The sequence below is a fragment of the Brevibacillus porteri genome, assembly GCF_003013475.1.
Taxonomy (GTDB): Bacteria; Bacillota; Bacilli; order Brevibacillales; family Brevibacillaceae; genus Brevibacillus; species Brevibacillus porteri.
The window spans coordinates 57,672-105,029 of record NZ_PXZO01000032.1 but is presented as its reverse complement, the minus strand read 5'-3'; the positions used below and the strand labels follow the sequence as shown (position 1 = coordinate 105,029).

General features: G+C 47.1%; 50 protein-coding genes and 1 other annotated feature (1 of these 51 cut by a window edge). Of the genes, 5 read left to right on the top strand and 45 right to left on the bottom strand.

The annotated features are described in order from the left end of the window. From C7R92_RS17305 to C7R92_RS17285, 5 genes are all read right to left on the bottom strand, one after another. On the bottom strand, positions 1 to 316 hold a 316-nt coding region (locus C7R92_RS17305; protein ID WP_106833638.1), incomplete at its 3' end, for a helix-turn-helix domain-containing protein. A 99-nt stretch (positions 317 to 415) separates the two neighbouring features. Then, positions 416 to 1,912 carry a S41 family peptidase gene (locus C7R92_RS17300; protein WP_106835097.1) on the bottom strand — a complete coding sequence of 499 codons (1,497 nt, stop codon included), beginning with the start codon at positions 1,910 to 1,912 and terminating at the stop codon, positions 416 to 418. Further along, positions 1,909 to 3,909, bottom strand: coding sequence for an S-layer homology domain-containing protein (locus tag C7R92_RS17295; protein ID WP_106835096.1), 2,001 nt, complete (start codon positions 3,907 to 3,909; stop codon positions 1,909 to 1,911). Before C7R92_RS17295 ends, C7R92_RS17300 begins: the two co-directional genes overlap by 4 nt. Before the next feature lie 56 nt (positions 3,910 to 3,965). Further along, positions 3,966 to 5,081 (bottom strand): Nif3-like dinuclear metal center hexameric protein, encoded by a 1,116-nt coding sequence (locus C7R92_RS17290; protein WP_106835095.1) that lies wholly within the window; start codon positions 5,079 to 5,081, stop codon positions 3,966 to 3,968. Continuing rightward, a complete protein-coding gene (locus C7R92_RS17285) occupies positions 5,057 to 5,791 on the bottom strand; it encodes a tRNA (adenine(22)-N(1))-methyltransferase (protein WP_069850238.1) in 735 nt (244 codons plus the stop codon). The genes C7R92_RS17290 and C7R92_RS17285 overlap by 25 nt, the downstream gene beginning before the upstream one ends. Positions 5,792 to 6,174: 383 nt before the next feature. Between C7R92_RS17285 and C7R92_RS17280 the strand changes: the two genes are divergently transcribed. Continuing rightward, the gene (locus tag C7R92_RS17280) at positions 6,175 to 7,461 is read left to right on the top strand and encodes a S8 family peptidase (RefSeq protein ID WP_106835094.1); all 1,287 of its coding nucleotides are present in this window, start codon (positions 6,175 to 6,177) and stop codon (positions 7,459 to 7,461) included. A 79-nt stretch (positions 7,462 to 7,540) separates the two neighbouring features. Here C7R92_RS17280 and C7R92_RS17275 read toward each other — a convergent pair whose 3' ends face one another. The 25 genes from C7R92_RS17275 to C7R92_RS17160 form a co-directional block, all read right to left on the bottom strand. Continuing rightward, positions 7,541 to 8,680, bottom strand: a complete 1,140-nt coding sequence (locus C7R92_RS17275; RefSeq protein ID WP_106835093.1) for an acyl-CoA dehydrogenase family protein — start codon at positions 8,678 to 8,680, stop codon at positions 7,541 to 7,543. Between the two features lie 138 nt (positions 8,681 to 8,818). After that, positions 8,819 to 8,983, bottom strand: coding sequence for a hypothetical protein (locus tag C7R92_RS32360; RefSeq protein ID WP_017247756.1), 165 nt, complete (start codon positions 8,981 to 8,983; stop codon positions 8,819 to 8,821). Positions 8,984 to 9,059: 76 nt separating this feature from the next. Next, complete coding sequence (locus tag C7R92_RS17270; RefSeq protein WP_069850243.1) at positions 9,060 to 9,974, bottom strand: hypothetical protein; 915 nt, start codon at positions 9,972 to 9,974, stop codon at positions 9,060 to 9,062. 93 nt (positions 9,975 to 10,067) lie between these two features. Next, positions 10,068 to 11,198 (bottom strand): RNA polymerase sigma factor RpoD, encoded by a 1,131-nt coding sequence (gene rpoD, locus C7R92_RS17265; RefSeq protein WP_007727582.1) that lies wholly within the window; start codon positions 11,196 to 11,198, stop codon positions 10,068 to 10,070. A gap of 34 nt (positions 11,199 to 11,232) precedes the next feature. Beyond that, positions 11,233 to 13,107, bottom strand: a complete 1,875-nt coding sequence (gene dnaG / locus C7R92_RS17260; protein WP_106835092.1) for a DNA primase — start codon at positions 13,105 to 13,107, stop codon at positions 11,233 to 11,235. A gap of 204 nt (positions 13,108 to 13,311) precedes the next feature. Beyond that, positions 13,312 to 14,148 (bottom strand): pyruvate, water dikinase regulatory protein, encoded by an 837-nt coding sequence (locus C7R92_RS17255; protein ID WP_017247752.1) that lies wholly within the window; start codon positions 14,146 to 14,148, stop codon positions 13,312 to 13,314. Between the two features lie 11 nt (positions 14,149 to 14,159). Continuing rightward, positions 14,160 to 14,804 (bottom strand): transcriptional regulator CcpN, encoded by a 645-nt coding sequence (gene ccpN, locus C7R92_RS17250; RefSeq protein ID WP_012685777.1) that lies wholly within the window; start codon positions 14,802 to 14,804, stop codon positions 14,160 to 14,162. A gap of 122 nt (positions 14,805 to 14,926) precedes the next feature. Further along, entirely contained in the window at positions 14,927 to 16,996 is a 2,070-nt protein-coding gene (glyS, locus tag C7R92_RS17245) for a glycine--tRNA ligase subunit beta (protein ID WP_106835091.1), read from the bottom strand. After that, on the bottom strand, positions 16,989 to 17,915 hold the full coding sequence (glyQ, locus tag C7R92_RS17240) for a glycine--tRNA ligase subunit alpha (RefSeq protein ID WP_412679006.1): 927 nt from the start codon (positions 17,913 to 17,915) through the stop codon (positions 16,989 to 16,991). The genes glyS and glyQ overlap by 8 nt, the downstream gene beginning before the upstream one ends. A gap of 92 nt (positions 17,916 to 18,007) precedes the next feature. After that, positions 18,008 to 18,183 (bottom strand) — a binding site (T-box leader). Between the two features lie 50 nt (positions 18,184 to 18,233). After that, on the bottom strand, positions 18,234 to 19,007 hold the full coding sequence (gene recO / locus C7R92_RS17235) for a DNA repair protein RecO (RefSeq protein ID WP_106835089.1): 774 nt from the start codon (positions 19,005 to 19,007) through the stop codon (positions 18,234 to 18,236). Further along, complete coding sequence (locus C7R92_RS17230; RefSeq protein ID WP_012685773.1) at positions 18,998 to 19,153, bottom strand: YqzL family protein; 156 nt, start codon at positions 19,151 to 19,153, stop codon at positions 18,998 to 19,000. Before C7R92_RS17230 ends, recO begins: the two co-directional genes overlap by 10 nt. 104 nt (positions 19,154 to 19,257) lie before the next feature. Continuing rightward, a complete protein-coding gene (era, locus tag C7R92_RS17225; protein ID WP_069850248.1) occupies positions 19,258 to 20,175 on the bottom strand; it encodes a GTPase Era in 918 nt (305 codons plus the stop codon). Beyond that, the gene (gene cdd, locus C7R92_RS17220) at positions 20,168 to 20,566 is read right to left on the bottom strand and encodes a cytidine deaminase (RefSeq protein ID WP_106835088.1); all 399 of its coding nucleotides are present in this window, start codon (positions 20,564 to 20,566) and stop codon (positions 20,168 to 20,170) included. Before cdd ends, era begins: the two co-directional genes overlap by 8 nt. 155 nt (positions 20,567 to 20,721) lie before the next feature. Beyond that, a complete protein-coding gene (locus tag C7R92_RS17215) occupies positions 20,722 to 21,093 on the bottom strand; it encodes a diacylglycerol kinase family protein (protein ID WP_106835087.1) in 372 nt (123 codons plus the stop codon). Positions 21,094 to 21,102: 9 nt separating this feature from the next. Further along, positions 21,103 to 21,612 carry an rRNA maturation RNase YbeY gene (gene ybeY / locus C7R92_RS17210; protein ID WP_173622527.1) on the bottom strand — a complete coding sequence of 170 codons (510 nt, stop codon included), beginning with the start codon at positions 21,610 to 21,612 and terminating at the stop codon, positions 21,103 to 21,105. 3 nt (positions 21,613 to 21,615) lie between these two features. Next, positions 21,616 to 22,587, bottom strand: coding sequence for a PhoH family protein (locus C7R92_RS17205; protein WP_069850256.1), 972 nt, complete (start codon positions 22,585 to 22,587; stop codon positions 21,616 to 21,618). A 56-nt stretch (positions 22,588 to 22,643) separates the two neighbouring features. Continuing rightward, entirely contained in the window at positions 22,644 to 23,828 is a 1,185-nt protein-coding gene (yqfD, locus tag C7R92_RS17200; RefSeq protein WP_069850258.1) for a sporulation protein YqfD, read from the bottom strand. 28 nt (positions 23,829 to 23,856) lie between these two features. Further along, positions 23,857 to 24,153, bottom strand: a complete 297-nt coding sequence (yqfC, locus tag C7R92_RS17195; protein WP_007727617.1) for a sporulation protein YqfC — start codon at positions 24,151 to 24,153, stop codon at positions 23,857 to 23,859. Positions 24,154 to 24,358: 205 nt separating this feature from the next. After that, positions 24,359 to 24,556 carry a hypothetical protein gene (locus tag C7R92_RS17190; RefSeq protein ID WP_069850261.1) on the bottom strand — a complete coding sequence of 66 codons (198 nt, stop codon included), beginning with the start codon at positions 24,554 to 24,556 and terminating at the stop codon, positions 24,359 to 24,361. A 166-nt stretch (positions 24,557 to 24,722) separates the two neighbouring features. Further along, a complete protein-coding gene (locus C7R92_RS17185) occupies positions 24,723 to 25,226 on the bottom strand; it encodes a hypothetical protein (protein WP_106835086.1) in 504 nt (167 codons plus the stop codon). A gap of 11 nt (positions 25,227 to 25,237) precedes the next feature. Then, positions 25,238 to 26,242, bottom strand: a complete 1,005-nt coding sequence (gene floA, locus C7R92_RS17180; RefSeq protein ID WP_017247740.1) for a flotillin-like protein FloA — start codon at positions 26,240 to 26,242, stop codon at positions 25,238 to 25,240. 7 nt (positions 26,243 to 26,249) lie between these two features. Next, positions 26,250 to 27,593: an NfeD family protein gene (locus tag C7R92_RS17175; protein WP_106835085.1), complete on the bottom strand. Its 1,344-nt coding sequence runs from the start codon at positions 27,591 to 27,593 to the stop codon at positions 26,250 to 26,252. 167 nt (positions 27,594 to 27,760) lie between these two features. Beyond that, complete coding sequence (locus C7R92_RS17170) at positions 27,761 to 28,207, bottom strand: GatB/YqeY domain-containing protein (RefSeq protein ID WP_017247738.1); 447 nt, start codon at positions 28,205 to 28,207, stop codon at positions 27,761 to 27,763. A 17-nt stretch (positions 28,208 to 28,224) separates the two neighbouring features. Beyond that, complete coding sequence (gene rpsU / locus C7R92_RS17165) at positions 28,225 to 28,398, bottom strand: 30S ribosomal protein S21 (protein ID WP_007727630.1); 174 nt, start codon at positions 28,396 to 28,398, stop codon at positions 28,225 to 28,227. A gap of 113 nt (positions 28,399 to 28,511) precedes the next feature. Then, positions 28,512 to 28,835 (bottom strand): histidine triad nucleotide-binding protein, encoded by a 324-nt coding sequence (locus C7R92_RS17160; RefSeq protein WP_012685763.1) that lies wholly within the window; start codon positions 28,833 to 28,835, stop codon positions 28,512 to 28,514. A 149-nt stretch (positions 28,836 to 28,984) separates the two neighbouring features. Here C7R92_RS17160 and C7R92_RS17155 point away from each other — a divergent pair, with 149 nt between their 5' ends. Next, on the top strand, positions 28,985 to 30,367 hold the full coding sequence (locus tag C7R92_RS17155; RefSeq protein ID WP_106835084.1) for a UDP-N-acetylmuramoyl-tripeptide--D-alanyl-D-alanine ligase: 1,383 nt from the start codon (positions 28,985 to 28,987) through the stop codon (positions 30,365 to 30,367). Between the two features lie 51 nt (positions 30,368 to 30,418). Here the strand turns inward: C7R92_RS17155 and C7R92_RS17150 are convergent, their stop codons facing one another. From C7R92_RS17150 to C7R92_RS17110, 9 genes are all read right to left on the bottom strand, one after another. Then, positions 30,419 to 31,549, bottom strand: coding sequence for a TolB-like translocation protein (locus tag C7R92_RS17150; RefSeq protein WP_106835083.1), 1,131 nt, complete (start codon positions 31,547 to 31,549; stop codon positions 30,419 to 30,421). Positions 31,550 to 31,659: 110 nt separating this feature from the next. Continuing rightward, positions 31,660 to 32,499 (bottom strand): sugar phosphate isomerase/epimerase family protein, encoded by an 840-nt coding sequence (locus C7R92_RS17145; RefSeq protein WP_106835082.1) that lies wholly within the window; start codon positions 32,497 to 32,499, stop codon positions 31,660 to 31,662. Between the two features lie 7 nt (positions 32,500 to 32,506). Then, on the bottom strand, positions 32,507 to 33,490 hold the full coding sequence (locus C7R92_RS17140) for a DUF6005 family protein (protein WP_106835081.1): 984 nt from the start codon (positions 33,488 to 33,490) through the stop codon (positions 32,507 to 32,509). Between the two features lie 32 nt (positions 33,491 to 33,522). Then, complete coding sequence (asbD, locus tag C7R92_RS17135) at positions 33,523 to 33,789, bottom strand: petrobactin biosynthesis protein AsbD (RefSeq protein WP_069850274.1); 267 nt, start codon at positions 33,787 to 33,789, stop codon at positions 33,523 to 33,525. Beyond that, positions 33,786 to 35,030, bottom strand: a complete 1,245-nt coding sequence (locus tag C7R92_RS17130) for an AMP-binding protein (RefSeq protein WP_106835080.1) — start codon at positions 35,028 to 35,030, stop codon at positions 33,786 to 33,788. Before C7R92_RS17130 ends, asbD begins: the two co-directional genes overlap by 4 nt. 1 nt (position 35,031) lies before the next feature. Further along, positions 35,032 to 36,897 carry an IucA/IucC family protein gene (locus C7R92_RS17125; RefSeq protein WP_106835079.1) on the bottom strand — a complete coding sequence of 622 codons (1,866 nt, stop codon included), beginning with the start codon at positions 36,895 to 36,897 and terminating at the stop codon, positions 35,032 to 35,034. A 40-nt stretch (positions 36,898 to 36,937) separates the two neighbouring features. Next, the gene (locus C7R92_RS17120) at positions 36,938 to 38,743 is read right to left on the bottom strand and encodes an IucA/IucC family protein (protein WP_106835078.1); all 1,806 of its coding nucleotides are present in this window, start codon (positions 38,741 to 38,743) and stop codon (positions 36,938 to 36,940) included. Between the two features lie 270 nt (positions 38,744 to 39,013). Beyond that, entirely contained in the window at positions 39,014 to 40,159 is a 1,146-nt protein-coding gene (locus tag C7R92_RS17115; RefSeq protein ID WP_106835077.1) for a WD40 repeat domain-containing protein, read from the bottom strand. 114 nt (positions 40,160 to 40,273) lie between these two features. Next, the gene (locus C7R92_RS17110; protein WP_167403219.1) at positions 40,274 to 41,401 is read right to left on the bottom strand and encodes a D-alanine--D-alanine ligase; all 1,128 of its coding nucleotides are present in this window, start codon (positions 41,399 to 41,401) and stop codon (positions 40,274 to 40,276) included. A 233-nt stretch (positions 41,402 to 41,634) separates the two neighbouring features. On the opposite strand from C7R92_RS17110, the gene C7R92_RS17105 reads away from it, so the two are divergent. Both C7R92_RS17105 and C7R92_RS17100 read left to right on the top strand, forming a co-directional pair. Continuing rightward, on the top strand, positions 41,635 to 42,126 hold the full coding sequence (locus C7R92_RS17105; protein ID WP_106835075.1) for a hypothetical protein: 492 nt from the start codon (positions 41,635 to 41,637) through the stop codon (positions 42,124 to 42,126). A 102-nt stretch (positions 42,127 to 42,228) separates the two neighbouring features. Further along, positions 42,229 to 42,417: a DUF4177 domain-containing protein gene (locus C7R92_RS17100; RefSeq protein ID WP_069850289.1), complete on the top strand. Its 189-nt coding sequence runs from the start codon at positions 42,229 to 42,231 to the stop codon at positions 42,415 to 42,417. 63 nt (positions 42,418 to 42,480) lie between these two features. On the opposite strand, the gene C7R92_RS17095 is transcribed toward C7R92_RS17100, so the two are convergent. Beyond that, the gene (locus C7R92_RS17095; protein ID WP_106835074.1) at positions 42,481 to 43,776 is read right to left on the bottom strand and encodes a class I SAM-dependent rRNA methyltransferase; all 1,296 of its coding nucleotides are present in this window, start codon (positions 43,774 to 43,776) and stop codon (positions 42,481 to 42,483) included. A gap of 89 nt (positions 43,777 to 43,865) precedes the next feature. On the opposite strand from C7R92_RS17095, the gene C7R92_RS17090 reads away from it, so the two are divergent. Continuing rightward, the gene (locus tag C7R92_RS17090) at positions 43,866 to 44,849 is read left to right on the top strand and encodes a Na/Pi cotransporter family protein (RefSeq protein ID WP_106835073.1); all 984 of its coding nucleotides are present in this window, start codon (positions 43,866 to 43,868) and stop codon (positions 44,847 to 44,849) included. Here C7R92_RS17090 and C7R92_RS17085 read toward each other — a convergent pair. The 5 genes from C7R92_RS17085 to mtaB all read right to left on the bottom strand — a co-directional run. Then, complete coding sequence (locus C7R92_RS17085) at positions 44,815 to 45,480, bottom strand: LrgB family protein (RefSeq protein ID WP_017247724.1); 666 nt, start codon at positions 45,478 to 45,480, stop codon at positions 44,815 to 44,817. The genes C7R92_RS17090 and C7R92_RS17085 overlap by 35 nt on opposite strands. Further along, positions 45,473 to 45,868 carry a CidA/LrgA family protein gene (locus tag C7R92_RS17080; RefSeq protein ID WP_017247723.1) on the bottom strand — a complete coding sequence of 132 codons (396 nt, stop codon included), beginning with the start codon at positions 45,866 to 45,868 and terminating at the stop codon, positions 45,473 to 45,475. Before C7R92_RS17080 ends, C7R92_RS17085 begins: the two co-directional genes overlap by 8 nt. Before the next feature lie 101 nt (positions 45,869 to 45,969). Then, positions 45,970 to 46,635: a deoxyribose-phosphate aldolase gene (gene deoC, locus C7R92_RS17075; protein ID WP_069850293.1), complete on the bottom strand. Its 666-nt coding sequence runs from the start codon at positions 46,633 to 46,635 to the stop codon at positions 45,970 to 45,972. A 4-nt stretch (positions 46,636 to 46,639) separates the two neighbouring features. Then, entirely contained in the window at positions 46,640 to 47,068 is a 429-nt protein-coding gene (locus C7R92_RS17070) for an NUDIX hydrolase (RefSeq protein WP_017247721.1), read from the bottom strand. Further along, on the bottom strand, positions 47,065 to 47,358 hold the 3' end of the coding sequence (gene mtaB / locus C7R92_RS17065; protein ID WP_106835072.1) for a tRNA (N(6)-L-threonylcarbamoyladenosine(37)-C(2))-methylthiotransferase MtaB. It continues 1,065 nt past the right edge of the window; the window shows 294 of its 1,359 coding nt (coding positions 1,066-1,359); the start codon falls outside the window, past its right edge; the stop codon is at positions 47,065 to 47,067. The genes C7R92_RS17070 and mtaB overlap by 4 nt, the downstream gene beginning before the upstream one ends.

Below are 47,358 nucleotides of genomic sequence, written 5' to 3'. Positions count from 1 at the left end.
ACGATGTGCTTGTTTTCCAACCCTCCCGATTCAAGATTTGTAACCACTTTTTTAAAACATCTACCTCCATTTGTAGACGCCGAATCTCCCGGTCCTGCTCCGTTTCAACCCGATGAGGATTTCCACGCCCGTCCTTGAATGATACCTCTCCACTTTCGCGATACTTCCTCATCCAAGTTCTGACGCGATATTTATCCTGGACCCCTAGGTGTTCGGCAATCTTTCTGTAGCTCCATCCCTCTTCCACGTGCAAGCGAACTGCTTCTACTTTGAGTGATTCTGGATAATGTTTAAATTTCTGTCCTTTCACTGCCATGACGAAAAGCACCCCCTAGAATTACATCGGATTTCCCTATGGGTTTTTCCAATGTCTATTCTAAGGGGTGCACTTCAAAAAAGCGACAGGGGATCTTGCTTACGAAGTAAATGTGAGGGTGTTGACACCATTTTTCGTTTGCAGTTTGAGTGCAGGATACTTTTTCAAATAAGGAGCAAGTGCCACATAATCTTTTTCACCAATGGACGGATCACCCAGCAAATGCGAGAGTACAGCAGCTCGGATTTGCAGCCCTTGAGGCATTTGTTTAAAGAGAGGATCCACTGTCGGGAAAGGAATTCCATTGATGACTGTGTCGCCTTCTGCGTCACTCAGTTCCCACGTCCTGACGTTCAAGGAATGGAGAGCTTCTACTACTTGTGCTCCATAATCCTCCACAACCATATCTGGTTGAAGCCCTACGTGATTCACCACGGTATGCTTAGGAGTAAAATATTCATTCAGTGTAAGCTTGAGTGCGTCACCGTCTGACAACGGAATAACTTGTTGGGCACTCCCTTTTCCAAATGTTTTGGTACCCACAAGTTTGGCGATACTATGATCACGCAGCGCACCTGACAACAGCTCAGATGCAGAAGCTGTTCCGCCGTTTACCAAAATTCGCACTGGAATGCCGATATCCTGCCCATTTCGTACCCACGTCTCTACCTCTACCCCATTGCGATTCGTGGTGTACATCAGCAAGCCTTCTTCCATAAAGAGGCTCGCGATGTCCCGCGCTGTGGCCAAGTATCCCCCGCCATTATCACGTAGGTCTAACACCAATCCGGACAACGGTTTTTGCACACGGGAAAGGTCTGCGAGCTTATCCCTTACCTGGATAGCTCCTTCTGATCCGAATGTTTCAAGACTGATATAGCCAACCGCGCCTTTCGTAAACATCTGTCCTTCCGCTTCCGGCAAGGTCATGAAGGCACGCTTCAGCTTCACTTGGTGCTCCCGTTTGTCGGATGGACGATATACAGTAAGAACGGCTTCGGTCCCTTCGTTGCCCTTCAAATAAGCATACGCTTCTTCAAAAGTCTTTCCGACCAACGAGGTCTCATTGACTTTGATCAATTGATCGCCTCGTTGCAAGGACGATGCTGCTGCTGGAGAATTCGGAACGATTTCACGGATGATAATATGATCATTTTGCAGCCGCAGACGAAAGCCAAATCCAACAAATTGATTTTCAACGTCAGATTGGAACAGACGCAATTCATCTTGGGTAAAAAATACGCTGTGCGGGTCATTGAGCGTGGAGATCATTCCATCAATCGCCCAAGTGTTCATCGTCTGCGTATCAAACCCGCCTTTCTTCTGCCATTCTGCAAGCCTCAATTCTAACTCGTCCCAAGTATCATCTTCTTCAGAAACTTCGAACTGAAGCTGTTTTTTCAGTTTGGCCTGCTCGCTGACCACCTCTAGAGCCCCTTTTACCAATTGTTTGGCTGCCGGCTTGCTCAAGTGGCTCTCCATGACGTGCAGGAACACTTCTTCCGTTTCTTCGTAAGGATACTCTGCCGCTTGCACAGGAAGAACAGTTGTAAGTAGTAGGACAATTGCTATTGCCCATTGACTAATTCGCTTCATGGAGCCACCCCTTTTCGAACATCATCAGGTATCGAAAATACAACATTGCTTGTAAAGTCGTAATTGTCGGTACCCGAATAGGCTACATATCCGTCGCCCTCATAAATTTCTTCATAACGCCACGTATGTTTAACAATTTGGTCGCTGGCCCGATCAATATAATACTTGTTCATGAACAAAGGAACGTCTTTCACTTTTCCTTGTCCGAGCGTAACCTTATTTGATTTCTCTACTAGCATAGAGCCCGGAATCCATTCCGTAATGACATCGTACTTCCCGTAAGATTGCTTGTAGTAGCGAGCATGAAGCTCCTTAGCACGATCGGTTACCTTGACAGCACCAACCCACTCGTGCAAAAAGTCAACTTTGTCCGTTCTATTCTTGTCCCATGTCTGCCGATCCGTATCGTACGAGTATTGCGTGTTTGTTTTCCCATCTGTATAAGAGAGCAACTTGTCTGATATTAGTTTTTGAGGAGATTGATAAAAGCCGGATATTCTGCTTATTTGTTTTTCCTTGTTAATATCCTGCGTGTATGAGAACGTCAATCCACTCAACACCGCTTCGCCCTTCACTTGGTAGGTGTCGGCATTGTCCAACTGACGCAAAGAGTATCCCAAATCAGAAATAATAGCTGGCTGATCTTTTAAAGAGGCAAACTCTTGACGCAACATTTTGTCCAGTTGTTTCATTCTGCTGTCTGACGCTTTCGGTTTCATCGCAGCAAGAACTTCTTCTGCTTCCTGAATACGTCCTTCCTGCAAATAATAATAGGAAGTATTCAACAATGCTTCTGGGCTTCTGTCAGCAAATTGCTTGTAACGTGCCAACGCCAGGTCTATCTGACCACCCCTGATTTCTAGTGCCCCCAAATACACGGCAACCGATTCCCATTCTTTGGGATTTCGCTTGAATTTTTGTTCATAGACACTGAAGCGGTCGAGCACTTTTTGATACTGGCTTTGATCCGTGTTCCCTAGCTGCAAGGCAATATCGTACACATTGGCAGTTAATAGCCCGAGTGTGCCCGGGAGAATGATTCTGTCCTCGAGGTAAGCGTCGATAGCAAGAAAAGCTTCATCCAGATTGGTTTCAAGCGGTGTTTCAGGATTCCAGCTCAATAAATAGTGAACACCGACTTGATTGGGGAAGGAGGAATCGGCCAGCTTGCGTAACTGCGCAAATGTCTCTTCACTATCATTTCTACTGCGAATAGCGGCAGCCGCATCTACATAAATCTGTTCTTCAGTTGTTTTGGGATCTACATAGGTTGCGAATAACGGCAATACCTCTTCGATATCCGGGACCATCGGGAACTTTTTCCCATCATAATCCAACAGAGGCATGATTCCATCCTGAAGGAAATAATTCACCATGCGATCAGCTGCGACTGCAGCATCTCCCCGCTTCACCCGATCCGTTTTTTCTCCCTCTAGCCATCCCCATGAACGCACTTCTTCCCAAGCATTTTTACTATCTGGAGACATCGTGAACATTTGCAATATCTTGGCAGCTTCTTCGTTGGTGATCGGCTGATTCGGCTTCATCATCTCACCAGGAAAAATGTACTGAATCGCATTTGGCCCGTACAGTCTGTCCAAGATCGTGGAAATGCGCAACGTTGGTTTGTACATCCAGGTCAGGCGATCAACATCTTTATACGGCAAATACGGTTCCTGAAAACCTTCTGCTCGCGCCCACTCCGAATGCTCGGATAAGAAAGTAAGCGGATAGATCTGATACTGCCCACCGTAATAAAGACGATCGATCATAACGAGAAATTCCGCACGTGTCATGTCACGATTTGGGTAAAACTTCGGAACATTTGGACCAGCCTCAAACAAACCGAGCTGCACACCTTGAATGATTGCGTTTCTCGCCCAGTGCTTGTTGATGTCATTGTATGGCAATAAGCCCCCAGCCGCTGATGCGACGCCGGGGGTGAGTAAGCTTAACGTTAATAATCCACAAGAAATCGTTCGGATTAGTTTTTGCACATAAAATCCTCCTACACTTCATCTGGCAGGCAACCAAAGATTGATCCTGCTACGTCTTATACAAACTGGAACGGATCTGTGTGCACGCGCGAAGGAATAACCTCTGTTTCGTAACCATTTGCCTGCAATTGTTCAAGCAAGATGGCCGCCAGCTTTTCCTTCATGATTTTTTCGATATTGTGACCTGCATCTACGATCGACAAGCCTTCTGCTTGTGCATCGTGTGCGGTGTGATACCCAATGTCTCCGGTTAAATAAACATCCGCGCCTTTAAAAATGGCTTTGGAAACAAAAGAGCTACCGTCTCCACCTACTACCGCTACTTTTTTGACTGTCGCATCCAAGTCACCAACTACGCGAAGACCATGGAGGGAAAACCGTTCTTTGACAAGCAAAGCAAACTCACGCAGCGTCAGTGGTGCAGGTAGAATGCCAATACGTCCAATTCCGTATACAGTTCCGGACTGCTCCAAAGGAATGATGTCATAGGCGACTTCTTCGTAGGGATGGGCAGCAAGCATGGCTTTGACCGCAGCCGATTGTCTGGAAGCGGGAACAATCATCTCGATGCGAACTTCCTCTGCTTTTTCCAACTGGCCTGTCGAACCGATATGGGGATTCGTTCCTTCTCCTGGTAAAAAGGTTCCAGTCCCTTCTGTCTGAAAAGAACAGTGGCTATAGTTGCCTACATGCCCTGCACCCGCTTCTGCAAGAGCGGAAAATACTGCTTCCTTATGGGTAGCGGGTACGAATACGACGAGCTTCTTCCAAGCCTCTCGTGAAAGAACATCCAGTACATCAATGTCAGTGAGTCCAACCGCTTCTGCAAGCCAATCGTTCATCCCCCCGTACGCAACATCCAAATTGGTATGGGCTGTGTATACAGCAATGTCGTGTTTGATCAGCTTTTCGAACACACGTCCTGCGGCGAGATCCGTCCGGAGGTGTTTGAGTGGTCGATAAATGACGGCATGGTGTGCCACAATCAGGTCTACACCCTCTGCAATTGCTTCATCCACCACAGATTCCAGCACGTCTAGTGCGATCATTACTTTTTTTACCTTTTTTTGCAAGGTGCCTATATGAAGGCCAATCTTGTCGCCTTCCATCGCCAACGATTTTGGCGCCAGACGTTCTACATACTGGATTACTGTTTGTCCGTGCGCAAGCATGCAATCACCTCATCGATCCATTTTACTTCTGCTTCGATTTCTTTAATTCGTTCTGCTGCTTCCGGCTTGTCCGAACGCTTTAATTGAACGATGACCTTTTGCCATTTTTCTTGCTCGCTCAGCCACTTCTCTTGTAATACGTCTGATTTTTCCTCCCAAAGAAATGGACCAATGCGCAGAAGCTCTTGCTGTGTACGATCTTTGCCCTCATAAGGCAAGGTAGGATTGCCTCGTTCTGCAACGAGAATCTCATAAATCACGCCGTCCTCCTGCAAAATGGACTCTGCGATTAACTGCCAACCATTCTCTATCATCCACAGGCGAACCGCTTCTTCCCCTACGTTTGGTTGCAGAATCAGGCGTTGCACACCTTCGAGTTTGTCTTTTCCTGCTTCCAAAATGGAAACGATCAGTTGTCCGCCCATCCCCGCAATGCAGATTACATCTGCTTCGCCAGGCTGTAATACCGCGAGTCCGTTTCCTTTACGCACCGAAGCGCGATCTTTTACCTGCAATGTATGTATTTGTTTTTGTGCCGCTTGAAAAGGCCCTTCATTCAATTCGCCTGCGATCACGAAGGAAGCCATTCCTTTTACAAGCAAATAAGAAGCCAACAACGCATGATCCGACCCGATGTCGGCGACGCGGGCTCCTTCTGGACAATAGCGGGCAATCGTTTGTAGCCGCTTGGATATTGATACTGATGTCATCTGTATATTCACCTTCCGTTGCCTCTATTCTACCCTATTTGGCAACAATTGCGAAATGCTAATTCCCTAACAGATGATCAGCAAAGAACGACAAAATCCTCGCTGTTGCATCCGAGCAGGGACAATGCAACTAAGAGGGGCTCTTGGGTAGTAGTCGGGAGGCTTACAGGTAGCCATTCTGTTGGATGTAATGTTCGGAATAACAAGGAAAGTTTTTAAACATGACAACATTTTTGGTATTTTATGTAATTTAACTTAATTTTTACCAAATTGTGAACTTTATTTTAATAAATAAATATTTACAAATTTTTTACAGATATGTATATTAACGCCATGCACATCATGAACTACACAGACTAAATTTCTTTAAGGAGGAGAACAGTTTGAAAAAAAGAACCGGCAAGTGGTGGGCAATGGGTTTACTCTCTTCGGCGCTAGTGATGAGTGTCTTCACAGGTGTGGGGGCAGCCAGTAATGATTCAACCAGTGAATTCAGTGAACTTGGTACTGCACGGGTATTAATTCAGTCAGATTCGGATGTGAGAACTGGTTATTTTGCTGAACCACTGGACGTACGCCATGATTTTGGTCAAGAGGGCTTTACTCTCGATGTAAATAGCGATCAACTTAACCAGCTGAAAAGCGATCCCAATGTAAAAATTACCGTGTTGAAAAAATTAAAGATCGCTGAGTATATAGAAGAAGATCAGGCAAGCGAGCCAGAGTTCTCTCCTGCGGCAGTCGTTCCGTGGGGAATTAAAGCCATCTATAAGAACCAGTCCCTCTCTGCTACGGCCGGAGGTGCAGATGTTCGTGTTGCAGTCCTGGATACTGGCGTGTTTACGCAGCACCCGGACTTAACCGCTAACGCAGAGCAGTGCAACGATTTCACGCAAGCTTCTCCTGTTGTTACCGGTGCTTGCAACGATGCGCATGGTCATGGAACACACGTCGCTGGAACTGTTCTCGCTGACGGTGGCAGTGGCGCAGGTATTTATGGTGTAGCACCAGATGCAAAGCTATGGGCATATAAAGTATTGGATGACTCAGGCTCCGGCTATGAGGATGACATTGCCTATGCCATTCGTTACGCTGCTGACCAATCCGCTCAATTAGGCGTGAAAACGATCGTCTCTATGTCCCTTGGCTCTAGCAGAAAGAGTACCCTTATGGAAAGTGCCATCACGTATGCAAACCAAAACGGTGTATTAGTCGTCGCTGCAGCCGGTAACTCTGGACCGACAGTGAATAGCATTGGCTACCCTGGCGCATTAGTGAATACAGTAGCCGTAGCAGCGTTAGAGAATGTTCAACAAAACGGTACCTACCGTGTAGCTGACTTCTCTTCTCGTGGCAAGAGCGGGCAAGCGGGAGACTACGTGATTCAAGAGCGCGATGTGGAAGTATCAGCACCAGGACGCGCTATTCAGTCTACATGGAATAACGGAGGCTATAACTCCATTAGCGGAACCTCCATGGCAACACCACACATTTCAGGTTTGGCTGCAAAAATCTGGGCATCCAACCCATCTTGGAGCAATCAAGATGTTCGCGTAGAATTGCAAAAACGTGCGACAGGAAATGACATCAAAGGTGGCTCCAACGCTGCTGTAGGTGACGATATCGCTAGTGGCTTTGGATTCCCAACTGTACAACCTGGCGATCAATAAAATAATAAGAAACAAAAAAAGAGCCATGGCTGTCAGTTTTCGCTGGCAGTCATGCTCTTTCATTGTAAACATCGAAAGGCTAGCACCCGATTTCTCTAGCGATCACATTACGTAAAATCTCTGAAGTCCCCTCGCCGATCTCTAACAGACGGGCATCGCGGAAAAATCGTTCCACCTGATACTCCCGCATATAACCATAGCCACCGTGAATCTGAATGGCCTGATGAGTAGCAGACATGGCAATCTCTGAAGCATACAATTTTGCCATTGCTGCTTCTTTCGTAAATTTGCGACCATGATCCTTCAGCCACGCTGCTTTATACACCATCGTTCTCGCCAGCTCTATTTGCATCGCCATATCCGCCAGCTTGTGCTGGATCGCTTGAAAATGACTTAAGGAATTACCAAATGCCGTACGCTGCTTGGAGTATTGCAGCGCTTTGTCGTAGGCAGCCTGTGCAATTCCTACTGCCATAGCGCCGATCCCGATTCGCCCACCATCAAGTGTAATGAGGAACTGCTTGAAGCCTTCGCCCCTTTTCCCAAGGATGTTTTCCTCTGGCACCCGGACATTTTCAAGCACGAGCTCGGTCGTATTGGAGCTGTGCAAGCCGAGCTTTTCATAGTTAGCCAGCACTTGAAAACCAGATGCATCAGTCGGAACGATAAAAGCAGTAATACCGCGTGAGCCCTGCTCTTTGTCCGTTACAGCTGTCAAGGCGAGAAACGAAGCATAGGAGGCATTGGTAATGAAGCACTTGGAGCCATTAATCGTCCACTGCCCATCAGCCAAGACCGCATTCGTCCTCGTACCACCTGCGTCAGACCCTGCATTCGGTTCCGTCAAGCCAAACGCACCAAAGCTTTCGCCCGAACAGATTTTGGTTAAATAGTTCAGCTTCTGTTGTTCCGTTCCAAACAAAGCAAGTGGAGCGCCACCTAACGAAATATGCGCAGAATACGTGATTCCTGTAGAACCGCATGCACGACTAAGCTCTTCTACCACGATCGCAAAACTCGTGGAATCGGCTCCGGCTCCCCCGTATTTCTCAGAGAATGGAAGACCCATCAGGTTCAATTCGCACATCTGCTTGAATATTTCGACAGGGAATTGTTTGGTTTGATCGCGTTCATCTGCTCCTGGTGCTACTACCTCATCAGCAAATTCGCGGATCATTTTTTTTAACATTTGCTGTTCTGAAGTCAAATCGAAGTTCATAATCGCTGCCCCCTTGAAAACGCTTTAGTAAAGAACTATCAAGAAATACACAATTTTGACTGAGCGTTTGTTCAGAATACTCTTACCATTATACACCACGATTTGGATTCATGTGGTAATTTCTCAAAAAAAACACGCCTATGATCGGCGTGCTCCTAATAAAATCGCTCCCAAAAAAGATACAGAGGCTGCTATGAATCCGAGACTGTATGTATTTACACCCATAAACTTGGCAACTGTTTCTCCGCCCAGAAAAATAGCCGCCAGCAAAATACCGATTAATACTTTCCACTTGTTGTTCATCTATTCACCCCGTTTGCTCTCTTCTGAAATTGTAACAGATAAGCAGGGAGAGGAAAACGAGAAGTCATGCAGAGTCCTATAGTCGCAACCACGCATACCAATATCCTCGCGTGAAGAAGAACAAAGTTGACGCGATGAACACCTTTATGAACAACAGTAATTGAATCATATCCCGCTTCGCTTCTGGAATATACAAAGCCTGTATCTCTGCACCAAAGAAAAAGGCAAGTCCACATACAGCAAATACTCCCGCCCATTTCGCATTGGCCTTATTCATCAAGAAGCCCATACCTGTGAGCAAGCACGCAAGCGGTACCCAGTACAACTCCGATGTCCACCATGTATAGTCCATCCCTACCCGATGAACGGTTGTAATGCCATACAAGATGGCCAAACCCAGTAACCCTGCATAGAGCAAATAAGCGTAGCCGAATACAATTGCGCTAATGCACAGTAACATGCAAACGAAGCCTAAGTAGAACAGGACAAACGGCATGCTACCATCCAGTTTTTGGATACAATACACGCCTCCCGCGATCAAGATCAAAAATGACAAAGCCAGGAATAAATGCGTCAATGGCGGGGCCGACCTTCGATAAACGAGTCCCAGAATATAGAAAACAAGAGCGAAACAGGCAAAGATGGTAATTTGCATTGGGGTTTGAAAACGGTTAAAATGAAAAGCAAGTAAGATCAAACCAGCAATAACAAAGGCACCAAGAAGCCATGCCACTACCATTTTCCCCGTCACTGGAGAGACAGTTCTAGGTGCATATGTATTTATGACAGATGATGTTGAATTGACTTTTCCTGACAGTACACCCGGTGCCGTTCCCATTCGCTCATTCCCGCCTGCGGATGCCGGTGTATTTGGCCGATCCCCTTCTGTATACAGATTTAACAAGAAGATGCAGTAATGTTCAGGCAGTAAATGGTTGCGCCGCCAGTTTTCAATTTCGGCGATAATCGTGCGCTTGCGCTGGTCGTCCAACGCGGCCCCTCCTAACTACGACAAAAAGTGTTTACTTTCATGAATAAGAAAAGCCTACGTCGGCTAACGTAGGCCACATACTTCTTATATCGGTTATTCCAGGAAATCTTTTAAGCGTTTACTTCTACTCGGATGACGCAATTTGCGAAGCGCTTTTGCTTCGATCTGACGAATCCGTTCACGGGTTACGCCAAACACTTTCCCTACTTCTTCTAACGTCCGTGTACGACCGTCATCTAATCCAAAACGCAAACGCAGTACATTCTCTTCCCGGTCTGTTAAAGTATCCAAAACGTCTTCCAACTGTTCTTTCAAGAGTTCATAGGCAGCTGCATCAGATGGCTCCAATGCATCCTGATCCTCAATGAAATCACCTAGGTGGGAATCGTCTTCTTCCCCAATTGGAGTCTCCAGGGATACTGGTTCTTGAGCAATCTTCATGATTTCCCGAACTTTTTCCGGAGTGAGATCCATTTTTTCAGCGATTTCTTCTGGCATAGGTTCACGACCTAGCTCTTGCAGAAGCTGACGGGAAACACGGATTAACTTATTGATCGTTTCCACCATATGAACCGGAATACGGATCGTTCTAGCCTGGTCCGCAATGGCACGGGTAATCGCTTGGCGAATCCACCAGGTCGCATACGTACTGAACTTGTAGCCTTTGCGATAGTCAAACTTTTCCACCGCTTTAATCAGACCCATGTTCCCTTCTTGAATCAAATCAAGGAATAGCATGCCGCGTCCTACATAACGCTTCGCAATCGATACAACCAATCGCAAGTTCGCCTCAGCCAGACGTCTTTTGGCTTCCTCATCACCTTGTTCAATTCGCTGTGCCAGTTTAATCTCCTCTTCTGCGGAGAGCAGAGGAACTCGACCAATTTCCTTCAGATACATCCGTACAGGGTCATTGATCTTGATTCCAGGCGGAACGGAGAGATCGTCATAATCGAATTCTTCGTTGTCCTCGTCCTTGATGATCATTTGATCGACTTCATCATCGTCATCTTCATTCTCATTGTTGTTAATCTCAATGCCTTGATCACCAAGATATTCAAAAAACTCATCCATTTGATCAGAATCCTGTTCGAAACCTGCCAGGCGAGCAGTAATCTCCTTATACGACAGTGCGCCGCGTTTCTTACCTAATTCGACCAGCTGTTCCTTCACTTGTTCGATGGACGTTGCTTCCATGTCGGAAGTGATATTTTGCTTGTTCATCTACTTTCCCTCCTTCCCCGGGAATGATCTGAAGCTACCCTTCTTTTAAAGCATTTTCCAATTCAAGAATCTTCATCCCTGTAACGGCTGCTTGAAGTTCAAGTTGTTTGCGCGCATCCTCGCTGTCCGCTGCGGCCGCTTGGAGGTGTAAGCTCCGCTGCTCATCGCGCAATCGTTCCAACTCGGCACGCTTCGGGTAGTTATTCACTTGTTTGATGTAGTCACCGATCTCTAATTCAGATACATCGTTGTTACACTCCATCATGGCCAATCCCGAGGCTAATTGCTTTAACAAATCGTCTTGCACGTAATGTATAAACTTTCCAGGGTCTTCCGGGTTTCCCTCTGCATAGTAGGCGTACAGGTAGGCAGCCAGCGCATCGTGCTCATCCACCTGAAAGTGGGCGCTGCATTCCTGTTGGACGCGGGCGGCTATTTCTTCGTTCCGCATCATGTAGTAAAGCAGCATGCGCTCAGCCGTGTGATAAGCGGGTGGCAGTGTTTTCGCGAGCGTAACTTTGCCATTATTTATACTATTATTCCATGCTGGCGTCACTTTATCCCTTTGGCGCTCACTTTTTTGCTGATTGTACGCGCGTTTGGACTCCCATTTGAGATCACCGAGAGTAAGGGAGTATTCTTCTGCCAATTGCCGTTGATACATGTCCCGTTCCACCGGGCTGCCCAGCTCGTTGATGATCTCGACCGCCCTCGCGATTAAGCGAGCTTTGTCCGTCTCATCTTTTATTACGAACTGACTGCGTAAATGTTTCAGACGGAAAGCCGTAATTGGCATCGCCTGTAACAATACCTGCTGGGAAAATGCTTCAGCCCCATGCTGGCGGATGTAATCATCCGGGTCTACTCCTTGTGGAAGTGGAGCAACTCGAACGATCAAACCGGCTTGCTGCAAAACATGAATCGCTTTGCTCGTTGCTTCTTGTCCTGCAGCATCTCCGTCATAACAGAGTACGACTGACTCTGTATTGCGACGCAGAATTCTGGCCTGCTGCTCCGTCAAGGCTGTTCCCAAAGTGGCAATACCTTGCATAAAACCCGCCTGCCATGCCGATATGACATCGACATATCCTTCAAACAATAGCGCCTCTTTTCTCTTTCTAATAATGGGGCGCGCACGATGAAGATTAAACAGCGTAGCGCTTTTGTTGAACAAAAGGCTTTCCGGGCTATTCAGATACTTGGGTTGAGACTTTTGGTTGGAATTGGGCTTTGATCCTTGCAGTAAGCGTCCACCAAATCCGATGACGTTACCTTGGGAATCATGGATTGGAAACATGATACGACCTCGAAAGCGATCAAAGATTTTTCCTGCATCGCTTCTGGCCAAAAGCCCTGCTTCCACCATCAATTCCTGTGAAAATCCCCGCTTTGTCAACTGCTGCGTTACGAAATCCCAGGAATCCGGAGCGAATCCGATTTGATATTCGGCTATTGTCGCCTCAGACATTCCGCGCTTTGCGAGATACTTCATCGCTTCTGCGCCATAAGGGGTTTTCGTAAGCACGTAGTGGTAGAGGCGTGAAACGAACGTATGCGCTTCCTGCATCGCATGTTTCATCCGTTTTTCAGGTGAATCCTCTACTTGCTGCGGCTGGGGCACAGCTATCCCGGCACGCTCCGCCAATTTGTGCAGTGCCTCTGGAAAAGTCAATTGCTCCAGTTTCATTAAAAAGGAAAAGATATCCCCACCTGCTCCACAGCCAAAGCAATGAAAAAACTGTCGCTCTGCATTTACGTTGAAGGAAGGGCTCTTTTCAGAGTGAAACGGACATAGACCGAGAAAGGCACGACCGCTTTTTCTCAGTTGAACGTACTCTCCTACAACGTCTACGATGTCGACAGCGGCACGCACTTGATTTACAAATTCATCTGAAGTGGGACCAGTCATGTCTTTCCACCTTTATAAGGAGAATCGCACGTGAGAATATTTAGTTCGTCAAAATTCGTCAATTTCCTTCTTTGCATCAAACTTCTTTTCTTCTTTTATTACTTTTCCACATTTCTAAGTGCAATAAACGCTGAGAAACTCACCTATGATAAGTACCCCGGCTAATTGATTTTCTACAAAAAACGTCAAATTCCTTCTTTCGGCCTATTTCCTTTCATTACGGAGATTGTTTTTTCTAATCATCTCCAAAATGATGTTTGCCGTTTCTTCCACTGCCTTGTTGGATACATCGATAACGGTACATCCAAGGCGCTCAATAATGCGCTTGGAATAAGCCAGTTCTTCAGCAATCCGTTCGAGATTGGCGTAATTTGCTTGTGCAGTCAATCCTAGTGCTTTCAGACGCTCTGTCCGAATGCCGTTCAGTTGCTCCGGATTGATAGTAAGCCCAATACACCTTTCTATTGGCAGTTGGAACAATTCTTCTGGTGGCTCTACCTCCGGGACAAGCGGAACATTGGCAACCTTAAGTCGCTTGTTAGCCAAATACATGGAAAGAGGCGTCTTGGAAGTACGCGAAACGCCGATCAAAACCACATCTGCGCGCAACAGGCCGCGTGGGTCCCGACCATCGTCGTATTTGACGGCAAACTCGATGGCGTCTACTTTGCGGAAATACTCTTCATCCAGACGGCGAACCAAGCCCGGTTTTCCTGTTGGTGGCTCTTTCAACATGCCCTGCAATGTATTCATCAGAGGCCCCATAACATCCAGAGCTGGAATTCCGTGAAGAGCAGCTTGTTGTGTAATATACGCATTCAGCTCCGGAATGACCAGAGTGAACACAATCATTGCCCGCGATTCTTTTGCCGAAGCAATAATTTCGTCAATCGATTCCTTGTCTTCTATATACGGATACTTTTGTACATCAAACAAAAAACGATCAAACTGACTAGCTCCTGCGCGAACGACAAGTTCGGCCGTTTCGCCGATGGAGTCTGAGACTACATAGATGAGCTGTCCTTGCTGATTACCTTGCATCGCTTCTCCTCCTACACTTTCGGTTCGCTACCCAATTCTACAAATGCTTTCGCGATCGTCGTCTTGGTGACGCGCCCCAACAGCTCCATTTGCTTCGGATCTTCCTCACTCGGCCTTACGACAGGCAGAGAATCGATCTGAAAATCAATCAGCTTTTTGGCGGCTGCGTACAAGGTCTCATCAGGTGCACATGTAATGATATTCGGCATCCTAGACATGATAATGCTGACCGGTACATCCTCCAGCGTCTTATTGCCTAAAGAAGCCCGCAGGAGGTCTTTTCGTGAGATCACGCCAGCCAAATATCCTTTTTGATTGACGACGAATAACGTGCCAACATCCTCCAGAAAGAGGGTAACGATGGCGTCGTATGCCGAGGCGGATTCGGAAACCACGATCGGTACCGCCTTGTAGTCATTGACGAGAAGCTTGTGAAGCCGTTCACTTATGACTGAGCTTGCGGGTCTGCCGGCATAAAAATACCCGACCCGAGGTCTGGCTTCTAGATATCCTGACATTGTGAGGATGGATAAATCAGGGCGTAGCGTCGCGCGAGTCAAATTTAGCCGCTCCGCGATATGCTCTCCTGTTATCGGTCCGTCATCCTTCACTATCTGTAAGATGTGCTCTTGTCGTTTGGTAAGCTCGATGACCAATCACCCCGGTTCTGTCTTTACCTCTTCCTAGTATTACTCTATTCGACGGGATATTCCTTCTTTCACGCGGAAAAAAGGTGCCCCCGCCTGATTTTCAGACGAAGGCACCGGTTTTATTTTGTTTACGCGAATACAACTTTGGAAAAATCTGCGTAGCGATAAAGCACACGAGAAAGCTGCAAGAGAAGCCCCAGACGATTCGCACGAACAGCCTGATCTTCGGCCATGACCATTACCTTATCAAAGAATGCGTTGATCGGCTGGCGCAAGGTTGACAAGGTTGCGAGCACCTTCTCTTGATCCTTCAGACCCTCTACATCCTTTTGAACAGCTTGGAATGCCTGATACAAAGCACGTTCCACATCTTCTGCGAACAGAGCTTCGCTGACTTGGTCTGCTTCCGCTTTTTGTGCCAGATTGTTCACCCGGTTAAACTGCTCCACAATCAGCTTGAATTCTTCTGTTTGTACAGCTCCCATCAGTGCTTTCGCTTTTGCCAGCACCTCTGGAACCAGTGTCAGGTCAGCAGCAAGAACGGCGTCGATGACATCGTAGCGAACGCCATGATCCTGCAAGACGTTTTTCAGACGGAGTGCGAAGAAGTCTACGAGGTCTTTTTTCACGTCTTCTGCCGCTCTCTTGTTTACGCCTTGTGCTACATAGCCTTCCATCGCGGCATTCCACAGGTCAGCAAGAGAAATTTGCCAGTCGCGCTCCACCAAAATCGTAACGATCCCCGCTGCCATACGGCGCAGACCATACGGGTCCTGTGAGCCAGTAGGCACAATCCCAATCGAGAAGCAGCCTACGATCGTGTCCATCTTGTCAGCAAGGCTGGCGATAGCGCCTTGGGCGGAAGCAGGCATTTTGTCCCCTGCAAAACGCGGGAGGTAATGCTCGAATACGCCACTTGCGACGAGGTCGGACTCACCCGCTTTGCGCGCGTAATCTTCACCCATAATCCCTTGCAGTTCAGGGAATTCACCTACCATGTTGGTAACGAGGTCAAATTTTGCGATTTCTGCAATGCGGTCTACTTGTTTCGTCTCTTCCGCGCTCACACCCAGCTTGCTTGCAATTTGCGCAGCTGTTTTGCGTACACGACGAACTTTATCACCGATTGTTCCCAGCTCTTCATGGTAAACGATTGTCTCCAAGCGTTTCAGGCAGCTCTCAATGGACAGTTTTTGGTCTTCCACGTAGAAGAAACGAGCATCAGACAGACGTGCGCGAAGAACTTTTTCATTTCCTTTCGCTACGTTTTCCAGAGCGCGGCTGTCTCCGTTACGCACTGTCACAAAATGATTCAGCAATTGACCCTGTGCGTTTTCCACAGGGAAATAACGCTGGTGCTCACGCATGGAGGTAACCAAAACCTCACGTGGAATGGAAAGGAATTCTTGCTCAAACGTACCGTAAAGAGCGGTTGGATATTCTACAAGATGGACTACCTCATCCAGAAGTCCTTCGTCCATTGGAATCGTCCAGCCATTTTCCTTCTCCAAGCGATGAATCTGTTCTACAATGGCTGCTCTGCGCTCGTCGGGATTCACCATGACATATTGCTCAGCCAGCTTGCTCACGTATTCGCTTGGGTGATTTAGCGTAACCTCTGTTCCCAAGAAGCGGTGTCCACGAGAAACGCGTCCGCTTTTTACGCCTGCAATCTCCAGATCGATCAATTCATCGCCGAACAAAGCAACCAGCCAACGAATCGGACGAACGTATTTCAAATCGCGTGCGCCCCAGCGCATGTTTTTCGGGAAGCTCATACCGGTGATCACTTCAGCCAGTTGCGGCAACAGCTCGGTAGTTGGTTTTCCCGCTTCGGATTTGCGCGCATGAACATACTCGATCCCGTTTACTTCTTTATAATACAGTTGGTCAGGCTCAACATTGTTGCTTCGTGCAAATCCGAGTGCTGCCTTGGACCAGTTCCCCGCTTCATCTTGTGCGATTTTGCGTGCAGGGCCTTTCGCTTCATCATTGCGATCAGGCTGCTTTTCTGCCAATCCATTGATCAACAGGGCAAAACGACGAGGTGTCTCCAATGCCGTAATTTGATCGAACGGCACGCGCTCAGCAGTCAGCCACTTTTCTACTTTTTCCTTGAATTGTGCCGCTGCCTGTGCGACAAAACGAGCAGGCATTTCTTCCAAACCAACCTCTACAAGTAGATCGCGCTTACTCATTTGTATCCTCTCCCTTCACCTGATTCACTTGATCCGAAGCGTGTGCGTTGCCTTTTTGCAAAAGCGGGAAACCGAGGCGCTCACGCTCTTTATAGTAGGTTTGTGCTACTTCACGAGACAGATTGCGTACACGAGCGATGTAGCCAGTACGCTCCGTCACACTGATGGCTCCACGCGCATCAAGCAAGTTAAAGGTGTGGGAGCATTTCAGTACGTAGTCATAAGCCGGATAAACCAGTCGCTCCGCCATCAGTCTCTTCGCTTCTGCCTCATACGTATTGTAGAGAGAGAACAGCATGTCGACATCAGACAGCTCGAATGTGTATTTGGAATGCTCGTATTCTGGTTGCAAGAATACATCTCCGTACGTATACCCGTTGCACCATTCCAGATCGAACACATTTTCTTTCTCCTGAATATAGGAAGCCAAACGCTCCAGTCCGTAAGTCAACTCGACTGCCACTGGTTTACATTCCAGACCGCCCACTTGCTGGAAGTACGTGAATTGTGTGATCTCCATTCCATCCAGCCAAACTTCCCAGCCTAAGCCCCAAGCGCCAAGCCCTGGGTGCTCCCAGTTGTCCTCTACAAATCGGATATCATGCTCCAGTGGCTCGATTCCGAGTTCGCGCAAGCTCTCCAGGTACAGCTCCTGAATGTTGTCCGGGGAAGGCTTCATGATTACTTGGAACTGGTGATGCTGATACAAACGGTTCGGGTTTTCCCCATAGCGTCCGTCAGCCGGGCGACGGGAAGGCTCTACATATGCCACATTCCACGGCTCAGGTCCAATGGAACGAAGGAAGGTCATTGGGTTTAACGTACCTGCCCCTTTTTCAACGTCATACGGCTGGACAATGAGACAGTTGTGCTTTGCCCAAAAGTTTTGCAGCGTCAAAATGATGTCTTGAAATGTCATTTTCATGCTTTTTCCTCCTCTAAACTTATTAGAACTTGGCTTTAAGTCGAAACTAAAAAAACCTCCCGCCTCTACACTGCCTGATGCGACAGTGTAGGGACGAGAGGATTCTCGCGGTTCCACCCTACTTGGCGAATGACTTCTTCGCCCACCTTACAATCAAATTGCTCCAGAACGCCCTTCATCAGCATGGTGATCGGGCTCTCACTACCCCCGATTCGCTATTCACAGCCAGTGGCCGACTACTCTTTTCCTTCATGGCAACATTCAGTATACAAGTTTGGTTCTTATCATAACGAAAACAAATTCGTATGTCAATTAGTCATGATCGGATTGCGTCATTCTTTCCATACGCTCCAGTTGTTCCAGAAATGCTCGACTTTTCAGCCTGAGATCCAGATACTCGTCCATAAAACTCCGCAGCACATGCTTGAGCTGGTTGCGTGTAGCCGGTTTTACTTCAATGTCACCAAGCCGCTCCAAATCAAATACCTGGAATAGCCGTAACAGCTTCCAGGTAGAGGGTGTAACTGCCATCGCATACGGATCGGAAGGCTGGCAAACTGGGCACAACAGGCCGCCCTGTCCCACACTGATTGCATAGGGCTCCCGCTGTTCGCCACAGTTTACACACGCCGTGAGCTGCGGGGAGATCCCCGCTACAATTAGCATCTTGGTCTCAAAAATACGACACAGGATCTCAGCATCTCGTCCTTCATCCAAATAGCGGAACGTATGAAGGAGTAGCTGAAACAAGTAGGGATTCGGCTCCCTTTCCTGCGTCAGTCGATCCAATAGTTCTGCTATGTATGCAGCATAAGCCGTAGCAGTCAGGCTTTGCCGCATATCCCGGAACGAATCCAACATATCTCCCTGAGAGAGATCAGGCATTCCTGTACCGGGTCCTGCCTTGCATAGATAATAACTATGCGAAAACAACTGGGAGACGGCGGCAATGCGGCTTTTGGTTTTTTTGGCACCACGGGCCATCACGCCTAATTTGCCGTTCTCCCGGGTAAACAATGTCATCACTTTACTGGACTCACCATAGTCCACACTGCGAATGACAATCCCTTCCCACTTTACAAGCATGCCTGCGTGTCACCCAATTCTTCCTGGGCGAGATCAAACGAGGTTTCCTCGCTGGAAACATCCGTTTGATGGTGATCACGGTAGAGAAGGTAAGCATGGATGTCACCGGTTGAAGCGAAAACTCTCCAAGAAAAGTCACGAAGCATGGAGCATCATCCTTTCCTATATCGGGTCTATCCACTTCCTTCTTAGAATCACCTTTGCCCGTTATTCTATGCCTTGGAAAAATTAACACATCGCGATGGGAATATTATTGCTCGTCGTAGAAACCGAAGTTACGCAGCATCCGCTCTTGGTTGCGCCAATCCTTTTTCACTTTGATCCAGAGCTCCAAAAATACTTGGTCCCCCATCAGTCGCTCGATATCCTTGCGCGCACGTTGACCGATTTCTTTGAGCATCTGACCTTTTTGCCCGATTAAAATACCGCGCTGGGAATCCCGCTCTACGTAAATGGCCGCGTAAATGTAAAGCGTTTTACCATTTTCCCCTCGCTTCATCTCTTCAATCACGACAGCGATAGAGTGAGGTACTTCTTCTCTCGTCAAATGCAGAACTTTTTCCCGAATCAGCTCGGCTGCTACAAAACGCTCAGGATGATCTGTCACCTGATCCGCAGGATAATACATGGGGCCCTCTTCCATTTCGCCCAAAATAGCCTCCTGCAATGAACCTGTGTTGTTTCCTTCTAGCGCAGAGATTGGAACAATCTGCTTGAAATCATACAATTTGCGATAATCATCAATAATCGGCAGCAGTGCTTCCGGATGCACCTTGTCAATTTTGTTGATGACCAAAAATACTGGCGTTTTGACCTGCTTCAGACGCTCGATGATGTAGTCGTCCCCGGCTCCGCGTTTCTCTGTTGCGTCGACAACAAACAGAACAAGATCTACTTCGTTCAATGTGTTTTCGGCAACGGAAACCATGTAGTTTCCGAGTTTGGACTGCGGCTTATGAATACCAGGTGTATCCAAGAAAATGATCTGACCCTCTTCTGTCGTATGAACAGCCGTAATTTTATTGCGTGTCGTTTGCGGCTTATTCGACATGATGGCGATTTTATGTCCTACAATATGATTCAACAGTGTTGATTTTCCAACATTTGGCCGTCCCACAATGGAAACAAAGCCCGATTTAAACGATTGCTTGGTCTTGCGATTATCCACGTAAATCCTCCTTGGTGAATGCGCCTGGAAGCAGGGCAGATACTGTCGTTTCCCAAATGTCGCCTTTGAGATTTGTCAAAAATACAGGCATGTCCGGCGGGCACAGCTCTGCCATGACTTGTCGGCAAGCCCCGCACGGTGATACAGCTTGCGGCGTATCGGCAGCAACGGCTAATGCCTTGTAAGTCCGATCGCCTTCCGAGTACGCTTTAAAAAGAGCCGTACGCTCTGCGCAGTTGCACAGCGAGTACGCTGCATTTTCAATATTGCCTCCCAAATAAACCTTGCCATTCTCAGCTAAAAGAGCTGCTCCTACCTGAAACTTGGAGTACGGTACATAAGCGAGCTTTCTAGCTTCGATTGCTTGTGCTAATAATGCTTGTTTATCCATTCTCATCATTCCTCATATGATTGATCTTTAACATCATTTCACAACAGAATGTGTCCAATGAGACACGAAGAAACCAGACTGAAAGGTCAACTAGAATGACCCGTCCGGTACCTCATTTGGCTATGAAAAAATTTCTTATTCTCTACTAGTAAAAACTATCCCCATACTTTTTGCAACAGTGGCTGTCCAAATACAAGGACTCCAATGAGAAGGGACAGGATCGCTGCCACAAGCACAGCTCCTGCTCCCACATCTTTGGCAATCTTCGCCTTGGCGTGCCATTCTGGGGAAGCTAAATCAACGACTGCTTCAATCGCGGTATTTACCAGCTCAAGGGAGAAGACCAATCCGATAGAAAAAAGGACCAGCAAAACATCGCTGCGTGGTATCTGCAGCCACCACGCTGCCGCCAGCACTACAATGGCTGCGGCTACGTGGATTTGCATGTTTCGCTGTGTCCGTACGGTATAGGAAATTCCTTGTAGAGCATAGGCGAAGCTGCGAGTCAATCGTCGCCATTCCTTCAACGTAATCTCCTACCTCGTCAAGCCGATTTCTTCCAGCACCTTTTCTTGACGTGAAAACATTTCCTTCTCTTCTTCTGGCGTCCCATGATCGTAGCCAAGAAGGTGAAGAAAACCATGAACCGTGAGAAATCCGAGTTCGCGTTCAAATGAATGACCATAGTCTTCGGCCTGCTCTTGTGCTTTTGGCACGGAGATGATGATATCTCCAAGCATATTCGGAAACTCGCTGGCCTCATCCTCATCGATGAAGATTTCCATTTCCCCTTCACCCGGCTCGTTCATCGCAAAGGACAGAACATCCGTAGGCCGATCAACGCCTCGATAGTCGCGATTCAGCTCGTGGATGCGCTCGTTGTTCACCAGCGTGACAACGACTTCTCCTTGTACGTCTTCCAGCTTAGCCGCTGCTTCCAGGCAACGGACAAGCAGGTTTTGCAAATTCTCATCGATCGGCTCGATTTCTTCATGAAGGATTTCTACAGATAACACAGATAAACGATCTCCTTTTTGTGACGCCATTTATTAATAGCCGTGATCTACTTCTTCCTTGGCATAGGCAGCGATAATTTTTTGTACCAGACTGTGACGAACGACGTCTCCCTCTTGGAAATGAATAAAGGCTACATCGGAAATCGGACTTAAGATGCGCTGTGCTTCGCGCAATCCGGATTTCTTGCCTTTTGGCAAATCCACCTGCGTCACATCACCCGTAATGACCATTTTGGAACCAAAACCAAGCCTGGTCAAAAACATTTTCATTTGCTCGGGAGTTGTGTTCTGGGCTTCATCCAAAATGACAAAGGAATCTTCGAGCGTACGACCACGCATGTACGCCAAAGGTGCAACCTCAATGAGTCCACGTTCCATCATTTTGGCGACTTGTTCATTGCCCAGCATGTCGTACAAGGCATCATAGAGCGGACGCAGATAAGGGTCTACTTTTTCCTGCAAATCTCCTGGCAAAAATCCAAGGCTCTCCCCCGCTTCTACGGCCGGTCTGGTAAGAACGATCCGTTTGACACGCGCATTTTTCAACGCATTTACTGCTGTGACAACAGCCAAATACGTTTTGCCGGTACCAGCTGGTCCAATTCCAAACACAATGTCATGCTTCTTGATCGCAGACAAGTAATGACGCTGACCCAATGTCTTTGCCCTGATTACTTTGCCACGTTGGGTACGAGCGACTTCTTCATCATACACATCGAGCAGTTGGGCACCTTCTCCCCGTTCAATCAACGACATCGCATAAGAGATGTCTCGTTCGGACAGGGCAATCCCTCTGCGAATCAACTGTAGCAGAATTTCAATCAACTCTGTCAGTTTGTCCACTTCCGGCTTATCCCCGCTAATAACCAGTTCGCCTTCTCGGGTCATAATTTTAGCGGAACTTCTTTGCTCGATCAGTGTTAGGTACGCGTCATGTGGTCCGAACAACAGCAAGGCCTCAGATGCGTCTGAAAACGGGATTCTTACCTCATCTTGTACGTGCAACAGGCTTCCATCTCCTTGCAACGGTAATCAGCAATGCGTCATTTGCTTGCCATCCCTCACTGCCCCACGAAAGGCTGTTCAATGGCAATATCTTCAATGACGGAAAAATGAATGCTTACGTAAACTTTACCATTCTCTGTTGTGACGTGCAAAACTTTTTCGTCCTGAATGAACGCATCTTTTCCAGCTTTTTGCAAGATATCCTCCCTGGCGAATTTTTTAGCCAGTTCCGTCGCTTCCTCCACGCTCATTTCTGTTTGAACGGGTTCTGTTTGCGCATACGTTACTGTCTTCCAGCCAAGTGGTGAGGTATATCCCGCATACGAGGGCAAAAACCGTTGTTCTGCCATTTCAGCTTGTGCAAAGGACTGTTTTTCAAATGGCCACACGTATATCGCATAGGGGCCAACAAGCAGGTATTGCTGCTCCAGCTTTTCCCCCGTCAGACGGTGCATCGTTTGTTTGAGCGGGACCGATGTGTTGCTCATATACCACACTTCCCCTTGCACCTTGCCTCGCGCTGATACAGCTTGTTGACGGGCGTCATTGCCAATGATCCCAGAAATGAGCACTTGGCCTTTTTCCACCAATTGATTGCTCACAACCTGACTACGACCAACCTCTGGGAGAATTTTATGGACGACAGCCCTCTTTTTGGCTACAAGATGACGGGGACCTGTTGCAAGCGGCTTAACGGGAGCCTCTTTTTCAACCACTTGAAGCATGACCTTGGTTCCTTGAATCTCGATTCCAACCCAGGACGCTTCAGGCAACAGACTCAACAGCTCTTTTTGCAAAACCAACGGTTCTTTTAGTTTGACCTTCCATGCCCCTTCTTTAATCCCCACTTGTTCGGCAGCTTGAATCACCCGTCGTGGATCGACCATTTTTGTCCCACTTACCTCGACACTCCAGACAAAAGAGGAGAGCATGTACAAGCCGATGAAAAAAAGAGCAGCCCCAATCGCCAATCCAGTTCGTCTGCGTAACCGCAGCAGCCAAAAAGGCAGCCCGTCTCTTGCCTCAACGTGACTACGACAGCCTGTCTCTTTTAAAAGCGGCCGTAAACGAAAATAATCACGAATCAAAATATCACAGCGAGTCACCTCTTCTCCTACCCTGCGAATATTCCAGATTCGAATTCCATCCCGTACGGCCATATTCAGCATCCGCTCAAATCGTTTTCCCCGAACGGTAATGGTTACATGTCCATCCACCCACTCCTTGATTCCATTCCGCATACGTGCCGCCCCCTCCCTCTAACAAAGATTACGAGCTCTGTGGTCCCGTCTCCAAAAATTTCACGCCACCAATTCTGCCTTCTAACAAAACCTCCTCAGGCAAAATCGCTCGGATGACGAGCTGTTCACCTGAAACAATCATTTGACCGTTCGTCAACAGCAGGCGAAGCTCTTTTTCGCTAAAATGCAAGACTCCTCGATGATTCTCTATATACATTTGCAAATGACCGATCATCGTGATGCGCGGGACTTCCAGGACTACATCTTGCGGCAGATCCAACACCCCTCCGGCCAACTGGCGCAGACGGCGGCTCCAACGCTTCATGGATTAGCCCCCCTTCTCGTTCTATATATTGGCGAATATGACGATCTCATCTGTTTGCAGGTGCAAAACCATTCTTATCTATGCGTATGCGGGAGCATAAAGAGGCATTCATCAAAAACAGTCACAAAAAAAGAGCTCTCGTCGCTCGCAATTTCGCAAGCACTTGAGAACTCAGACTTTGGAATACTTCAACAAACCCCATTGATTATTTGCTTTCTTTTGCAGGAGAAACCAGCTCTTTTCCTTTTGTAAGCGCCTTCCATTTTTTCATGACTCGTTTTACTTTTTCAGCTGAACAACCGCACGCGATCGCCGTTTCATATATCGATTTGTTTTCGAAGATGGCAAGCCGAATCACTTTTTGACGAAACCGCCCCATTTGTTCAAAAATTTGTTGATTCATCGCTTGACCTCTACCCCTTCTTCTATTGGAAGAATTTTCTTTACATTCAGGATAGTCAACAGGGATACGAGAAACAAGACAAGTTATTCGATATATTTCGACACGAAAACATTGGTTTCCATAAAAAAACAGGCGAACCGAGGTTCACCTGTTTAACTAGCTGCTATTATATCATTTTTCTTTGCCTAACCTGCTGGGCGTACGGAGCTTTTGAGCGCGGCTCTCCAAAAATGAGCGCCCACTTCATCCCATCACGCGGGTTGCCGTGTTTCGATGAGAGTGTTCCCGCTCGTTCCGAATCAGCGACCTTCATCGTTTCCGATTGCTTCACTGTGATAGTTGGACCCGTTGAAGCACGAGCTGTACTGGAGAATGCCCATTCCTGCTCGACTCCAATCCCTTCCATCGATTCTTGCTGAAGTGGCTCGTATTTGGAGAATGCCCGCACCGTCTCTCTACCGTAATCCTCCGTTTCCCTAGGGATATCCGACGTTGTGGCCGGGGTAAGCGGAGGCATTTTTTTGCCTTGAGACATCTTTTTCTTTCCGGCTTTGCCAAGAGCTTTATATCCTAAGTAACCAAGGATGACAAACCAGAACTTGCCGATGAGCGGGATGATCCACTCGACTAAACCCAGTAAATCTACGACGAGATCCATGAGATCTTCCATGGCAATCGCCCTTATTCTTTCTCGTCTGGCATAGCAGGATCTTGTTTGTCACCTGCATGCCCGAAGGATTGACGCATTTGTGTATCAGCAGCAATGTTTTGCATGTTGTAATAATCCATTACGCCCATTTTGCCACTTTTCAATGCTTCGGACAAAGCGAGTGGTACTTGCGCTTCGGCTTCTACTACTTTTGCCTTCATTTCTTGTACGCGCGCAATCATTTCCTGCTCTTGGGCTACCGCCATGGCGCGACGCTCTTCCGCTTTCGCTTGGGCAATACGTTTATCTGCTTCTGCTTGGTCGGTTTGCAATTGTGCCCCGATATTTTTCCCTACATCCACGTCCGCAATATCAATCGAGAGAATTTCAAAAGCAGTTCCGGCATCCAGACCTTTGTTTAATACCGTTTTAGAGATCAAATCCGGATTTTCCAATACGTCCTTATGTCCTTTTGACGAACCAATTGTCGATACGATCCCCTCACCTACGCGGGCGATAATCGTTTCTTCACCAGCACCACCGACCAATCGATCGATGTTGGCACGAACCGTTACTTTTGCACGAGTGCGCAGCTCGATACCGTCCTTAGCCATTGCTGCTACCACAGGTGTTTCAATCACTTTCGGGTTAACGCTCATTTGTACCGCTTCCAATACATCACGACCAGCCAGATCAATGGCTGCTGCTCGCTCGAAGCCAAGTGGAATATCTGCGCGTTGTGCTGCTACGAGCGCATCTACTACACGGTCTACGTTACCGCCTGCGAGATAATGGCTCTCCAATTGGTTTGTATCCAACTGCAAGCCGGCTTTACGTGCTTTAATCAAAGGATTCACAATACGAGATGGTACAACGCGACGCAAGCGCATAGCGACGAGGGTAATAATCCCGATATTCACACCGGAAGCCAGTGCAGAAATCCAGAGCATAACGGGTACGAACGAGAAGAAAATAGAAAGTACAACGATGGCTACTGCCACCATAAAAATAAGGGGAATCAAACCGCCTTCAAACATGAAGAACTCACTCCTTTTGTTCTAGTTCGGCAACAACGATACGCGTGCCTTCTACTTGCACAACGGTGATGGCAGTACCCGCTTCAATGAAACCACCAACCGATACTGCATCCACACGTTTTCCTTCCACCTTGACGACCCCTGCCGGGCGCAACGTTGTAAGGGCGATGCCTGATTTTCCTTCCAGCTCACGCTGATCGCGCGGTGCTACGTAGCCTTCTTCATTGCGCTGCGTGTCACCCAAGACAAACTTGTTGAATAGACCTTTGACCCCGTATTTCTTCACTAACAGGAACGTTACAATTGCCGTGATCAATGCAGCTACACCCAGCGATGCGAGCCCTTGCTGTGTGTCATATGCTGCCATAACAAGGCCTGTCACAATGCTCACGAAGCCAATGGCTCCGACAATGCCGCCCGGAAGAAAAATTTCCATAAGCATCAGTAAGATTCCGATGGCAAACAGTCCGATGTGCAACCAGTTGGCAAATCCCGCTACATAATGCCCGAAGAAATACAAACTGAACGCGACGAGCGAAATCGTCCCCGCAACACCAAAGCCAGGGGCAAACAGTTCTACTACAATTCCTCCAAGTCCAATGACGAGCAGCAGACTCATCACAATGGGACTCGTCACCCATCTAGCGACTAGCTCTCCACCTGTTGGCTCAATCGCCTGAAGGGAATCCGACTGAATGCCGAGCTTTTTGAGCAGCGCTTCCTTATTGGACACCACATCATCTGCATAACCCAACTTCTTCGCTTGTTGGGCATCGAGAGAAAGCACCGTGCCTTTTGGCTTTAATCCTGGGAATTCTGTATCAATTTCCACCATCGCGCGAGCAACGTCAGGATTGCGATTGTTCAACTCCGCTGCCGCCTTCATTTTATTGCTCCAACCGGAAATGAACTTGATATCTGCTGCATTCCCTGCCAAGTCAATCGGTGCGGCTGCCCCCATGCTACTACCTGGAGTCATAATAATTTCATTTGCATTCAGGGCGATGTACGTTCCCGCTGAAAAAGCCTGGTTATCAATATAGGCTATCACATGCATGGGAGCCTGACGGATCAACTGACCAATCTGGTCGGCAGCATTCACTTCTCCACCTGGCGTATTGATATGCAGGATTACAAGATCTGCCTGCTGGTCCTGTGCGTCAGCAAATGCTCTTTCTAAAAAGCTCTCCAACCCTCGCTCGATCGTGCTATCTACTGGAATCCAGACAGCTTTTTGATAGGTCTGCGCTGTTGTGGATGCGGGAGCAAGAAGCATCGTCATTCCCATAATCAGGCAAAGAAGTGAAAAAAGCAATCGCACGTGGCTTTTTACTAGCCTTGTTGCACTCATTGCATGTACCTCCTTTCCATCTATCAGCTTCAACGTATGTGCAATAAGGTATACGAAAGAGTGAGGCAATTGTTTCATATTTATTTCACATCTGGGGAAAAAAAGAAAAACCCAACCTTTACAGGTTGAGTTTTTCTGTTCGTATCTATATGAGGTGTTACTCTCGTCTACGATGGTAGTTCCTCAGATACAATCTTTTGCACGAGGTTTCCGTCTGCTCTGCCTTTCACTTTCGGCATGATCGCACCCATCACTTTGCCCATCTCCTTTTTGGAGGAGGCATTGGTAGCTACGATACCTTCCCGAACGATATCACGAATTTCGTCTTCGCTAAGCTGAGCGGGTAAGTAAGCGGAGAGCACGTCGATCTCTTCGCGCGTTTTCGAGGCAAGTTCCACGCGGCCTGCCTTCTCAAATTCGTGGAGGGATTCACGGCGTTGTTTTAACTCACGAGTCAAGATGGTCAGCACTTCGTCTTCAGACAAAAGTCTGCCCTTGTTAATCTCTTCGTTCTTTAATGCGGCTTTCACCATGCGAATAACAGAGAGTTTTAGAGCAGCTCTGTCCTTCATTGCTTGCTTCATATCTTGATCGAGTCGCTCCATTACACTCATGATGAGCCCTCCGTCAATTAAAACTTGCGCTTGCGAGCTGCTTCGGATTTCTTCTTGCGCTTAATGCTAGGCTTCTCAAAGTGGCGACGTTTACGCAGTTCCGCCATCACCCCGGATTTTGCGCTTTCACGCTTGAAGCGGCGAAGTGCGCTATCCAAAGACTCGTTTTTCTTGACTCGAATTTCTGCCATTTGTCTTCCCTCCCTCCGCTAAAACCGTGGGACGCCTGAGTCGAACGTACGAACAGACTGTCACACTTCATTATAGGATAGATGACTAAAGAAGGTCAACCTTTAGTTCAATTTTATTCGTAAAAACCGGACAAAAGATGATAATGAATGTGAAAAACCTCTTGTCCACCCTCTTTGCCGCAGTTGTTAATCAGGCGAAAACCTGGCAACTCCAGCTTTTTCGCCAAGAGTTGTGCGACATGATGGATATGCCCGATAAGCGGCAGGTCCTCGGCGCTTACATCCATGAGCGTGGGAATTGGCTTACGCGGGATAATCAACAAGTGTACGCGTGCTTTTGGTGCAATATCATGGATGACAATGACGTGCTCATCCTCATACTCGATACGAGCAGGAATTTCACCGTCCATGATTTTGGTAAAAATACTTTTTTCCATGGGAGACTCCTTTCTTCCTCTGTATGTGGATCGTTATGTATGTAAGAATTGATCGTATCATATCCCCTCACTTTTGTCTTGCGGCGCTACCTAACGCATGGTAGCATGACTTCGAGGTTGAAACTGGATTACAAAAGGAGTTCGTGCAGATGAAACCAATTGCACTGGATCAGGCAGCAATCAACGCAGAAGGGATTTTGCTCACTGGTTCCCCAGGGCTTGCCTTGTCATCCGTTCACTTTGATACCCGCGAGTTGACTGCGGGATCTTTGTTTGTAGCGCTGACAGGCGGCGCACGGGATGGACATGATTTTTTGTTACAAGCAGCTGAACAAGGAGCTGTAGCTGCACTCGTTTCGAATCAGGAGAAGATTCCTGCGAACTTGCCAAGCGATTTTGGGTTAATTCTCGTCAATGATACACTGCGTGGCTTTCAAAAGCTGGCTGCGGCTTATCGGAAAAGCTTTTCGTTCCCTCGCATCGCCATTACAGGAAGTATCGGGAAAACAACCGTGAAGGACATCGTGGCACACGTACTTGCGAGCCGTTCGCCCGTATACAAGACGTATAAAAACTTCAACAACCACATCGGTGTGCCTTTGTCGCTCTTACAGATGGAAGAAAAACATCAAGCTGCTGTACTGGAGCTCGGGATGAACCACGCCGGGGAAATCGATCTGCTCGCTTCGCTGGTCCAGCCAGATATTAGCGTGATTACATTTATCGGTGAGTCCCATATTGAGCATTTTGGCACGCGTGAAAAAATTGCTCTCGCAAAGGCAGAGCTGCTTCCTCATACCGCTCTTGACGGGCTCGTACTGCTCAACAAAGATTCCGAATATCTGCGATTGGTAGCCCATCTGTATCCGGGAGAGGTCATGTACTACTCTGTTCATGAGAAGGCGGATATTTGGGCGGAGCAAATCGAATCGGTTGAAGGTGGGACCCGCTTCAAAGTGAACTTTGCCTCCGGGGAGCATTTCGAGGCATTCCTGCCACTGCACGGTCGGCATAGTGTCCTGAATGCTCTGCCCGCTGTTGCGATTGCCAAAAGGCTCGGGATGGATACGAAGCAAATTGTGCACGCCTTGTCTACCGTCCAGCTCTCAGCCATGCGCTTTGAGCAGATCACATCCAAGCACGGTACGGTGTACATCAGTGACGCGTACAATGCCAGCCCTGTTTCCATGGAAGCTGCCGTCCGCACATTTGCTGACTTGTACCCTGATCGCGGGAGAGTCGTTGTCTTAGGGGATATGTATGAGCTCGGACCAGACAGTGCGGCTATGCATGCGGGCGTCGGAGCCTCGCTTCAAGACATCGCTGAGCGCTTCGAGCTCCTCGTGACAGTTGGTGAGAATACTCGCCATCTCCATGATGCTTACGCGGGGAACAAGCTGCATTTCGCCACAAAAGCAGAGGCACTGCGTGCATTACTGCCGCTACGCGATGACAAACACGCTTTCCTGTTTAAAGCCTCCAAAGGTATGTCATTATGGACGCTTATCACTGATTTGGAAGGTCACGAATAATAGATAAAGAACAGCCGCCTCTCGTATATACGGGAGACGGCTTCTTTTTTATCATCGTAGTTCAATGACATTGTTGGAAGGACCCAATTTTTCAAGCGGAAAATCGGTATAGTGGATCGATGCGAGATCAGCTACATAGTATGACTTCCCGTCCTTCGCCCAGCCGATGATGCGATGATTGTCACTTGAACGATAATAACCAGGCATTCCCTTGTCAGGAGAACCGAATGGATAGCTGCACTTTGTGACTTGTTTGCATGATTGAATATACATATACGAATCCTGAGAATTAGAAGTACGAGAGTGCTGTTCTACTGCCATCTGACTTCCTGATGGCGACCAAACAATTTTGTCCAAGTGTCTCTCAGTGAACACTGGATCCTTCAAATTGTTCTTTTTCCCTGCCTGCAAATCCAGCATGTATTCTTCTGTCATTGTTCGGATATAACGGTACTTCATATCATTGGAGTAAGAAGGAAATGTGATCATATTGTGATCGTATTTCAGGCCAGTCGGTAAGTCTAACTCCTTATATGCGGTTTGCGTTCTGTAAAACAGCTTTTTCGAATTCGGCACCCAGTAATACATTTCTTCATCTGTTCCACTCCGCCACTCATACTGGTCATTCTTTTTCATTTTGAGTGTAGGCAGATGCTGCAAGATCAGGTGGGCGCTTACCTTGGTATTGGATGAAAGCATGTCCATACGGGTAAAGACCATGTACTGTTCATCCGGTGAAACGGAAAAATCAAGGACGGGATACTGAGCTTCTGCCGGGACGAGTATCGTTTTTTTGCCGTCTGGCAGACTGAGCTTCACGATTCCGCCATTTTCACGAACGTAGAGCGCGTCCTGCTTCTGTGACCATTTGCCAAAACCGGATAGCTGCGTCATCTTTTTTGTTTGCATATCGTACAAGTACGGTATGGTTGGGTCTGCCTTCCCGTATCCGATTCTCTCCCCGTATACAAACCTGCTCGATGGCGACATGCTCGCCCGGTGGATCAAGGGCATGTTCGTAACGGTTTTTGTCACTTTTCCATCTACCGTTACTTTATAGATGACGACCAGCTCTGGCTTGCGAGGGTCTGCCTTCGCAGGAGCAGAGGCATTGATTTGCCCAGGGACAAGGATACCCAGCAAGGAGATCAGCAAGCATGAGAGCAATATGCGTTTTTTCATCTAGGGTCCTCCTGAATAAGTGATCAATACGAAGACGTTCACTGAAGGCATTTGGTTTCTTTTGGAATAAAAAAAGATCGGAAGCAATCCCCTCGCTCCCGACCTTTCTTTCACTTACGGACTAACAGCATACCCTTCCGCAGCCATTCTACCTCTTCAGCTAACACAAGCTTCGGATTCTGACCAAACCATTCGATAGAACCAAAATAATCGGTATCTGCAATCTTCTCTAAAATAGGTCCATAATCTACAGCTCCCTCACCGAGTGGTACCATTCCCTCACGATCCCCGTTAGGAGCATATACATTATGCGGAGCGAATACCGACAGATGATTCGATGAAGAGATATTTTTCAAATGATAATGAGCCACCCACGGCTTCAATTGGTTGTATGCGTCGATTGGATCAGCACCTGATTCCCAGACATGAAGAAAATCAAGATTAACTTTTAGTGCAGGATGATTGACTTCCTGCAACAGAGCAAGCGTCGAACTCATAGAATCCGTGAGCGTATTCGGATGTGTTTCGACCAAGAGCTGAATTCCGTGCTCCTGACACATCTGACATAAGATGTACAAATGATGTACATAACGCGCCCGCTCTTCTGGCCCAACTTCCTTACTCGCCTTCTGTCCAGCGAACGTCCTAATTTGCTTTACATTTAGCCATTTCGCCAATGAAATGAGTCTTTTTGCTTTTTCCAGTGTACGATGAAATCCAGATGAGGTCGTAATATCCAGATAATCGCTCAGCATAGAGATACACATGCCTTGATCCCTGAGTATTCCTAGCTGTTCCTCCATCTCTATTCGATCATGATCGTACAGATCTTGAGCGTGAATTCCCCACAACTCCATTCCATCAAAATGATGACGATGAGCAAACCGAACAATTTCCGCAAACGAAATCAACTGGTGGCGAAAAGTGATTGTGCACAATGAGAGTTTCATTTGACCTTTACCTCCACCCTTTTTCGTCTACAGTGACGAGACTTTTATCCATTTGGGTCCACAGAACAAACTGACGTTCCAACTCTTTTTTCACTTCAAGTTCAATCAGATCAATCTCTTCTAACGCCTCGATAATCGGAGGTAACAACGCCATATTCTTGGTCATCGCCATTTTGACAGACAAGTACTGCGCTGTCGTAAACCCTTGGTAGATGTCCTCCACTTTATAGGCAATGCGCAAAAACTCATCACGATGGTATTGCAGGTAATCTTGCAGATATAGAAATGCATACTCATAGCTGTATTTACGGATCGCAATCACTTTAACCTGAGTCACTGCTGGGAGTAACATGTCCAAGTTGTATCCATTGCGCCCTTCTGCCATGTCCGTAATCAATTGCTTCAATTCAACCGTAAAAGGATTATGATCACGTTTGAGTGCTGCGTAGAAGTAGTCGTGGATCATTTCATAGGTTGGTTCCTTAATTTCACTCGCATCCACCATAAAGCCGCCACCAAACGGATTTTCTAAGAAGGCTTTGATCACCGTATCCTTCTTCACATTGCCTTCCCAACGAAAATCCGGGTCAAACATAAACCACTCATCTTCATTCTCCGTTTTTGAAATCATCAAAAAATGCGGGAATGGCTTCAACGCAAATTTATTATCTCGCTCTGGAACCAGCGACATGTCTATCTGAACAAGGACAAACTGATCCTCGGTACGCTTATCAATTAGCTCTAAGAACATGTCCAGATTGGAGGCTTTATCTTTGGAATGATCATACCATTCCGTTACGTTCGCTCGAAAAAGTCGTTCATATCCCTTGATAATCTCCTCATGGTTATCAATGTAATACGTAACCACACCTTGATCCGTTATGGAGTACTCGGCATCCCATATGCCAAAGTAATAGGGACGATAATCAATTTTTGTGCGACGCTTAATCACTTCGCATAGGCACGAAATAATGCAATGAACCTTAACCATTCTGTATCCCCCACTCGATGTTTGTATAGTTGCTAATTCGACACATGCTGCGGTGCCAGCTGTTCAACAAAAGTAAGGAGTGATCCAACCGTTTGGAAGATTCGTGGATCTAACTCATGAGCAGGTACTACCAATTTCAAATCTTCCTCGATATAAACAATCAGTTGTAACAGCATAATTGAATCAATATGTAGATCCTCATTCAATCGCATGGACTCCTCCAGCGTGAGGATATGCGATAATTTTAATTTTTCGGTCATGATCGTATGGATTTGCTTCATTCTTTCTGTTCGTATCATTTGCTGATCGTCTCCATTTCTAATAATCGACGGCTGATTTTTCCTGTGGCTGTCTTAGGAATGCTCGTCACACATTGGATTTCGAATGGGACTTTATATCCTGGCAAACGATCTTGGCACCATTCCCTGATTTGTTCAGGAGTAGTTCCTCCCTCTGTAATAACCTGCGCCTTCACAATCTCTCCCATGACCGGATGACGTCCGCGATACACAACCACTTCTTTTGTCCCATTCATTTTCAAGATGACGTCCTCAACCTCTAAAGGAAATACCTTTAAGCCAGAGACGTTAATCACATCATCCATCCTCGACACAAATTGAATATGGCCTTCTCCCGTCCAGAAACCTAAATCCTGCGTCGCTATTTCGTTCTGTCCAATTCGAATGACTATTTCCGCAGGTTGTTCTTCATTCTCACCTGCTGTCATTGTCACATGGGAAAGGGGGACACCCAGATCTGTATGCGTCCGCATCTGTTTACTCATACTGATGCACCCCGCCTCGGAGCATCCATATTGTTGCATCAAGATGTCGCTCATGCCTTGCAGCTTTTGAAACAAGCCTTCTGGCATTGGAGCGCCAGATGTCATTAACCGGTGAAAGCGTACCTGCTCTCGCGTAAAGCTTGATAAGATGTGATAAAAGACTGGCAGACCATAAACAATATGCTGGGGAGTATCTTGAATCACTTGCAGAGCAAACTTCGGATTTTTGTGCGTCACAATCGAAGGCTTACTTCCCCGTTCCAGTGCTGCCAAAACGCCACATATCAATCCATACGAATGTGTCACCGATGCCAGCACGATCGGGGTTAACGCTTCCTCTCCCTGAAACAATTGGTTGTAGGCATGAATTTCGGTTTGGATATCATCCCAGCTTCTCCCGATTAGCTTCGCGTCCCCCGTAGTACCTGAACTATATTGATAGAGCGATGGTTTTTCGCTCTGTTGTTTATCCGCGATGGACAAGAAGTGTTTCGTCTCCTGATAAACAAGCCCATAACATCTTGCCTTCACCGCCATTTGATAAGCGGTTTCCATTGGGGTTTCCCCATGAATTAATAGCACCGAAGCGTTATGCTCACGTAAATATTGAACAAGACTAATCACGTCAAGTGGGTCAGCTATGCAGACTGCGTACCTCTGTCCTTCCGGCTGTCGGAAATGATCCATGCTTTCGAACCCTTGCTTATGTCTCTCCATTTCATGCACAGAAATCTCATTTTGATTCACAATGATCATGCTAGTAACCTCCAGCCATGGAATGAAGCTTTTTCCTTGCCTCGAACAAAGGATTGGGAACTTCATGTAAATGATAGTTCTCGTTTGTTGTATATAGCTTTTTCTTGGTCAATTTCTCTACCTGCACGCTTGGAACAAACAGATCAAATCGCTTAAATCGCGCCGCCAATTCCGGGAATCGTTGTTGGTGACCCTCCAATACCTTTACGGCCATTTCCCAGAATTGCTCTTCGGCATATCCGTAATGCTCCTCTAACACCCGTGCGAGTTGCCCCAGATTGATCAGAAATAAAGTCTCTAACGTCAAATCTCTGACTGTTGATGTTTCATTCATGTGGAACATTACATCATCTGGCTTCGTTGCGTAATATTCATGCACGTCCGCGAAGTTCGGGCATTTGTCTGGCTCACTCAAGAACGGTTGGCAAAAAATCAAATCTTCATGAAAATCCTTTAATGCCACCCGAGTAGGGACACCATCCCGATGCACCAAGACCATATTCTGCCCGTGGGATTCCATCGCAATCCCGTGTTTCACCAATATATGAACGACCGGCACTACACTGTTTTCCAATAATCGCGCAAGCCAATTCTCAAGCCCTTGCTCACGAATCCAACGATCAATGAATGGCACCCCATCCACCTCTACTGCCGCTAATGCGTTATAAGGTACCGCATCTTCTCCCGCTTCGAGATGAGGGATGAGACTTTCTCTCCACATGCACCCAATTACTCCGAATGTAACCATTTCCACCAGATCAGAAGCAGGTGGAGGATCGTATGCCACTGCCGCAAACTCTTGGAGCATGATCACCTTTTGTTCGTCTCGTAAATACGAATCTGCGTCCGTAATCCCCTTGAGCCACCTCGAAACAATGGGGGCACTTGCCAGTGAATGGGGAGTGAGATGACGTGGCGCTGATGTATTCACCACGTTGATCGAGAGTTTCAGATACGGTTTATGCGGATTACTTTTGTTAGCAAAGGTCCGGATGGATTGTTGTGGACGATGACCATCAGCCCCTACTCCTAACACAATGATCTCTTTGCGATGAATATCGTCCAGGAATCCTGGCACAACATGATTACGCCACTGCCAAGGATGGACAGGCACGAAGGCATACTGCTCAGGATCGCATCCATGATTGACGATGATTTGCTGAAAGATTTCTTTTTGTTCCCGTCCTATTTCCTCCAAGAGAAGGTCATCGAAATTTTTCCCTTGATCAATGGACACTTGAGAATATTGTTTTTTTATCGCTAACCAAAGAAAACGAACTTCCTGCTTAAATTCAGGACCATAAGCAAAATGATCTATGTAGGTAAATCCAACACGTGATTTATAGCTAGGGTGGTAAGGGTGACCGTCCATCAGATCACCTTCGAGCTCATCGTACGATTTGCCCTGCATCCGAATATCATTTTGTACCCGATAGTATTGGGACAATGTATCCTTTAACAACGTTTGTTCCAAATCATTGGCAAATAGCTTCAGTCTTTGTTCATCTACCGTATTCATTCGGAAGACTTCCACTAAAAAACGAGTGAGGGATATCGCTTCAAATTCTTGCTGGGCAACTCCACTTTGATCGTAAACAACACGAGTAACAGGGTCGTTCCCTAAACGAACAAGCCCAAAACTAGCACTCCTCCGCCCTCGGCAACGATAGCGAACAGGCAGGTCACCCTCATCAAGTCCATGTAGGGTGTAAATCGTCTCGTCACCTTCTTGCAGGGTCTCAGGAATCACAATTCCCTCATATAACAAAGACTCTATGCATTGTCGAAACACCCTTCTTCTCACCTGCACGTACTGTGTCGAGTGAAGTGCCTCTTCAATCGAGAAATCCTGTAAAGTTAACTCCATACCTTATCCTCCAAATCTCTTCAAGCTAGACGCTAGTAAGCTATCCAAAAGCATGCAGCCCTGCCTTTTCGGTCTGCTTTACTTTTGCTAAAGGATTATCTATGTAAACAAAAACAGATGATCGCTCTTCTGGTTGGGTTAATTCATCCAGATCATAGAAGCGCGTGAGCAGATTCGCCTTACACGGAAGCTGTTCGCGAGTAAGTAGATTCTCCAGAAACTTCGACGCCTCTCGATTCATAGGTAAAAATTCCGTCAAAACCTCATGCATCTCTGCCAATAAGATTTTTTCATCAATTAATCCTTCCGTTCCAAATCCATTGATGAGTCCAAACATATGGTTAAAAACCATGTAATAGGTGATTCGCTCGTCTACAAGATGATCTTTGTAGATGTTTTTACTCGCCTTGCCAATCCCAGGCAATTCTGTCTCTAATACTTCTTGCATTGATTCTGAGAAATAATAGCCTTGATTATCACGATAAAAGAACTGAGCGGGGTATCCGTCTTTCAGAGTGACAACACTATTCTGTTGATGGGCTTCCAAGCCGATTCCGTATTTTAGATAGAGCCATACCATTGGCTTCAAAGAAATATCTACATAGCGCTTAAACCATTCCAAACTAACTACTTCCAGTGCCTTCCCTTCTATTTGTGCCAGATGGTGAATGAGCGTTGCCAACCTACTCTTGTACCCAGGAAGTGGATCTTGTACGAGTGCAGCGATTTGGGTGACCTGACGAGCATGACTCCCCATAAAGGGATTATCACGCAGGATTACTTCAAATCCCGTTTCTTCCGCCTGATCCAACGTGATCGTAATGTAAGCCGGATCAGAGATAAAACCAAAGCCTGGATACTTGCGACTTACCTCACCAATCCCTGTTTCAAAAAGTTGTTTCGCCTCTAAACCAATCTCCATTTCACTTAACTTATTGATCCGTAAAGAATTCGTAACTTTGATAGGGACGGACAGCTTGAGCATGTATTTCTTTTCAGGATGATAAACCGTTCTGAGAGAAGATGTTGCCATATACTCCTCACCTGCTGGTCCTATGTAAAGAAGTAACCCTTTCTCGATCAAGGATTGAACGGCTACCTGTTCAAGCAACCATTCTGCTTGAAGCGGATGAATCGGGACGATTGAAAATGATGGATCGACATCAGATATCGAAGGAAACTCACCCTTCAGTAATTGCGTAGCGGATTCTGTTAGCCCAGATTTTTCGTGAACAATTGACGGATGGGCAGCAAACAAGTGGAGTTGAAACTTCCCGCAACACTCCGGTGCATACAACGCTTGCTTGGCCTCAGGAATTCCTTGCTGACTCTTCGGTGTCGGATGGAACAAGTGACCGAACAAAAGCGCCTGCTCTGCTTCGATGAAGCTTTGTTCCACTCCGTATAAAATCTCCTCATTACTTTGGCGAGTCCGAACAAATTTCTCAATGCTTTGGCAGCTTTGAATCATGCGCAAGACTAATTCATCTGGAACGGCATTTTCCCCATGCGGAAGCGTTAGTTCTTTAATCAAAAGAACCGCTAATGTCAAATAGTCCGCCTGAACGAAACGCGTACAGTCACCACTTCGGTAGCAAGCTGGATAATGAAACAAATGCCTGCCAGTCACCGAATGATATTTGACACCGACATAGAGGGAAATCCCCTGATGCGGGAGTTCGCAATGAAGGTACGTACCTGTTGTACTCGGCTGTATGATTTTCGTTAGCTGCTTCGTAATCTCGTCTTTCCGATCGATCCACTCGCCCCTACCTGTTTCTCGGAGATAACAATTGAGAAAGCTCTGCATCGTTGCATGCTCTGCGATATGCTTGACTACGAACATGTTACCTCTCCTCTTGCTTGATCCAATTTTTTATCCAAGCATTGTGACTTACATAACTGGTAAAACGTCCCATAAATAATGTAAACGATTATCATTCTCATTTCAAGCGATAATATTCATCTTGTACAGTTAGGAGAGATGAGCTGACAGAAATTAGTTCCTCCTTCCTACATAAAAAGAAAAAAGATGCACATTTATCAGCATCTTTTTTCTCATGATTCGTCCATCTGTTCTGCATAGACAAAGACTATCTCCCGGCGTGCTTACAAGCTAACGTTTTTCATAAAATTCATACGTTTCCCAGTTAAGCTTGCCCGGACCAAAATCGTAAATATGAATAGAAGCAAGATCAGCAAAATAAAACGATTTACCATCACCTGCCCACCCAATCAGTTGATAATTGTCCTTATCCTGCATGTAGGTGCTCAACAGCCCAGGATTTACATGATTGCCGAAAGGATTTCCGTATTTGTTCGGTTCATTGAAGACGAACATCAACATGTAATTATCCTGGGAACTGGACCAGCTCAAAAGTTGTTCAGCAGCAAACTGATGGCCAATTGGCGACCATAGGATTCTTCGCAGGGCTGCTGTGTACTCCTCTACGACCTTTAAAAAGTTCTTTTTCCCCGTTTGCAAATCCAGCACATATTCTTCTTGTTCTGTCTTGATATACTGATACTTCATATCGCTGGAGTAAGAGGGAAGAGCGGTCGTTTTGTGATCCGTTTTCATCCCTGTGGACATGTCCAATTCTTTGGAAGCTTCTTTCGTTAAGTAAAACAGCTTTTTGGAATTTGGCATCCAATAATACTTCTCTTCTAGTGCAGCTTTGTCTTGTCTCCACTCATATTGATCATGCTTTTTGATTTGAAGCGTTGGCAGATGTTGAATGTAGAGATGAGCACTTCCTTTTGAATCAGCGGCTTTTTCATCCTTGCGGGTAAAAGCCAAGTACTGTTCATCCGGTGAAATCGCAAAATCGAGCACTGGATACTGGACAATGCCCGGAACGAGCACGGTCTTTTTACCGTCTGTCGTTGTCAGCCTAACGATTCCGTCATTTTCACGGATGTACAGTACGTCCTGCTTGTTTGACCACTTGGCAATGCCCGACAATTGCATCAGCTTTTTCGTCTGAATGTCGTACAGGAAAGGGATTGTCGGATCTTCCTTACCATACCCGATTCGTTCTCCGTACACAAATCTCCCTGAGGGTGAAATGCTTGCGCGATGAATCAAGGGCATGTTGGTTTGGATTTTTTTCGTCTTTCCATCCGGGGTCGCATGATAAATCGTCACCATGTCAGGTTTTCGCGGGTCCTGTGATGTAGGAATGGCTGCACCCGTTTGTCCAGGAAAGAAGGAACTTAGCAGAGTAGCTAGCAAACATGAGAGCAAGAACTGTTTTTTCATTAAGATCCTCCTAATCTGTTATCAATACTCAGACGTGCCCCATTACCATTTGGTTACCAACTTTTATACAAAAAGAAAAAAGATGCCGATTCATCAGCATCTTTTTTCGCATAATTAGTCCAACTCTTCCGCGTCTACGACATTGCGACCTTTATCCGCATGTCGCTCGATACCGAGTTGCACCAGACGATCGATCAGCTCGCCGTAGCTCACACCCGCAGCTTGGAAAAGCATAGGATACATACTAAACGGCGTAAAGCCTGGCATCGTATTCACTTCGTTGATATAGAGCTTGTCGTTTTTCTCATCCCAGAAAAAGTCTATGCGGGAAAGGCCAGAGCCATCGAGTGCTTGGAAGGCCTGCTTGGCTATATCCGCGATTTGTTCGGATACATGCTCGGGAACGATCGCAGGAATGGAGAGCTCTGTTCCCGCCCCTTTGTACTTGGCTTCGTAATCGTAAAATTCTTTAGCAGCAATGACTTCCCCAACGACAGATGTCATCAGCTCTTCATTCCCCAAAACGCCAATCTCCAACTCACGTACTTGAACGAACTCTTCCACAATCAATCTGCGGTCAAATTTGGCAGCTACCTCTAATGCGTGCTTGAGCTCCTCACGATTTTTCGCTTTGTTAATCCCTACACTGGAACCCATATTCGCTGGTTTGACGAAACACGGATAGCCAAGTTCACGCTCGATCCGATCCATGACATCGTCCTGGCCTTTTTCCCATTGCGAGCGCAGAAAGCCTACATATTTCACTTGCGGAAGTCCAGCCTGTGCAAAGACAGTCTTCATCATCCATTTATCCATTCCGATAGCGGAAGCCATTACTCCGGTTCCCACGTACGGGATATTCGCCAATTCCAACAATCCCTGGATCGTCCCATCTTCGCCAAATGGTCCGTGAACCACAGGGAAAACAACATCCAATTGCTCATTCATAGCAAACAGCGGCCCTGGCTGGCTTGCAACCGCCAGCTCTTTCCCTGTCTCTGTTGCCTCAGTAATGGCTGGCGTTTTTGCCGATAAGCGCAACGCTTCGATCGTCTCCGGCAGTTGACCTGCCAGTGTTTCTCCAGTCACCCAAGAGCCATCCAATTGAACGTACACAGGGGTTACCTCATATTTATTTGCATCCACGGCCTGCATAATGGACATGGCCGTACGCAATGAAACTTCGTGCTCTGAGGATTTTCCTCCATAAATAATGCCCAGTCGGATCTTTTGATTTCCCATCTGTGTCATGCTCCTTTCCCCTCCGTATGAAACCGGAGAGTCTACCCAGTTTCTACTCTCTCCTATGCTATGCAAAAGCCCAACATCTGCTCTATTTACCGGGCCGAGCCCGTCATTTAGCATACACAAACCAAACGCCAAAAACAAGAGAAGCAAGTATCACCAGCTCACGTTTTTTCTCATACATATAAATAAAATTCCTGTCATGGAGCTATTTTTCTGGAGGGATTTCCATGAGAGATTATTTGTTGTACTGCACATATTGCTCTTCTTACACTTTATTGCACAGTTATGATAAGGAAAGCGGGTCTTTCTTGGGGGAATACTCCCTGCTGCATAACAACTACACCCGAGACGCAATCGTCTTGAACAAATTTCTCCTCGCCCATCTCGGTCATACCATCCGTACCATTCCCTCTAAGACGGATGACTACCGCCATATCATCTGCAACGCCTCCCATTTTTTGGAGGATGATATCGACAAGTACGTGGAGGAAAGTCAGCAGCGGGCTAAGTTCAAGGAGCGTGATCGGAAAAGCGAACGGGAAATGGGTCAGGTACAGCTGTATTTGGTCGAGCATCTCTTGAACCACGAGCTTCAGAACTTAAGCCAGGCCCGCGCTTCTACCCCCGCCGAAGGACAAGTTTTTTTAGGCAAGGAGCTGGGGTTCAAGCAGGCTCTCGATCTCGTCAGGCGTGTAAAAAATGACAAGCAATTGTCATGAGCACTTATTTCTTTATTCGAAATGATTCACATTCTTTTGCAACTCTTTCCGCTCATCGCGCGTATAAAAAGAGAGACGATGATACAAGCGGGGGGAAAGAACATGTTTGAATACAAATTCGTCCGAGTTGAGCTGTCCTCTTTTCGACGCCAACCAAAAGAAGATTATCAGACCGTTGTCCACGAGCAAGCCAAGGAAGGCTGGCGTTTGGTGCAAATCTTTGCTCCAAGCATCGGGGGCGATGGTATGGCCAAATACTTCGAATTGATTTTTGAAAAACCAAAGTCTTAAATCAAACTGAAACCGAATAGAAAAACAGCGCCGTATGAAAGCGGACGCTGTTTTTCTTTTTCTCTATCGACGATCTCTTACTTCAAAGATGGCAAATTTCAAGTAATGAGCCTCATCGGCCCCACTAATTTGCGGATGATCCTTGCCCGCGCCTCGCCATTCAATCAGACGCAATATCTTTTTCGCATCGACCGCTGCCTCTTGAATCGTTTGCAGGAACAGCTCAGGTGACATATGGTACGAGCAAGACGCGGTAACGAGAAATCCGCCTGGACGAACGAGCTTCATCCCGTTTAAGTTAATGTCTTTGTAACCGCGACAAGCGCCTTTCACTGCTCCACGCGATTTTGCGAATGCTGGTGGATCAAGAATGACCACATCCCAGTTCTTACCTGCCTCTACATTTTCACGCAAGTAATCAAACGCATTAGCCACAACAAAATCTACGCGATGCAAGAAGCCATTGAGTGTAATGTTTCGCTTCGCTGTTTCGATGGCGTGATCGGAAATATCGAGGGCTGTCACCTTTTTCGCACCGTACTTGCAAGCATTTAGGGTGAAGGAACCAGTATGTGTAAAGCATTCCAATACCTCAGCGCCATCCCAAAACGGATTTTTGACCACTTTACCGCGCTTGTCTACAGGCACCTGCTTTGTCTCGCCGTCTACTTCCATGCTCGTCAGGGTAATGTCGTGCTTTTCGCCCCAGCCTTTCATCAAAGGCGCGATGGAAGCACGATTTTCCCTCTGATCATAGAAAAAGCCGGTCTTTTGCCCCTCTACGATATCCACATAGTATTTCAATCCGTTTTCTTCAATCAATACCTCACGCGGGCACTCTCCATACAGGACTTCTTTGCCCTGTGTCAGTCCTTCCAGTTCACGGACATGTACATCATTGCGCAAATAAATACCGGTCGGTGCAAATACCTCTACGAGTGCATCCCGAATCCAATCGATGCGCTTCTCCATCCCCAATGAGAGGACTTGGACAACCAATGTGTCTTCGTAGCGGTCGACGATGAGTCCTGGCAAAAAGTCAGCTTCCCCGTAAATGACACGGCAAGCCCGCGGATTGTCCACAAATCTCGTCCGGAATTCTGCCGCCTGTTTGATTTTGCGCAAGAAAAAGTCATAGTCGATCTCTTCCTTTTGGTCATAACTCAGAATGCGCACGATCATTTGGGAAGCTGGGTTAATGTAGCCCTTTGCCAAAAAATACCCTTTGTGATTGGTGACCTCGACGATTTCACCTGGTTCTACATCCCCTTGAATTTCTAATACCTCCGATTGAAAAACCCACGGATGTCCTACTTCTAGCCGCTTTTTCCGATGTTGATTCAATAGCACACGTGCCATGCAGCTATTCCTCCTCTTGTCATGCTTGCCCTTGTACAGGCATAGCGTTATAGTAACTTGCTAAAAATGGACAGGGAGGAACGTATCTTGTGATAGTCTCCATCCTCGCCCCTTTTACCTTTGGGCTCACTTTTTTTCTTTTCGGTATGTACGCCATGCGCTCCGGCTTTCAAAACCTCGCCGGCAAAAAAATGGAAGAATGGATGGGGCGCTTTACACGTACCCCGCTCCATAGCTTCTGGATTGGTCTCTTCGCTACTTTTGTCTTGCAAAGCTCCAGTGCGGTAACCGTCCTGACAATTGGGCTGACGAACGCAGGCATCATCCAGTTCACACAAACCGTCGGCATCATTTTGGGAACCAATCTGGGCACGACAGTGACAACGGAGCTGGTTGCGCTCAAGCTCGAGTCCTTTGCCATTCCCATGCTTCTCATCGGAGTCGCTCTGTGGCTGATGCCGCGCCGAAACATTCGTTGCATTGGTCTCGTCGTCGCCGGCTTCGGACTGATCTTCCTCGGAATCGATACATTGAAAGTCATGGCGAAGCCTTTGGAGCAGTCTGAGACGTTTCGTTCCCTTTTTCTGGAGAGCAGCCATTCCATCTGGCTCGGTTTGATCACCGGGATCATTTTCACCGCTCTCATTCATAGCGGTTCCGCTACGACCGTGATCACGATGGGCCTGCTCAGTCATCAAATTCTTTCGATGGAAACGGCACTCGCCATCGTATTGGGCGCGAACGTCGGAACTTGCTTTACCGCTGTCATCGCTGCCATTGGCACGAATACGGCATCCAAACAGGTCGCATGGTGCCATACGCTCTTCAACGTCGCAGGCGCGATTGTTTTTTTACCGTTTCTTTCCCAGCTTGCCCTCGTCAGTGCATTTTTAACGGATAGTCCTTCTATGCAGATCGCCCATTCACAGACGATCTTCAATCTCGTCTGCTCGCTGGTCGCGCTGCCATTCGTGCCGCAGATAGCCCGGTTTATTCAATGGCTGATCCCTGATAGGCGTCGTCCCACTGACCTCACCTTCAGAAAGAAAATGGTATCAAGTAGATGGAAGTAATGACGCCTGCCACGATCATTGCGACACTGGACGCTGCCGTTTGAACGGGAGAAACGCGGTTCAAGCTAGCCGTACCAATGGCGTGTGCACTCGTACCAATGGCGATACCGATTGCCCAATCATCGGTGATTTTTCCCCATTTGAGAACAGGACGGGCAATCATTACACCGACCATCCCTGTCAACGCGGTAAAAAAGGCTGCAAGCGCAGGTTCCCCACCTATGGAACGACTCAGCTCCAACGCAATCGGGGTGGTCACGGATTTGCTCAGCATGCTTTTGTATACGAGCTCATCTGATCCCAGACACCAATGAACCGCCATAACGACGATGATTGCAACTGCACAGCCTGCACATACACCAAGCAATACACCACGCCAAATATGAGCAAACTCCTTGATCTGTTTAGCCAGCGGAATAGCGAGTGCAACCGTTGCAGGGCCTAGCCAAAAGGAAATCCACTGGCCTCCAGCTGCAAACGCCTCCCAATCGCCGCTAAACGCCCACCACATGGTCCAGACCAAGATCACAGCCACCAGGAGAGGCTGCAATCGTTGGAATCGGGCGTTGATCATTGTTGCACCTTTGTACCCTGCTATCGATACCAAAATGGCGAAAAATTGACTAAGCATCCAGAGTCCTCCTCTCTTGCTGCGAGGACGATTCTGATTTTTGTTTATGATGCTTCAAATACCATTGCACGACCACACCCGTCACAAGCATGACTAACAATGGACCGAGTACCATCGATAGTATAATTGGCAATGGATTTTGCGTGAATACGTTTAAATAGGAAGCAACTCCGACGATGATCGGTACGAAAAAGAGCAACATGTGTCGGATTAGAAAAGTACCCGCTTGTTCCACCCAATCCATTCGTATCCATCCCATACAAAGTCCCAGAGTTAACAGCAGCATTCCCACCAAGTTACCGGGCAGGGGAATATGCAGCCATTTGCTCGCAGCTACGCCTACTCCATAAAAAGCCAACAGGATGACGATTCCTTTAACAAATTTCATTTTGCTAATCTCCTCCCCGCTCCCTATCCTCTCTCTATAGGAACATCAGCATGCAGGACGGAAAAAGCCCGGCCTTTCCTCGGCCAGGCTTTTCTTTCGTATTAGTATCCGCTGCCTGTTGTTTTTGCTCCAGTTACAATGGAAACACCGGAGCTTGTACCGACACGACTCGCGCCTGCTTCGATCATCGCAACCGCTGCTTCGCCGTCACGAACGCCACCAGACGCTTTTACACCTACATTTGGTCCTACGGTTTTACGCATCAGGGCGATATCTTCAACCGTTGCTCCACCTGTTGAAAATCCTGTGGAGGTTTTTACGTAATCAGCACCAGCCTCTACGGAGAGCTTGCACGCAACTACTTTTTCTTCTTCGGTCAAGAGGCAAGTCTCCAGAATCACTTTCAAGAGAATATCGCCAGCAGCTTGCTTCACAGCAACGATGTCTTTTTTGACAGTTTCCAGGTCGCCGGATTTCAGGGCACCTACGTTCAGTACCATATCTACCTCAGTCGCTCCGTTTGCAATCGCATCGCGGGTTTCGGCTGCTTTGGACTCGATCGTGCTCGCTCCCAGAGGGAATCCGATAACCGTGCACACTTTTACATCAGAGCCTGCCAGGAGTTCAGCAGAGCGTTTTACCCAGTAAGGGTTTACGCATACAGACATGAAATCGTGCTCTCTTGCTTCTTGGCACAGCTTGTCAATCATCTCTTGTGTAGCATCAGGCTTCAACAGCGTGTGGTCGATATATTTGTTCATGTTCATAGAACTACACCTCTATCCCTAATTGTTCGAATGCAAGGCGAAAAATGCTGTCATTGTTACGGTATCCTCGTTGCAGTTGCAAATCCCAAGCTTCCTTAGCTGAATGCCAATGAACATCATTGATTTCTTCTAGCTGTACGGTGATTTCTGTGTTGTAAGCTTCTACTAAATAATAATGGACTTCTTTGTCGATGGATTCGCCCGTCACCGGATGCGTATACACGTAGGTGATCATGTCGAGCTTGGACCCCAATCGTCCTGCTACGCCTGTTTCTTCCAAAACTTCGCGCAGAGCCGTTTCTTCGATGGTCTCGCCCATCTCCTGCTTCCCTTTTGCGAGTGTTACTTTGCCATAGCGGTCTTCAATCAATAGGAGCATGTACTCTGTGTCTTGCTTCTGGTATACAACGCCTCCTGCCGATATCTCCCTCATATAGCTCGCTCCTTCAGGTAAGGCAGCGCCTCTGTTTCCACTACGCGGACAAAAGTCCCTTTGCAGTATTCCGAGCCTGGTTCATCCAGTCTGACCTTGCAAATCTTGCCGATCATGCTCTCATCGCCAGGGAAGACGACGTTCAGGTAGTTGTCCGAATAGCCCATCAGAAGACCACTATCAGGTGCTTCTTTAAATGGACGCTCCGGAATAACTTCCAGTACATCCCCTACGAATTTCTTGGAGTATGCCAAGGTCAATTCCTGATTAAGCTCCAGAAGCTTCGCTAC

What these genes read in the sequence shown, in the direction of transcription:
- C7R92_RS17300 (WP_106835097.1), bottom strand. Translation starts at nt 1,912, where the DNA reads ATGAAGCGAATTAGTCAATGGGCAATAGCAATTGTCCTACTACTTACA.
- C7R92_RS17290 (WP_106835095.1), bottom strand. Translation starts at nt 5,081, where the DNA reads ATGCTTGCGCACGGACAAACAGTAATCCAGTATGTAGAACGTCTGGCG.
- C7R92_RS17285 (WP_069850238.1), bottom strand. Translation starts at nt 5,791, where the DNA reads ATGACATCAGTATCAATATCCAAGCGGCTACAAACGATTGCCCGCTAT.
- C7R92_RS17275 (WP_106835093.1), bottom strand. Translation starts at nt 8,680, where the DNA reads ATGAACTTCGATTTGACTTCAGAACAGCAAATGTTAAAAAAAATGATC.
- C7R92_RS32360 (WP_017247756.1), bottom strand. Translation starts at nt 8,983, where the DNA reads ATGAACAACAAGTGGAAAGTATTAATCGGTATTTTGCTGGCGGCTATT.
- rpoD (WP_007727582.1), bottom strand. Translation starts at nt 11,198, where the DNA reads ATGAACAAGCAAAATATCACTTCCGACATGGAAGCAACGTCCATCGAA.
- dnaG (WP_106835092.1), bottom strand. Translation starts at nt 13,107, where the DNA reads ATGACTGGTCCCACTTCAGATGAATTTGTAAATCAAGTGCGTGCCGCT.
- C7R92_RS17255 (WP_017247752.1), bottom strand. Translation starts at nt 14,148, where the DNA reads ATGCAAGGTAATCAGCAAGGACAGCTCATCTATGTAGTCTCAGACTCC.
- glyS (WP_106835091.1), bottom strand. Translation starts at nt 16,996, where the DNA reads ATGAGTAAGCGCGATCTACTTGTAGAGGTTGGTTTGGAAGAAATGCCT.
- glyQ (WP_412679006.1), bottom strand. Translation starts at nt 17,915, where the DNA reads ATGACATTTCAAGACATCATTTTGACGCTGCAAAACTTTTGGGCAAAG.
- recO (WP_106835089.1), bottom strand. Translation starts at nt 19,007, where the DNA reads ATGCTTGTAAAGTGGGAAGGGATTGTCATTCGCAGTGTGGACTATGGT.
- C7R92_RS17230 (WP_012685773.1), bottom strand. Translation starts at nt 19,153, where the DNA reads ATGCTTCGTGACTTTTCTTGGAGAGTTTTCGCTTCAACCGGTGACATC.
- cdd (WP_106835088.1), bottom strand. Translation starts at nt 20,566, where the DNA reads ATGGATAAACAAGCATTATTAGCACAAGCAATCGAAGCTAGAAAGCTC.
- ybeY (WP_173622527.1), bottom strand. Translation starts at nt 21,612, where the DNA reads ATGGCGTCACAAAAAGGAGATCGTTTATCTGTGTTATCTGTAGAAATC.
- yqfD (WP_069850258.1), bottom strand. Translation starts at nt 23,828, where the DNA reads ATGCGGAATGGAATCAAGGAGTGGGTGGATGGACATGTAACCATTACC.
- yqfC (WP_007727617.1), bottom strand. Translation starts at nt 24,153, where the DNA reads ATGAAGCGTTGGAGCCGCCGTCTGCGCCAGTTGGCCGGAGGGGTGTTG.
- C7R92_RS17190 (WP_069850261.1), bottom strand. Translation starts at nt 24,556, where the DNA reads ATGAATCAACAAATTTTTGAACAAATGGGGCGGTTTCGTCAAAAAGTG.
- C7R92_RS17185 (WP_106835086.1), bottom strand. Translation starts at nt 25,226, where the DNA reads ATGGAAGATCTCATGGATCTCGTCGTAGATTTACTGGGTTTAGTCGAG.
- floA (WP_017247740.1), bottom strand. Translation starts at nt 26,242, where the DNA reads ATGTTTGAAGGCGGTTTGATTCCCCTTATTTTTATGGTGGCAGTAGCC.
- C7R92_RS17175 (WP_106835085.1), bottom strand. Translation starts at nt 27,593, where the DNA reads ATGAGTGCAACAAGGCTAGTAAAAAGCCACGTGCGATTGCTTTTTTCA.
- C7R92_RS17170 (WP_017247738.1), bottom strand. Translation starts at nt 28,207, where the DNA reads ATGAGTGTAATGGAGCGACTCGATCAAGATATGAAGCAAGCAATGAAG.
- rpsU (WP_007727630.1), bottom strand. Translation starts at nt 28,398, where the DNA reads ATGGCAGAAATTCGAGTCAAGAAAAACGAGTCTTTGGATAGCGCACTT.
- C7R92_RS17160 (WP_012685763.1), bottom strand. Translation starts at nt 28,835, where the DNA reads ATGGAAAAAAGTATTTTTACCAAAATCATGGACGGTGAAATTCCTGCT.
- C7R92_RS17155 (WP_106835084.1), top strand. Translation starts at nt 28,985, where the DNA reads ATGAAACCAATTGCACTGGATCAGGCAGCAATCAACGCAGAAGGGATT.
- C7R92_RS17150 (WP_106835083.1), bottom strand. Translation starts at nt 31,549, where the DNA reads ATGAAAAAACGCATATTGCTCTCATGCTTGCTGATCTCCTTGCTGGGT.
- C7R92_RS17145 (WP_106835082.1), bottom strand. Translation starts at nt 32,499, where the DNA reads ATGAAACTCTCATTGTGCACAATCACTTTTCGCCACCAGTTGATTTCG.
- C7R92_RS17140 (WP_106835081.1), bottom strand. Translation starts at nt 33,490, where the DNA reads ATGGTTAAGGTTCATTGCATTATTTCGTGCCTATGCGAAGTGATTAAG.
- asbD (WP_069850274.1), bottom strand. Translation starts at nt 33,789, where the DNA reads ATGATACGAACAGAAAGAATGAAGCAAATCCATACGATCATGACCGAA.
- C7R92_RS17130 (WP_106835080.1), bottom strand. Translation starts at nt 35,030, where the DNA reads ATGATCATTGTGAATCAAAATGAGATTTCTGTGCATGAAATGGAGAGA.
- C7R92_RS17125 (WP_106835079.1), bottom strand. Translation starts at nt 36,897, where the DNA reads ATGGAGTTAACTTTACAGGATTTCTCGATTGAAGAGGCACTTCACTCG.
- C7R92_RS17120 (WP_106835078.1), bottom strand. Translation starts at nt 38,743, where the DNA reads ATGTTCGTAGTCAAGCATATCGCAGAGCATGCAACGATGCAGAGCTTT.
- C7R92_RS17115 (WP_106835077.1), bottom strand. Translation starts at nt 40,159, where the DNA reads ATGAAAAAACAGTTCTTGCTCTCATGTTTGCTAGCTACTCTGCTAAGT.
- C7R92_RS17110 (WP_167403219.1), bottom strand. Translation starts at nt 41,401, where the DNA reads ATGGGAAATCAAAAGATCCGACTGGGCATTATTTATGGAGGAAAATCC.
- C7R92_RS17105 (WP_106835075.1), top strand. Translation starts at nt 41,635, where the DNA reads ATGAGAGATTATTTGTTGTACTGCACATATTGCTCTTCTTACACTTTA.
- C7R92_RS17100 (WP_069850289.1), top strand. Translation starts at nt 42,229, where the DNA reads ATGTTTGAATACAAATTCGTCCGAGTTGAGCTGTCCTCTTTTCGACGC.
- C7R92_RS17095 (WP_106835074.1), bottom strand. Translation starts at nt 43,776, where the DNA reads ATGGCACGTGTGCTATTGAATCAACATCGGAAAAAGCGGCTAGAAGTA.
- C7R92_RS17085 (WP_017247724.1), bottom strand. Translation starts at nt 45,480, where the DNA reads ATGCTTAGTCAATTTTTCGCCATTTTGGTATCGATAGCAGGGTACAAA.
- C7R92_RS17080 (WP_017247723.1), bottom strand. Translation starts at nt 45,868, where the DNA reads ATGAAATTTGTTAAAGGAATCGTCATCCTGTTGGCTTTTTATGGAGTA.
- deoC (WP_069850293.1), bottom strand. Translation starts at nt 46,635, where the DNA reads ATGAACATGAACAAATATATCGACCACACGCTGTTGAAGCCTGATGCT.
- C7R92_RS17070 (WP_017247721.1), bottom strand. Translation starts at nt 47,068, where the DNA reads ATGAGGGAGATATCGGCAGGAGGCGTTGTATACCAGAAGCAAGACACA.